The sequence below is a fragment of the Cryptosporangium phraense genome, assembly GCF_006912135.1.
Taxonomy (GTDB): Bacteria; Actinomycetota; Actinomycetes; order Mycobacteriales; family Cryptosporangiaceae; genus Cryptosporangium; species Cryptosporangium phraense.
Map to the genome: position 1 here is coordinate 113,667 of NZ_VIRS01000011.1, position 57,671 is coordinate 171,337.

The following is a 57,671-nucleotide window of genomic DNA, read 5'->3' on the forward strand; positions in this document are numbered from 1 at the left end:
AACACCTCGGAGTGCGCGTGGCATGAACGAGAACCCTCCCGGTCATCCGGAGCCGGGCGTCGAGACGCTGCCCTCCTGGCTGCACGCGCTGGTCGGTGCGCTGCCGGAGGTCCGCAGCGACCAGATCTCCCGCTTCGTCCCGCCGCCGGACGGCAGCGGCCGTCCGTCCGCGGTGCTGATGCTGTTCGGTGAGGGTGAGCGGGGCCCCGACGTGCTGCTCCTCGAACGGGCCGCGACACTGCGCAGCCACGCCGGCCAGCCCGCGTTCCCGGGCGGCGCGACCGACCCGGGCGACGACGGCCCGGTCGGCACCGCTCTGCGCGAGGCCAACGAGGAGGTCGGGCTCGATCCGGGCTCGGTGCGCGTGATCGGCGAGCTGCCGCCGGTGCTGATCCCGGTGTCGGGGTTCATCGTCACCGGGGTGCTCGGCTGGTGGGAGCGGCCGCACCCGGTCGGCCCGGTCGATCCCGGCGAGGTGGCGACCGTGGCCCGGGTGCCGATCGCCGACCTGGCCGACCCCGACAACCGCTTCCGCGTCTCCCACCCCAGCGGCGTGATCGGGCCCGGGTTCGGCGTCAGCGACATGTTCGTCTGGGGCTTCACGGCCGGGCTGATCTCGTTCGTCCTCGATCTCGGCGGCTGGGCCCGGCCCTGGAATCGCAGCCGGATGCGCGATCTGCCCGCCGACGCGCTCGCGCTCGCCCGGCAGACCCGTCCACCGGACGCGGTGCGCTGAATTCGCGGTTGGGACCGGCCAGCTACGGTGACGGTGTGTTCTCCGGCTTCCGGAGCACACAAACGATCGATCGGGGTCACGCTCAGTCACGGACGCTATGACTTCGTCTGTACGTTCCACCTCACGTCGAACACGGTCGGCATCATCGACGTGAGTTGAGATAGCGCGCCGCAACGAATGACCGGAAGGACCTCGAGTGAACGGAAGCCTTCTCGACATCGCTCTCGTTGTCGGAATCCTGGGCTTCGCAGTGAGCGGGTACCGCCAGGGGTTCGTCGTCGGGGCCTTGTCGTTCGTCGGGTTCTTCGGGGGAGCCCTCTTCGGCGTCCAGTTAGCGCCGGTCATCGCCAACCAGTTCAGCAGCCAGACCAGCCGGGTCGCGATCGCGCTCGGCATCGCGTTCGGCGCCGCGCTGATCGGCCAGGTCCTGGCGGTCGCGATCGGCAGCCGGGTGCGTGCGAGCATGCGGTCCTCCGGCCTGCGGGTCGTCGACGGGTTCGGCGGCTCGGTGGTGTCGGTCGTCGCGCTGCTCCTCGTCGCCTGGATGGTCGCGACCCCGCTGGGGAACTCCTCGTCGCCCTGGCTGAGCAGCCAGGTCCGGCGCTCGGCGATCATCCCCGCCGTCAACGACGCGGTCCCGAACACGGTCCGGTCCCTCTACGACCGTTTTGGCGACGTCGTCGAGCAGGGCGATTTCCCGCAGGTACTGGGCCCGCTGACGCCGACCGAGGTGCGGCCGGTGGCGCCGCCGAACAGCGCGCTGGCGAACTCCGAAGTGGTCAAGGCCGCGCAGGCGTCGGTCGTGAAGGTGATCGGCCAGGCGCCGTCCTGCGACCGGCGGCTGGAAGGCACCGGCTTCCTGTTCTCCGAGGGCCGGATCATGACCAACGCCCACGTGGTCGCGGGCACCGAAGAGGTCGCGGTCGAGTCGCTCGGCGAGCGCTACCAGGCCAAGGTCGTCTGGTACGACCCCGACACCGACATCGCGGTGCTCGACGTCGACAACCTGAACGCCCCGCTGCTGCGCTTCAACCCCCGCGCGGCGGCCGGCGCCGACGCGATCGTCGTCGGCTACCCGCTGGACGGCCCCTACACCGCGACCCCGGCCCGCATCCGTGACGAGCGTCAGATCAAGGGCCCGAACATCTACAGCTCGGCCGACGTCCAGCGCGAGGTGCTGATGCTGCGGGCCGAGGTGCAGAGCGGCAACTCCGGCGGCCCGTTGCTGGCCAGCGACGGAACCGTCTACGGCGTCGTCTTCGCGGCCGCGGTCGACAACAAGGAGACCGGGTTCGCGCTCAGCTACGACCAGATCTCCGAAGCGATCGTGAAGGGCAAGCAGTCCAACGAGGAAGTCAGCACGCAGGGCTGCGACTAGTGGAGCTGCGGGCCGCGCTCGAAGCCTTGCGGGACTCGGACCTGGTCGTGCCGGTGTCGGCCGCGGCCGTCGAGGGGCGCGAGCCGCTCTCCTGGGCGACCACGACCGTGGACGGGCGCACCTGGCTGCTGGCGTTCACGTCCGAGGAGACGTTCGCGCAGGTGGGGTCGGCGCCCGGCGCGGTGCCCCGGCCGGTCGCGTTTCTGCAACTGGGGGCGTTCTGGCCCGACCCGGAGTGGTACCTCGCGGTCGATCCCGGGCTGTCGACCCAGCTCCTGCTGGAGGCGGCCACCGTCGTCCGGCTGGCCCGGGACGAGCCCGCCGACGCCGGCGAGATGCCGGTGCTCCAGCAGGTGATCTCGCTGGACCTGGTCACCAGGTACCTCGGCGGCGAACACTTCGCGATCAGCGGGTACGCCCACCGGCTCGACGACGCTCCGCTGCCGGACGACTCGGCGTCGCTGTTACGCGCGCTGGGCCTGCCCGTCGACGTCGACGAGGTGTATCTACTGCGCTGGGCGATGGTCGGACCGGAGCTGTACCGGGTGCCGTACGGCACCGCGTTCGGCGGGTGGGCGCGGGAGGCGCCGCCGTTCCGCGGCACCGGCTTCGTGGCCGGCCCGGAGTTCGTCATCCGCGAGTACAAGGTGGACGGGGTGGCGCCGCCGCACGGCAGCGAGATCTTCCACCTGCCGGCCGGCGGGCCGGAGCGCCGGATCGCGCTGTTCGACGCCGACCAGCGGCGCTGGCTGATGGTGCGGAGGCCGTCCTGATGCGCGCGGGCTACCTGGCGCGGTGGCGCGGCGAGGACTTCGAGGCGTTCCCGGCGCCGACCCCGGAAGGCCTGTGGGTCCGGCTCTACGCCGACCGTCCGCGCGACGGGTTCGACTTCGTCCGCGAGGGCCGGTACCGGCGGGTGGTGCTCGGGGCCGAGGTCGAGCGGATCGTGTACCTCCGTCCGGTCGCTCTCTGGCGCGGTGAGCCGTTCCTGCTGCGCTCGGACGAGAACGGCTGGGCGCACCTCGAGTACACCGGCGGCGATGCCGCCACCGCGGCCCGCCTCGGCTGCGCCGCCGGCGAACGCGGTGTCTATTCGGTACGGGCCCGGGTCTCCGAGCTCACCGGCGTGCGGTCGGAAGCGATCGAGCTCTCACTACCGACGTAGAGCCGAGCCGAAGAAGTGCTGCTCGGTCTGGGTGACCGTCAAACGCCCGAAGCGGACGCCCCGGCGGTGGGCGACCGTGAGGACGTCCGCGGGCAGGCGGGCCAGTCGCTCGTCGATGCCCGGGAGTTTGAGCACCGACGTGAGCACCTCGACCTCGGCCGGGACCAACGGCTGCACGGCCACCAGGTCGGCCCGCTCGAGCAGCTCGGACTCGCGGTGGGTGAGCGCCTCGCGGATCGTCAGGATCGTCGTCCAGCGGCCGGCCGGCAGCTCGGGCGGTGCCCCGTACGGCGGGGCGTCGTCGAGGTAGAGGAGCGGCCGGGTCCGGCGGCCGGGCGGCTCGACGGGGTCGGCGTCGACCGGCCCGACCGTGACCGTGCCCGGCGGGGCCGCCGCGGTGATCGGCGTCCATATCTGCGGGCGGGCGGTGCCGATCGCGACGCGAGCCCCGGTCGCCAGCGAGCGGAACGCGATCAGCTGGGCACAGCGCGGGGAGCCGACCAGCACGATCCGGGTCGTGGTGGGCCGGAACAGCCGGACGGCCAGCGGCTGGCCGTGCGGGTCGACCGCGAGCACGGTCCCTTCGCCACCGACCCGCAGCGGCAGCGCGCCGGCCAGACCCGCCGACTGGTCGATCGCGCTCGCCGAGGCGTCCGCAGTGATGGAGAAGACGTGGGAGGGGACCTGGCCCGGGCCGGTCTCACCGACGGCGATCGCCGAGCGACGCTCGGCCAGCGGAGGACGGCGCTTGGTCATCGGAGGAAGCCTCCCAGCGGGAGGGTGGCGGCCAGGCCGTTGGCCTGCTCGCCGTTGAGGCGGCGCAGCCGCAGGCGGTCGGTGCCTGCCTGCGCGAGCAGGGCCGAGACGGCCTGGTCGACGTCCCGGCGGGAGGCCGCGGCGACGCGGACGACGGCCTCGACCTCGACACCGCGGTCGGTCCGCCGGATGCCGAGCGACAGCGCGGTCGGGACGCCGGACGCGTCGGCGAGGCGGTCGAAGGCGAGCGCCGCGTCGGGGTCGGAGAGGTCGGGCCAGCCGAAGACCGACAGCGTGGTCTGTGCGGACGTGGGCGTGCGCCAGTGGGCCCACTCCTCGGCCATCGCGCCGTTCGGGGGCGCGCCGGTGTCGGGGTCGGGGCGGTCGAAGCTGAGCTCGTCGATGGTGGCCGCGAGCTCCTCCGGGTCGAGCACGTGCGCGGCGAAGCCGGCCTTGGCCAGGCGGCGCTGGGTGCGCCGGAGCGCGCTGGTGAGGGCCGCGCTGAGCTCTTTGACGTCGGTCGGCGGGCCGTCGAGCGTGCGGACGGCCTGGATCGCGATCCACCCCTGGCGGCGGGCCGGTGGGGGAGTACCGAAGAGGTCGCGGTAGGCGAGGTCGACCGCGGTGCCGGCCAGCGCGTCGACCGGGGCCGGGACCACCTCGACGATCGCCTGGGCGGTGATCGGCAGCTCGCCGGCTTCGCCCATCGGGAGCAGGGAGAGCGGCGACGGGAGCGGGGTGCTGCCGTCGCCGAGGAGCCCGTCGATGTCGGGGTCGACCTCGAGGACCGCAGTGAGCCCGGCCTCGTGGGTCAGGACCCCGATCGTCTCGTCGGCGTCGAGTTCGAGGCGGCCGACGCGGGCGCCGGGGGCGACCGAGGAGAGGAGGGCGGGGCCTTGGTCGCTGCGGGCGTTCCAGCGGCGGCGGCGGGACGAGTAGCGGGCGGCCAGGCCGAGCCACTCGTAGGTCCAGCGGCCGCGGACGCGGATCGCGGTGAGCGCGAGCACGACGACGGCGAGCGCGGTGGCCGAACCGAGTGCGATCGGGCCGCGCCCGACGGTGGCGGCGAGGGTGGCGGCGGCGGCTTGCCAGCTGGCGATCTGGGCGATGTGGAGTGGGCCGATTCGGCCGGCCGGGCGGCGGAGGGTGGGTTGGGGGAGGTGGGGGGTTGGGGGGGTTAAGGGGGTGGGGGTGGCGAGGGGGTGGGCTTGCGCGGTGGCGGGGGTGGCGGTTGCTCTGGCTATCGCGGCGGGGCGGGCTGCGGCTCGCGCGGTTGCAGTGGTTTGAGCGGTTGTTGCGGCGTGGGTCGTGGGGGTGGCTGAGGCGGGCGTCGCTGAGGCGTGGGTGGCTGAGGCGGAGGTGGCGGGGGTGGCTGTGGCGGGGGTGGCTGTGGCGGCGGGGGGCCATGCGGCGGGTGCGCGATCGGCGGAGGAGGGGTGGCTGGCGTAGGCGCCGGCTGTGCCGATTTGGGGGGCGGCGGCCGAGGAGGCTGCGGGAGCGGCGGCAGTCGGCGGCCAGGCAGTGGCGCCGGGGGTGCTGTGGGTGCTGTGGGCGCCGGAGGTGCCGGAGGTACCGGAAGCGCTGTGGGTGCCGGGGGTGCTGTGGGGTGCCTCGAAGGGGGCCGCCGGGTGGGGCGAGGCGGCGGGGTAGGAGGGGGCCGCCTCGGGTGGGGCCGCGTGAGCGGATTGAGCAGCGGTGGGCCAGGCCGGTGATTGGGCCTGAGGCCAGGCGTTCTGGACCGGCTGGGTGGGGGCGGGCCAGGCGGCTTGCCGAGGCTGCGGGGCCACGATCCGGACGGTTTCGCGGCTGGCCAGCGAATCGGCGGCGGTCTGCGCAGCCGCCGGGCCGGCGGCGGGGGATGGAGTCGCGGCCGGGCGTCCGCCCAAGACGTTGCCGGGGCCGGCAGACGGTGAGTTCCACGTCCCACTGACCGTGCCGATCCGGGTAGCGCCGCCCGACCCAGTCGCCTGCGCCCCGCCCCACCCAGCGCCCTGAGCCGCCCCTGCACCCTGAGCAGTTCCCGCGTCCTGAGCCGTTCCCGCGCGCTGAGCCATTGCCGTGCCCTGAGCCGTTCCCGCGCGCTGAGCCGTTCCCGCGCGCTGAGCCATTTCCGCGCCGTAAGGCGTTCCCGCGGCCTGCGCGGTCCCGGGGGCCGGAGGCGTTCCCACGGCCGGAGCCGTTCCCGCGGCTCGAGCCGTCGCGGCCTGAGCTGTCGTCGCGGCCGGAACGATTCCGGCGGGCGGGGTGGTCCCAACGGGCGGAGTGGTCCCGGTGACCCGAGCCGTCCCGGCGGCCGGGGCTATCCCGGCGTGCGGAGCAGCGGGTGCGGCCGCGGACGGGGACGCCATCTGTCCGGGCGCGCGGATGATCCCGCGGGGGATCGACTGAGTGACCCGCTCGGTGCCCGAACCGCCCGCCACCGCCGCCCCGCCGACTTGGGGCCTACCGACTTGGGGCCTACCGACTTGGGGCTCACCGACTTGGGGGCCGCCGACCGGAGGCCCGCCGACCGGCGGCTGCCCCAACGGCTGCGGCACCGTCGACCCAGCAGCTCCGGGCACGGCACTCCCAGCGCCGGGCGTGAAATTGGCCGCCCGGCGCGCGACACTTCCTGGGCCGGGCACGGCACCCCCGGCCTCGGGTGTGGCGCTTCCGGCGCCGTAAGCGGGCCCACCCGGCTGCTGCCCGTACCCCACCTGCGCCGCTGCACCCCGGAACTGGCCCGGCGCCCCCTGAGCCTGCTGCGCTGCTGCGCCCAGACCCGCTTGGGCAGCGGCGCCCCGACTCGCTTGGGCAGCGGCGCCCAGACCCGCTTGGGCAGCCGCGCTCGGCGCCGGTTGGGCGCCCGCGCCCCGGGCCGGTTGGGCGCCCGCGCCATCAGGCGGTTGGGCGCCCGCGCCACCAGGTGGTTGTGCCAGCGCGCCACCGGGCGGTTGGGCGCCGTATGTAGCGGCGGCGCCGTACGCACCTGCGGCGCCATACGTGCCAGGCGCCCCATAGGCACCGGGCGCGCCATATACACCCGCCGCGCCGTAATCGCCGGATGTTCCGTAGGTACCGGATGTGCCGGATGTACCGGACGCGCCGTAGGTACCCGACGCGCCGTAGGTGCCGGCGGCGCCGGAGGTCGGGTGGGCGGCAGCGCCCGGGCTCGGGTGACCGGTGGCCGGGTTCGCCTGGCCGGAAGCCCCACGCGGCCGTTGCTCGAACGCGTCGGCTTGGCCGGCGGAAGGTTGGGGTGCCGCTGCTTGGCCGGCGGCGGGCGGGAATGCTGCTGCCTGGTCGGCGGCAGGCGAAAAGGCCGCACTGGAGGCCCCGTAAGTAGTGGCATTCGGGCGCTGGCCGTACACGGTAGGCGACTGCCCCGGCGCCCCCGCCCGGTCCGACCCCGACCGACCCAGCGCCCCCGGCCGGCCTGCCCCCGGCTGGCCCGCTCCCGGCTGGCCCGCCCCTGGCTGGCCCGCCCCTGGCTGGCCCGCCCCTGGCCGGGCCGCCCCTGGCCGGTCCGGCCTCGGCTGGCCCGCCGAGCCCAATGCCCCCGCCTGTCCCAGTGCCCCCGCCTGTCCCAGTGCCCCTGGCTGGCCCGCCGAGCCCAGCGCTCCCGGCTGCCCCAGTGCCCCTGGCTGTCCCAGCGCCCCTGGCTGTCCCAGCGCCCCCGGTTGGCTCGCCGAGCCCGGCGGCCCTGGCGGGGACGACGTCGGGGCCGCGTGCCTGCCCGGAGGCAGCGGCGCAGCCGACCCCGGCTCCTCCTCCGACTCCTTGGCGGCATGATGCCGCCCGGGCGCGGCGGCGCCCCGAGGGGGCTGCGCTCCCGGATCGACGGTCATGCTCGCTCCTCACTCCGACGACGACGGCGACGACGATGACAAAGACAAAGACCGGCCAGCCCCACCCCAGCCTACGAACGACAGAGCCCCCGCACCCCGGACGCCCGAAATCCGACCTCGTGACGCGTCACACCCGCCGCGCCACCAGCACGAACCCCCCGACGATCGCCCCGATCAGCAGTACCGCCAGGCACCCGACGCCCCCGGCCACCACCGCCACCGGCACGCTCGACGTATTCTCCGCCACGGCCGACGCCGAGGACTGGGCCGAGGACTGGGCCGACGGCTGCGGAGACGGGGTCGGCGGCAACGTCGTCGTGAGCGCCGCCACCGGGTTCACCACGCCGTAGCCGTACGGTCCGTCCGGGCCGGGCTCTCCCCGGTCGTCCGCCGTCTGCCGGATCCGCCGGTAGAGCTGGACGATGTTCTCGTCCGGGAACTTCGCCATGATCAGCGCCATCACGCCGGCGGCGATGGCCGTGCAGTTGCTCGTCCCGGTGCTGGTGTAGTACCCGCCCTCGCGGGCCGCCGGAATGTCCGCGCCCGGCGCCGAAATCCCGTTCGCCAGCGCGATCTGCTGCAGGCTCGACACACCCTTGCCGTCCCGGCCGACCGCCGCTACCGGCATGGCTCCGTTGTAGTACTCGAGGGCGCTGGGCCCGGTGTTCCCGGTCGCCACCATCACCGGCACGCCTCGTTTCCAGGCCTGCTTGATCGAGTCCTCGATCAGGTCGCTCGTCGACGACTGCAGCGAGATCGAGATCAGGTCGGCGCCCTTGCTGAGCGCCCAGTCGATGCCGGTCGAGATCTCGCGTGGGCTGCCTTGCCCGACCGGCCGGGTGATCTTGATCGGCAGGATCTTCGCCTCGGGCGCGATACCGAGGATGCCGTCCTCACGATTCGGGCCGTGCCCGTGTCCGGCGATCAGCGCGGCCATCGACGTGCCGTGATAGTCGGTGTAATACTCGCCGCGCACCGCCGGTTTGCCGGTGAAGATGTCGACGCCCGGCAGCACGTTGCCGGTGATGTCGGCCTGCGTCGGGTCCACACCGGTATCGACGACGGCGACCGTGATGCCCTTGCCCTTCGTGAGCCGGTGCGCCTCCGGGATCCTCAGCGCGGCGAGTTGCCACTGCTTGCTCCGGACCGAGTCGGCCTGCGCCGCCGTCGGCGCGGTGCCGGCCACGGCGAGCGTGCTGACCGCGAGGACGAATCCCGCGGTCAGCACCCGCGCGGCCCGGTTCACGACCGGCCCAGCGCCGGCCCCGGATGCTGCGCGACCGGCGCGTCGGAACGTTCGATCACTGCGGGCGCGGACTCGACCGGCGCGAACATCTCCTCGGCCTCCGCCACCGTGTCGGGCCGGGCGCGGTGCGCGTCGACCGCAGGACGGGTGTCGACCTTGTGGGCGCCTTCGCGCCCGGCCCGACCGGTGAGCTCCGGACGGACGGTCCGTTTGCGGTCGCCGCTGAGCGGCTCGTTCGACGTCGGCCCGCCCGGCTGACGGCGGCCACCGAGCGACGGCTTGGCCGGTGGCCGGACGTGCGGCTCGTCCATCTCCGGGAGAGTGCTCGGCGTGCTCCGCCGGAACTCCGGCGGTTCGGTGACGCCCGGTGTCCGACGGGTGGGGGGCGCGCCGGTGCGGCCGGGCAGCCGCGGCTGCCCCGCACCAGGACGCCCGGGTGCCCCACGTCCAGGCGCGCCACGACCCGGGGCACCGTGACCCGGGGCTTCGGGCTGACCCAACCGGCCCTTGCGCCCGTCCAGACCCGGACGAGCACCGTTACCGGCCCCGGGACGCCCGGGGGCACCGCGTCCGGAGTTCGGCGTACCGGGCGCGCCCGTTCGCCCGGGCAGCGTCGGCTTGGCCGGACCGGCGCCGCGGCCGCCCTTGGCCTGCGGGCTACCGGGCAGGCGCGGGGTGTTGGGCGGGTTCGGGCCGCCACCGCCTCGTCCGGCGGTGCGGCCGGGAAGCGTCGGCTGGGTCGGACGGGCGGGGCCGCCTGCCTTGCCCGGCCCACCCTTGCCGGGCGCGCCCGGAGGGGTCAGCGTCGGACGGGTCGGCAACGTGCGCCCGGCGCTCGGCGGCGGAAGCGGCAACGGACCGGGCGCGACCGGGGGCGTGCCCGGCGGCAAGACCGGCGTCGGCGCGGGCAGCACGGCCGGCGGTGGCGCCGGCGGCGCACCGGCCAGCTGGATCGGCGGCTTTGCCGGCGGCGTCCCGGGCTTGGTGACGGGCGGGGGAGCCGGCGGCGCGGCGGCCGCGACCGGAGGCGGAGCAGCGGGAACGGCTCCGCCGGGGACCGGCGGAGGTGCGCCCGGACCGGCTCCGGGAGCCGAGGGCTTCGGGCCGAGGGACCCCGGGTCGACGGTCCGGAACGTGGTCGGGCCCTTGAACTTGCCGGGCAGGCTCACGCCGGTCGACGCGGCCCCGGTGAAGTGGTTGGCCAGGCCCTGGACGAGCGGTAACGCCTGCCTCGTGTACTTCTGATCGATCTCTTCCTGCGAGATCGAGTCGCGAGTTGCGGCGTAGGCCTTGTCGCCGAGGCTGCCCGGAATGATGTGGTGCTTACCCAGAAAGCCGATCCAGTCGTCTTTGTCGTTCGGCTGGATGAACGACTTCTTGTCGGCGTCGCGCTTGGCCTTCTCGGTCTTCGACTCGGCCAGCCAGTCTTTGTACAGCTTCTCGACCTTGGGCTTCGTCGTCCGGATGTCGGAGGCGAGCCGGTCGATCGTCGCCGCGTTCTTCGTCGCGGCCTCGATCCACTGGTCGAGCGAGTAGAGCGATCCGCCGACACGCTCGAGGAATGCGCTGGCGGCCTCACCGGTCCACTCCGGAGCGAGCTTGCCGCCGTGCCGGGACAGGCCGTTCTTGGCCGCGGTGAGCTGCGTCGACAGCGTCCGCCAGGACTGCGCGAGCTTGGCGATCTTCTCCGGGTCGAGCCCGGCGATCATCGGCCACAGCGCGCGGATGTGCGCGATGTTGTCGGTGTCGCCCCAGTCGGTGGCCCGCGGGGTGGGATACCGCCCCTCGGGTATGTACGTGTCGTTCTCGGCTACGCGGACGCTGCCCGGCTCCCACGTGTAGCCGTAGTAGTTGTCCCCCACGGGTACTCCTCCGCTACGGCCTGGTCAGATCTGCAATGCCGGGGTCTGGTAATCGTCCGAGTCGGCGTCCGGGATGCCGGGACCGCCACCGGGGTGGGCCGGGCGTTCGCCGGTGCCGGTCGGGACGGGCGCGTCGGGATCGCCGGGCTGGCCGCCGGGGCCCCGCTTCTCGTCGGTGGCGGCGGCCTGCGTCGTCTCGGGGTTGCCCGGCTGCTGGTCGCCGGGGCGCGGGATGAACGCGTCGACGACGTTGTCCATCGTGACGCCGCTCAGCGCGTCGCCGTCGCGGTACTGGAGCGCGATGCCCTGCGCGGCGTAGCCGAGCGAGGTCAGCCCGAGGATCGCCTCGCTGGCGAACCGGCCGGCCGCCTGCGAGTAGTTCGACATCAGGCTGCCGAAGTAGATGGCCTCACCGAGCGGAGGGACGGTGCCCGTCCAGCCGCCTTCGCCGCGGTCGCTGAAGGCGAGCGCCCCCTGCGACATCTCGACGGCGAAGTTGCCGCCCAGCCCATTGGCCAGATCCTTGGTGCCGATGTCTTTGACCTGCGCGCCGAACTCGTGAATGGCATTCAAGCTGGCGCGGATGTTGCCGTCGCGGTCAGCCATCGCGTTTCCCCGTTTCTGCGGTTGCTGAGCGTTTCGTGCGAAGGGTATCGAGGTGCGCTAGTACTACCGGGTGTCTTGAGATAACTGTGAACTATCGCAGAGCCTCGTCGAACGTGGAGTAACCACGGCTCGTCGCTTCCGAAGGTTCACTCCGACGGATCGAGCCAGCCGAGTTGGACGAGCCGGGCACCGTCCTTCCGGGTCACCATCCAGGCCCGACCGGGCGGCAGCGCCTGGGGCCGGATGTTGCCGAGCAGGACGCCTTCGTCGCGGTCGCCGGACATCACCAGACCCGGCGATCCCAGCTCGCGCAGCCGCATCACGAACGCTTCGTAGAGCGCCCGGCTGGCGCCACCACTGCGCCGGGCGATCACCAGGTGCAGGCCGATGTCGCGAGCCTGGGCCAGGACGTCGAGCAGCGGCGCGAGCGGGTTCGTCGACCCGGACGAGACCAGGTCGTAGTCGTCGACCAGCACGTAGAGGTCGGGCCCGCGCCACCAGCTGCGGTCGCGCAGCTGCTCCGGCGTGACGTCCGGCCCCGGGAGCCGGTTGTGCATGACGGTCGCGACCTCGTTGATGATCTCCTCGGTCACCGGCGCCGACGTGCCGTAGCCGATCAGGTGCTCGGCCGAGACCGCGCCGAGCAGGCTTCGCCGGTAGTCGACGACGATCAGGCGGGCCTGGTCGGTCGCGTGCGTGTCGGTGATGCGCCGGGCCAGCTGACGCAGGAACCCGGTCTTGCCCGACTCGGAGTCGCCGAACAGCAGGAAGTGCGGGTCGGTGGCGAAGTCGACGTACACCGGCTGTAGATCGTTCTCCGCGATACCGATCGGCACCCCGGGCACGCGGTCGTCCACGGCCGCGGTGATGTCGGCGTACGGCACGGTCGCGGGCAGCAGCCGGACCCTCGGCGCCAGCGGGCCGGCCCAGGCGTTGGCGACGTCTTGCACGAGCTTGGCGACGCCGTCGGCCAGGTCGGTCGTCTCGGCCCGGCTGTCGGCCCGGGGCAGTGCGGCGAGGAAGTGGAACTTGTCGACGGTGATGCCCCGGCCCGGCGTGTTCTCGGGCACGTTCAGCGCGGTGCGCCGGTCGAGATAGGAGTCGGACGGCTCGCCCAGCCGGAGCTCGAGGCGGGTGCCGAGAATGTCGCGCAGTGCCGGGCGCAGGTCGAGCCAGCGGGTCGCCGACACCACCACGTGGATGCCGTACGAGAGGCCCCGGTTGGCCAGGTCGGTGACGCCCGCTTCCAGCTCTTCGAACTCGTTGCGCAGCGTCAGCCAGTTGTCGACGACCAGGAAGACGTCGCCGAACGGGTCGTCGGCGAAGTCGCCCCGGGCCTTGCGCCTGCGGTAGGTGGCCATGCCGTCGATCGCGTGGCGCGCGAAGCGCCGCTCGCGCTCGAGCAGCAGCGTGCGCAGCTCGGCGACCGTGCGGCGGACCTCGCCCGCCTCGAGCCGGCTCGCCACCCCACCGACGTGCGGCAGATCGCGCAGGGCGGCCAGCGAACCGCCGCCGAAATCGAGGCAGTAGAACTGGGCCTCGACCGGCGTGTGGCTGAGCGCCAGCGACGTGATCACCGACCGCAGCACGGTGCTCTTGCCGCTCTGCGGGCCGCCGACCACGACCGCGTGGCCCAGGCCGCCGGCCAGGTCGAGCGTCAGCAGGTCGCGCCGCTGCTCGAGCGGGCGGTCGACCAGGCCGATCACCGCGCGCAGATTCGCGCGCCAGCCGGGATCGCCCACCGTGAGGCCGCGCCCCGGTTCGACCCCGAGCGGTGGTAACAGCTGGTCGAGCGTCGCCGGCTCCTTCAGGGGCGGTAGCCAGACCTGGTGCGCCGGTGTGCCGCGGCCCTGCAGCCGCTCGACCATGATGTCGAGCAGGCTCTCGCCGATGCCCTCGTCCGGATCCGGAGCGGCCTTCGCGGCCGGCTCGTCCTCGCGCCGGGGGGCCTGATACGCGGTGGAGAACGCCATCACCGGGGTGCGTTCCGCGCCCGCCCCGCCGCCGCGGTGGCCGCCTTCGCGGTAGACGCCGGAGACGTACGCGGCCCGGAACCGCGTCATCTCCTCCATGCCGAACTTCAGGTACCCGTGGCCGGGCGCGCGCGGTAGCTCGTAGGCGTCCGGAACGCCCAGAACGACGCGGCTCTCCATCGAGGAGAACGTCCGCAGGCCGATCCGGTAGGAGAGGTGCGTGTCCAGGCCGCGCAAGCGGCCCTCCTCCAGACGCTGCGACGCGAGCAGCAGGTGGACGCCCAGCGACCGGCCGACGCGGCCGATCTGGACGAACATGTCGATGAAGTCGGGCTTGGCCGAGAGCAGCTCGCTGAACTCGTCGCAGACGATCATCAGGCTGGGCATCGGGACCAGCGGAGCGCCGGCCGCGCGGGCCTTCTCGTAGTCGCGCAGCGACGCGTAGTTGCCCGCGCTGCGCAGCAACTCCTGGCGGCGCAGGATCTCGCCGTTGATCGCGTCGGTCATGCGGTCGACCAGCGGTAACTCGTCGGCGAGGTTCGTGATCACCGCGCTCGTGTGGGGCAAGCGGTCGAGCTTGGTGAACGTCGCGCCGCCCTTGAAGTCGACCAGCACGAAGTTCAGCAGCTCGGACGAGTGCGTCGCGGCCAGCGCGAGCACGAGCGTGCGAAGCAGCTCGCTCTTGCCGGAACCGGTGGCGCCGATGAGCAGGCCGTGCGGGCCCATGCCGTCCTGCGCGGACTCCTTCAGGTCGAGCTCGACCGGGCTGCCGTCGGCGCCGATGCCGATCGGCACCCGCAGCCGCTCGCGGTTGGGCCGGGGCCGCCAGGCCGTCGACGGGTCGAGCAGGCGCGGATCGCCCATCCCGAGCAGCTCGCCCAGCTCGAGCTCGTTGGTCATCGGCCGCTCGCCGCGGGCGCCGGCCGAAAGTCGCAGCGGGGCGAGCTGCCGGGCCAGCGCCTCGGCCTGGACGACGCCCATCCGGTCGGCCGCGCCGATCTCGGCCTCGCCGTCCATCGTGGCGCTGCGCAGCCGGCCCGCGCGGTCGACGTCGAGCACCAGCGTCGTCGGGTCGAGCAGGCGCGGGGGAGGGTTGCCGATGTCGATCAGCGTGACGCCCTCGATGCCGCCGTCGGTGACCAGGTGGTCGGAACCGGCCGGGTCGGCGCCGTCGAGGATCACGACCAGGTGCGGCGACACCTCCTGCCCGGCGCCGGTCGGGTTGAACCGCGGACGCCCGGACAGCACGTCGTCGAGCATCGCCTCGGCCGCGAGCACGGTGGGCGCGACCAACCGCACCGGGCCCAGCGCGTCGGTGCGCTCGGGATGCTGGGCGTGCGGCAGCCACTTGACCCAATCCCAGCCGGCCAGCCTTTCCGGGGCCGCGCAGACGACCACTCGTACGTCGTCCGGAGCATGGAAAGTACTGACCTGGGCCAGCAACGAGCGGGACACCCCGCGCACGCCCTCGGCGTCCCCACGCAGGTAGATGCGGGAGAAACCGTTCAAGGCCAGCGCGACCGGCATGTCGGACACCACCGCGTACGTGGTGACGAAACGGCGGAGAGCCTGGGCGCAGAGCGGTTCCAGGTCGTCCATCTGCTGGACCGGCGGCGTGATCATCGGGGTCGCGAGGTCCTGCGGACCGAGACCGATGCGGACGACGGCGAAGTCTTCGTCGGTGGGGCGGCGCTCCCAGAGCCGGTAGCTCTGGGCCGAGGTCCAGAGCGCGGCCGGCTCGGGATGGCGGTAGAACATCGCCTCGCGCTGGGCTTGGACCACATTGCGGGTCTTGCGCCGCAGCTGGGCGAGGTGGCGCATGTACTCGCGCCGCTGCGCCGCCATCTCCTGCTTGCTGGGCTGACCGGAGTACGAGCCCATCTGGCTGCCGAGCATGCCGACTGCCGACAGGCCGAAGAGGCCGCCGGTGATGTAGCGCAGCGTGCCGCCGCCGGTGCCCGCGAACATCAGCGCCATCGCCGCCGAGCCCGCGAGCATCGGCAGCATGGTCATCATCTGACCCCAGGCGCGGCCGGTGGCCGGCGGAATCGTCGGCGGGGACTCCAGCAGCAACTCGCCCTCCGGGAAATCCGGCGCAGGGCGACGCGGTGGCCGCTTGACGATGACCGTGCCCAACGATCCTCCCCGTGGATTTGGCTTGGCGCCCATCGTAAGGAAAGAGCGGCTACGGTCGTCTCCGTTAGCGAACAGCTGTGGATAAAGGAGGGGTCCGTGCCGACGACCAGCGCCGATGGGCTCGCGCGAGTGACGCTGGCAGCCCCGAGGCGCCGGGTGGACCTCGCGTTGCCCGAGGCGCCTCCGCTCGCCGAGTTGCTGCCGGTGCTGCTGCGGCACGCGGGGGAGGGGCTCGCCGACGACGGCCAGGCGCACGGTGGCTGGTCTCTGCGCCGGGCCGACGGTGAGCCGCTGGATCCCGAGAAACCCCTCGGACTGCAGGACGTCCGCGACGGCGAGGTCCTGCACCTCGTCCCCCGCCGGACCGAGTGGCCCGAGCTCGACTACGACGATCTGGCGGACGCGGTGGCCGCGGGCGCTCGTCGGCAGGGACGGGCGTGGTCACCGTCGTCGACGCGGGTCGCCGGGCTCGCGGTCTCGTGCCTGCTGCTCCTGCTGGGGCTGGCGACCGTGTTGTATTCGGGGCTGTCGCCGCTGGTCGTGGGCGTCGTGCTGCTGTCGATGGCGGTGTTGTTCGCGGTGGTCGGGGGCGTGCTGTCGCGGGCGTTGTCGGATTCGGTGGCCGGTGCGGTGGTGGCCGGAGTCGGGCTGCCGTACGCGTTCGTGGGTGGGGCGGTCGTGCTGGCTTCCTCGACGCGGGTGCTGACGTTCGGGGCCGGGCACGTGCTGGTGGGGTCGGTCAGCATGGTGTTCGTCGCGGTCGTCGGGTATCTGGCGGTGAGCGACGCCGGGTTCGTGTTCGTCGGCGGGATCGTCGCCGGTCTGCTGGGGCTGCTCGGCGGGGTGCTGCCGTACGCGGGGGCGTCGTCGGTGGGGGCGGCGGCGGTTGTCGTCGGGTTGGCGCTGCTGATCGTGCCGACGCTGCCGTTGATCGCGATGCGGCTCGGGCGGGTGCCGCTGCCGACGTTGCCGCGGTCGACCGACGAGCTGATGACCGAGACCGTGCTGCCGGCCCGGCGGGTGGTGTATGCCGCGGTGGCGCGGTCGGACGACGTGCTGACCGGGGCGTTGCTCGGGGTGTCGGTGGGGTTGGGGTTGGGTTCGCTGGTGTTGCTGCGGGCCTCGGACGTGACGGCGACGGTGCTGGTCGTCGTGGTGGCGGCCGCGGTGCTGCTGCGGGCCCGGTTGCTGGCGACGATCCGGCAGCGGGTGCCGTTGTTGGTTGCGGGGTTGGTGGGGTTGACTGCGGTGGCGTTCGCGCCGGCGTTCGGTGGGGCGGCGATGCGGTTGACCGTGGTGACGCCGGTGTTGGTGGTGGTGGCGGCTTTGGTTCTGGCTGGGGGTCTCGCGTACAGCCGGCGGCCGCCTTCGCCGTATTTGGGGCGGATCTCGGATCTGCTGGATGTGCTGCTGGTCTTGGCGGTCGTGCCGCTGGTGTGCGGGGTGCTGGGCCTCTACGGCTACGTCCGGGGCCTGGGCGGCTAGATTCCGGGTCGCCGCGTTGTGGCCGGATCGATCGGCCGGCCGGCGTAGTCGGCGAACTGGACTTCGGTGCCTGCACGCACCGAGGGCAGAGGTTCCTCACCTCGGATGAGGCGGACGATGGCCCAATCGAAGTCTTCGGCGAGGTAGTAGCTGCCGTTGTAGTCGCCGATGAAGACACGCCCGTCGTGGCCGACGACGACGTCGCCGGGATCCGGCGGGTCGAGCTCGGCTACCGGCGTGACGGGTTGGTCCTGCCAGATCGAGATCCCGGCGAAGCGGTCCATCTCGGGATCCGTATCGATCGGATGCACTCGCCAGGTGTTGCCGGGAACGCCGATCGTCAGCCCGCCGAACTCGGCGAGGATCGGCCGGGCCGCGTCCGAGACCCGGAGTACGGGCGGATCGTCCTGGGTGAGCTCCTGGATCCGCCGATCAAACCGGTCGATGTCGGCGTCGGGGATTTGGCGGCCCGGATACCAGCCGGCCATCCGTAAATTCGCCTCGACCTGATGCGGGAAGCGGGCGGGCATCGTGTCAGGGGCCGGGGCGCCGGGTCGTGCTCGGATCGATGGGCCGCCCCGCGTAGTCGGTGTAGTAAATCTGACCGTCTTCCTTGATCGACGGCAGATCAGATCGCTCGCCGCGACCGAGCCGAACCAGCGCCCAGTCGGCATCCTCGGCGAGCAGGAAGAGGTTACTGAAATCTGCGAGCCAGACCCTTCCGTCTTCGGACATCACGAGCTCGCTGGCGTAGTGCGCGTCGATCCATCCGATGGGCGTAACGGGCTGGTCGAGTAGTTCTTCCAGGTAGGAGAACAGATCGACGACGGGAGCGTGCTCCTGTGGCTGCAAAGACCAGCTGTCCTTCGGTGTGCGCGCCACCGTCAAGCCACCGAACTCGGTCAGAAATCCGCGGGCGGCCGGCACGACTCCCATCGCCGTCGGCTCATCGGCCGTGAGCTCCCGCAGATGGTCCGCGTAACGGTCGAGATCCGCCTGCGCGACAGCGCGGCCCGGATACCAGCCGGCTTTTCGTAGGTGGGCTTCTACGTCCTCGGGGAAGCGGCCCGTCGGGGTCGGGGTGCTGCGGGCGATTATTTCGTCTATCGGTAGTGGGGGCCACGCCGTCACCTCGCCCGAGTCTCGGGCCACCACGACCCGCGCGTCGCCCACTCGATCGGGCGGCACGGTCCGGTCCACTGCCGGCGGCGCGGCCACCCACGCCACCCACCCCGCCTCGAACTCCCGCATCTCGACGCGCCCGACCGGCGCCCCCAGCCACCGGGCCGCCCGCTCCGCTGCTTCCTCGCGGCTGACTATGACGATCTCCTCACCGTCGCAGAACCCACCCGAGAGACACCCGAGACCCACCCGAGTATCCCGAACCCCAGCCACCCCCGAGCCGTGCAGACCCCGGATCTCTATGGTGAGAACTCCGGGCCAGACCGGCAGGGAAGGGCGATGGCTTCCAGGAAAGACCAGCTCCAGTCGTACCAGTTCCTGGTGCAACGGTTCGTGTCCGCGCTGATCATGCGCGAGACCGACCCGGCCCAGGTGCCCTTCCGGCGACTCGCCGGGGCGGCGTTCGCCAGCATCATGGTCGCCGTGCTCGCGCTCGCCGGCGTCGGCATCTACGGCCTCTTCCGCCCGGGCGGCGACACCTCCTGGCAGAACGGCCAGGCGATCGTCGTCGAGAAAGAGACCGGCACCAAGTTCGTCGTCATCGAGGGCACTCTCCATCCGGTGGCGAACTACGTGTCGGCCGTCCTCATCCAAGGCAGTACGCAGACGAACTCGGTCTCCCGGAAGTCGCTGGTCGGCTATCCGCGCGGAGCGCGGCTCGGGATCGCCGACGCGCCGGACTCGCTCCCCGACGTGGATCAGCTGCTCGGCAGTCCGTGGTCGCTCTGCATGCAGCAACAGAAGGACGCGGCCGGCGCGGACGTCCCGGCCGGTGTCCTCGGGGTGGGCGTCGCCCCGATCGGCGGGCACCCGCTGGCGCGCAAGGGCGTGGTCGCGCAGGAGCGCGGGTCCGGTGACTTCTGGCTGATCACGAACGACCACCGCTACCCGATCACCGACTCCAAGGCCGTGCTGAAGGGCCTCGGCTTCGCGCAACAGGCCCCATTACCCGTGACCCGCGCCTGGCTCGGCGCGATCCCCGCGGGCGGCGGCCTCGCTCCGCTCGACCTCGCCGACATCGGCAACTCCTCCAACGCGCGCCCGGACGCCCGGATCGGCCAGATCTTCAGCGCCAAGCCCGGCAACAACGCGGCCCCGGCGTTCTACGTCGCCACCGCCACCGAGCTCCAGTCGATCACCCCGCTCCAGAAAGACATCCAGATCGCCGACGACGCGACCAACGCGGCCTACCCCGACGGCAACCCGACCCCGATCGAGATCCCGGTCAGCGACGCCCCCGATCCCAAGCCGGCCGACACGAGCGACGACGCCCCGCCGGTCGCCGCGCCCGACGCCGACACCCAGGTCAGCCCGAAGTCTGCGACCTGTGCCACGTTCAGCACCGCGGACGGGACGCCGACGATCGTCGTCGACAGCGAGCCGCTGAAGTCGTCGGCGACCGCGGCCCTGCCCGCCTCGACCGACGGCGAGGCGCTCGCTGACCGGATCGACGTCGAGCCCGGCCGGGCCGCGCTGGTGCGCGCGCTGTCGTCGCCGACCGCTGGCGACGGCACGTCCTACCTGGTCACCGACGACGGACGGGCGCATCCGCTGGCCAGCGCGGACGTTGCGGCGACGCTCGGATACGGCACGGTCCGGCCGGTCGACCTCCCCTCCTCACTCGTCGCGAGGCTGCCCGTCGGCAGCGCGCTCGATCCGAAAGCTGCCACAAAACCGGTTCCGTCGAACTGATTTCCACAGGCAGCCGTGTAGTTACGGCGACCGGTGAATTACCGCCGTTCTCTCGGTCCCGCTGGCGACCGGGGGTTACGGTCGCTGCGAAAGCGACGCCAAGAGAGTCCCGAGACCCACGGGACAACGGACATCCGACGGGGTGAGGCTTCCGATGAGCAACATGCGCGCTAATACCGCGACGATGGTGAAGACCGAAAAGGACGTCGATGGCGTCGCTGACCGGCTCACCTCCATGCTGACCGGCCTGATGAACGAGCTGACGCCGCTGCAGTCGGCGTGGGTCGGTCAGGGCGGTACGTCGTTCCAGCAGGTCCGTGAGCGGTTCGACCAAGACATGGCCAAGCTGAACCACTCGCTGCGGTCCCTGGCCGAGGCGGTCGGCACGTCCGGCCGCACGTACGAGGTCAGCGACGAAGAGATGAAGTCCGAGATGCAGGCAGCCGGTGCATCCGCCGGTTCGATCACCGCTGCGCTGCAGCTCTAGAACGGGGGAAATCCAATGCCGACTTCTGACGAGATCGCCGTCAACTTCGCGTCGCTCACCAAAGCGGCCGAAGACATCCAGAGCGCGATCGGCAAGATGACGTCCGAGCTCGACGGGCTCGAGAAGGGCGTCCAGCCGCTGCTCGCGACCTGGGACGGCGAGGCCAAGGCCGCGTACCTGGCCCGCAAGCGGGAGTGGGACAACGCGTCCGCCGACCTCACCCAGCTGCTGACCGGCATCAAGGGCGCGGTCCTCAAGTCCGCCGAGATCATGCACGCCCGCGAGAAGCAGAACGCGAACATGTTCGGCGGCGGCGCCTAGGTTCCGCTTCCGGGGCGCTTCCGCGCCCCGGTTGCTCAGCGCTTGACCGGACCGAAGAGGTCCTCCGGGTTGCCCACCGGTTCCGCCGTTTCTTTGGTGGACGCCACGGGAGCCGGCCGTTCGGCGCGCCAGCCGTGCCGACGGCCCCGGGGAACGATCACGGCAGCGACGCCGAGTCCGATCAGGACCGCGAGACCGGCCAGCGCGATCCACAGCGCGACGATCGGCGTCGCCGGCCGGTCGTCGTCGAGGCCGGTGGGCTGGGGCGGTGGAGAGAGCGGTGTGCCGAGCGCACCGGTCCTACCGTCCGCCAGCCGTTCGGTGACCGCCCGGTACGGGTCGACGACGCCCGCACCGAAGCCGGCGTCCGGGGCACCCGCTCCGGGGTCGGCGGTCGTGATCACCTGGCGGGCCACGTCGGCCGCCGACAGAGTGGGCGACGCCGCCCAGACCAGCGCCGCCGTCGCCGCCACCAGCGGCGTCGCGAAGCTGGTGCCGCTGACGATCGCGTGGCCGCTCACCCGGGTGGCCGCGAGCACCTGATCGCCCGGCGCGACCAGGTCGACGTACGGCCCGATCTGCGACGCGGCGAGGAGTTGACCGTTCGGCCCGATCGCGCCGACCCCGATCACCCCGTCGTACGCGGCCGGGTAGGGAGTCTGGTCCGGCTGGCCGTCCTTGTGTCCGTTCCCGGCCGCCGCCACGACGAGCACGTTCGCGGCCACCGCCCGTTTGATCGCCGCCCGCACCTCCGGGTCGTCCCGGTAGAGCACGAGGGAGAGGTTGATGATCTTCACGTCGGCCTGCACCGCGTCGTCGATCGCTTCGGCCAGCCCGGTCTCGGACACGGTGTTGCCGCTGCCCGGTTCGGCGCCCGGCTCCTGGTCGGTGATGCGGATCGGCATGATCTTGGCGTCCGGGGCCAGGCCGCGGAACCCGACGCCGTCGACCGGACGGGCGGCGATCAGGCTGGCGACGGCGGTGCCGTGCGAGACGCAGTCCAGGGTCCCGTCCGCACCCGGATCGAGCAGGTCGCGGCCGGGCACCATCGCGTTGCGGAGCTGCGGATGATCGTCGTCGGAACCGGAGTCGATGACCGCGACCGTCACCCCGCCGCCGCGGCTGAACCGCCAGACGCGGTCGGGCCCGAACAGCTTCTGCTGCCAGGGAACCTGGCTGACGACCGGGCCGGGGCGCACCGGGTTGGAGCAGCCGGGCGCGGCCGCGGCCGGGGCGCCGACCGCGGTGGACGCCAGCACCGCGCCGAGCACCAGTACCGATGCCGTCGGCCGTCGCATGTCCGTCACCCCGTCCGTCGCTCGTTTCGGAGCGGATCGTATCCGCGGGGCGTCACCCGTTTAGTAATGTCGGCCGGACGCGAGAAAGTCTCGAGGGGCCGAGCACGGAGGGGAAGGCTGCACGTCGTGGACCCACGAGGCTTACAAGCGCGAGCCGACGAGCTGATGGGCGAGTTCCAGCGCCTGCGGAACGGCGTCGGCGAGTTGCAGCGGCAACTCCAGGCGATCAAGGTCGTCGTCCATTCGCCGGACCGGTTGGTCACCGCGACGCTCGGCCCGCGCGGACAACTCGTCCAACTGGATCTGGACCCGCGGATCTACCGCGACACCAACTCCCGCAAGCTGGCCGCGACGATCACCGAGACGATCCAGGAAGGTGCTCGGCAGGTCGCGGAGCGAACTGCCGAGCTCTGCCGTCCGTACCTGCCGGAGCAGGACGTCCGGGCGCAGCTCAACGGCGACCTGGATTCGTTCTTCACCCGGCTCGACAACGACGTGATGGGTGGTGACGCGTTCCGATGACCGACGGAAACACGTTCCTGCGGCCGAAGGAAGCGGCCGACGCCGCACGCCGGCTCACGGCCATCGCCGACGACCTCGAGCGGAAGATCAGCGGCTCGGTCGGGCGGATTCGCGCGATTCACGGCAAGGGCAACGCGGTCTGGGGCGGCGACGAGCCGGGCCAGAAGTTCGTGGAGAACTACGACAAGGGCGGCAACGGCGCGGCCAGCAAGACGCTGGAGGCCGCGACCCGGTACACGGACGTGTTCGGCGATGTCGGTCCGCTGGTCAGCAAGGCGGTGCAGGGAACGGTCGACATCGACCAGGCGCTCGGCGACGAGATCAAGAAGCTGACGGCGCAGCCGGTGGCTCCTCCGCCCGAGATCTGACCGGGGGCGACGGGGGCCCATGGCTGTCTGGAAGCCGGACTTCGGCGAGTACGACTACGTCTGGGACTTCATCTGCGGGGTCTCGGCCGGTAACCCGTGGCCCGAGGGCAATGAGGACGACCTGTGGGTTCTCGCTGACGAGTGGGGGCAGATCAGCGAGGCGCTGAGCGACGCGCTGGGCGAGGCCGGCCCGGTCGTGCAGGACCTGCTGTCGGCCTGGGGCGGCGAGTCGGGGTACTCGTTCCTCGGGCTGTGGGAGGCGCTCGGGCAGTCGCCGGAGTCGGGGCTCGGCGCGGTGGCGGACATGGCCCGGTCGCTCGCCGACACGAGCGACAACGCGGCGCTCGAGCTGCAGTACAACAAGCTGACGACGCTGATCACGGTCATCATCACGATCATCAGCGTGTTCATCGCGCTGCTGGCCGCGTTCTTCACCGCGGGCGGCTCGACGGCCGCGATACAGCCGATCATGATGGGCGGGCGCGTCGCCGTCCAAGCCGCGTTCAAGCAGCTGCTGAAGAACATCGCGCGCAAGATCATCGAGAAGGAGCTCCGGAAGGAGCTGCTGAAGAAGCTGGCCAAGGAAGCCGCGGAAGAGCTCGTCGAGGAGCTGATCGAAGAGGTCGTTCTGGTCGACGGCCTGGCGCAGGCCTACCAGATGATGACCGGCAAGCGGGACCACTGGGATTTCCAGAAGACCGCCGCGTCGGCGATCGGTGCGACCGCCGGTGTGCCGATCGGAATGGGCGTCGCGCCCGCGATGCAGTGGGCCAAGAAGGGTGTCGGCCGGGCCGTGACCGGCCGGCTGTCGGACTCCGCGATCGACCGGATCAACCGCGGGATCACCCGGGTGAATGCGCCGTCCACGAAGGTCGGTGGGCTGGGTAAGCACGTGCTGGCGACGCCGGGCCAGGCGGTGTCGGTGGGGCTCGTGAACAGCGTGACGTCGCCGACGGCGAGCTGGATCGGCAATGGGGTGGTGTACGGGAACTGGGATTACCCGGTCGATTCGATCGTGAGTTCGGCGCTGGCCGGGGCGAGCCGGGCGAACACGATTTCGCCGCCGCAGCTGGCGTCGGCGGCGATCACCGGTGGGGGGAGTGGGTTCCGGGAGACGTTGCTCGGGGGGCATGGGCCGGAGTTGTCGTTGGCCGGGACGGATGGGGGGACGCTGACGGCGCCTGGTCCGGAGTCCGTTGATTTCGGGGATGGGGGGTCGGGGGACGGGGTCGTTGTTGGTGGGGGGGATGGGTCGTCTTCGGGGGGCGGGCCGTCTGGGGACGGTGGGTCGTCTTCCGGGGGCGGGTCGTCTTCTGGGGGTGGGCCGTCGTATGGGGGCGGGTCGTCTTCTGGGGATTCTGTGCTTGCGGGGGGTGGGTCTGATTCTTCGTCCGGGGGCGGTGGAGGTAATGGGGGGCCGTCGGCTTCGGGTGGGGGGACGATTTCGGCGGCGTTGGCGCCGCCGATCAGCAGTGATCCGACTGCGGCGGGGGCGCCGGTAGCACCGGATCCTGGCCCGTCGCTGTCGCCGTCGCCGTCGTTTACGTCGGATCCGACGGCTGCGACGTTCGGGCCGGACGGGACGAGTGCACCGTCGCCAGTTTCTACGGATCAGGGGCCGCCACCGGGCGGAGACACGTCGACGAATGGTGCCGGCCCGAACACGTCGGTGCCGTCGCAGGTCGACTCATTCGACGCGGGGCCAGTACACACGTCACCGTCCCTAGACGCGAAGCCGGATGCGGTCGCGCCGGCCCAGAATCTCGACCCAACTCAGACCTTCACTAACGGCCAGCAATATGGCGTTCCAGTAGGCGGCGTTCCGGCGTATCAGCCCAACGCGGCTCCGCTGGCGCCGAACCCGACCGGCGCGCCGAACACGGCGGCGGCCCCGAGCACCAATTCAGCACCCAACCCGAGCGGACCGACAAGTCCGGCGGTGTCGTCCAACAACCAACCGAGTCCAGTCGCCAATTCGACGTCGCCTTCGACCACGCAGGTGTCATCGACTGCCCCGGCGCAATCGAGTTCCCAGGTCGTTTCCGGCCGTCCCGACTCAAAGCCGACCGATCTCACCGCTCAAACCGCGCCGGCCCCTACCGCCTCACCGACGCCCGCTCCGGCGCACGCCACCCCCGCGGCCAACGCGGCCACGAATCAGAGCGTTTCGCCCATCCCCGTGGCGCCGTTGTCGCCGGGGGCTTCGAACGTCTCGACGTCGGCATCGAATTCGAATCCGGCACCGAATTCGGATCCGGGTGGCCGCCGCCCAGAGCCCGAGAATCTGCCGCGACCGATACCGCGTTCATCTGGCCATACCGCGAACAATGGTTACTCCTACGACCTCCCGCCGCGCACCATAGACCCGAACAACAACCCGGATGATCAGATCGTGGGAGCTGTTCGGGAACTGGCCGACAAAGTACGTCAGGAGGCCAAAGACCAGAAGTGGGGAAGCAACTCACGCAACAAGATGATGCCCCGAAGTGCGTCCGCGCTTCTTACTCGCGACGGCGTGATCCGCGCTCACACGAGCATGAAGGGTATCTCCACAAATCCGCCTCTGCGGCATCCCTATCTCCTGGAAGTCCTCGATGCGATTCGCAACGAGCGTCCGGCGGACCATCCGACGCCGTCATGGCACGGGTTCTGCTCTGAAGTTGCGGTCATCTCGGACTTCCTGCATGCGTTCGACCAGTCCTACAGCGGGCCGGCCGATCAGCGTCACGACGCAGCGATGGCTGCGCTCTCGGGTGCGCGAATCGCGAGCGTCGAGATCGAGTGGGAAGAATCTGCGCACGGTAACAACAAGGAGCCGTGCGACAGTTGCCAGGACTTGCTACCCAGGCTTGGTATCGACGTGGTCGATGCTGGCAACCCGCCGCCGCCGACCGTAGATCCGCCGAGCGTTGGGCAAAACGCGCCGGATAGTCCGGCCGGGGGGCGGCCGTATGGGGAGCACGGTGGCCTCGACGTGCCGGATGCATCCGACCAGGCCGCCCTCGTCGACGCGGTTCCCACCTCCCCCGACGGCCGTCCCGAGCGCCACCCCCATCCCCTCGCCAAGTGGCTCGGGCTCGTCAACGACGGTGGGCCCTCGGCCACGTCCGCTCGCGCCAACAACTGCCTCGACACCTCGCTGAGCTTCCTGCGCACCTGGCTCGGCAACCCGCAGGTCTCGGCGCCCCGGACGGCCGACGTCGGAGCCGACGGAACGCCCTCCACGGCCGGCGAATCGAACGGGCGGCAGCGCGCCGAGGAGGCCCTCGGCGCCACGTTCCGGTACAACGGCGCGTCTCCCGGCGACGCGTTCAACGCGATCGCCGAGCAGCTTCGCAACGCTGGGCACGGGGCTTCGGCCGCGATCATCACGGGCACCGATCCGGCGCAGGGCGGCGGCGCTCACGCCTGGAACGCGGTCAACCACGACGGCACGATCTACTGGGTCGACGCCCAGGTCAGTTCCGTCTCGACCGACCCGCTGTACGTGGCCAACACGGACGGCGTCTGGTCGATCGCGCTGGACCCCGACGGCAACCCGCTCGATCCGTCCGCCCGACCGGCGGCGGCGCCTGACGTCACGTCCGCAAATGAACCGGCCGCACCCGCGGTCGCGCACTCGACCTTCACGCCCGACGGGCGTGGCGCGCACCTTCCCGACCTCGTGCGCGGCGAGCTGCTGGCCGCCGCCTCGCGGCTGCGGGCGGAGGACCTCGGCGTCGCGAGCGTCGAGGTCGACGGCACGTCGGTCACCGTCCGTCCGACCGATGGGCCACCCGTCGTGTTCGAGGCGCACGTCGGGACCGGGATGACCGACGTGGCCACCACCGCGCTGCGCGCGGGAACCCCCGGAGACCCGCACCTGACCTCGGTCAACGCCCGCGTCGCGGGAGAGCACCTGACCCGCGCATGGGTGCACGAGATCGCCCGGGCCCTGTCGGGCCAGTCTCCTGCGGTCGACGGACGCCTCGCCGAGCGGCGCTACCTGATTCGGACGCTCCGCGAGGCGGACAGCCGCGGCTCCTACATGTTCCAGACGCAGGAACTAGGCGATCTCGACGCCGACCTGCGCGCACTCGGGGTCGACACCAACGGGCTGCCGGGGCGCCCCGATCCGGCCGACGGCCTCCCGTTCCAGTCGGACAGCGACCGGGCGCTGTCCGAGCCGTGGACCGACGACACGGCGGTCGACACCGCGCCGCCATGGGAGCTCGAGGGGCGGCCGCCGCTGGTCGGTGACCTGGTGCCGCGTTCGGCGCTGGACGCCGGTCGGCTGCAGGACGCGATCACCGACGTGGTGCGGGATCGGCTGGTCGGGCCGTCGTACTCCGGGTTCACGGTGGAGCTGAGCCGGGTCAGCGTCGGGATGGACTACCTGACCGTCCAGGTGAACGTGCTCGACGCGGGCGGTCGCGAGTCCGGGTACGTGCACTTCTCGGTGTCGCGGACCGGCGAGGTGCTGTCGGCGAAGCTCGACGACATCCGGATGTCGACGCAGGGCCGCGGCTTCGCGACCGCTTTCAACACGGCGCTGAAGTCCTGGTACACGGAGTCCGGAGTCTCGCGGATCACGCTCCGAGCGACGCGCGTCGGCTCCTACGCCTGGGCGCGGTCCGGTTTCTACTGGGGATCGTCGGCCGCGGCGAACCTGCTGCTCGACAATCTGGCCTACGAGCGCAACGCGGTGAACGCGCAGATCGCGCTCGTGCGCGCGTGGTTCGACCGGCAGCCGGTGTCGCAGGAACGGCTGAATGCGCTGGCCGCGGCCTACCCGGGGGCGCAGCCGGCGGACGTGCTCGCGGATCTGGAGCGCCAGCGCGACGCGGCGAACGACTTGCTGCGGCGGGCGGCGATCGCGTCGTTCGGGCGGCGGGGGTTCCCGTCGCCGAACGATGTTGCGGTGGCCGGGCGGTCCGGGGTTGGGGAGGACTGGATCGGCCGGCGGACGATGATGGATGCGGATTGGCAGGGGGTGATGTGGCTCGATGGGTCTCAGCCGCCGGATGCTCCGGCGGGGGCCGCGCCCTCGGGCGTCAACCCGGCCCCGGATCCGTCGGGCGTCAACCCGGCCTCGGATCCGTCGGATCCGTCTGCTTCGGCGGAGACCGGTGACAGCCTGGCTCGTCCGGTGGAGAAGCAAACCGCCGGGGACGGATCCGGAGTAACGCCGGGGACGCTGATGATGCGGTCGGCGACGGCCGCTGATCTGGCCGCCGTGGGCTCACGCCCGGCGACCTGGAGCGATCTCGGCTTTCCCGGTGGCGTCGATGAGGTACCGAGAGCGGTCCGAGACGAGGATCTCCCGGAGAAGATCGCGCAGGCGCAGCCTCGTGCGCGGATGGTGGATCCGCGCGACATCACGTTCACCCAGCGCTCGATCAGCGAGAAGACCGGCAACGGGAAGCTGTCGGTCAAGGATCTGGCGGAGATCCTCGGGAATCCCGACCGCGGTTGGCGCGGTGCGCCGATTCACGGAGTGCGGTGGGGCGACGGGACGCTGACCAGCCTGGACAACCGACGGCTCACTGCGGCTCAGCGGGCCGGCCTCGAGGAAGTACCGTTCGTTCCGCACAGCCCGGACGAGCCACTCGAGGATTGGACGCACGACTGGGATTCGAAGCGTCGCCGGTTCGGCAAGCTGACGGTCGAGATCAGGCAGCTCGCCGACGGAACCTGGGTGGCCGGGGGAGACCAGGGCACTCTGGTCTATCCGATCGGTCACGTGCCGGAGACTTTCGGTGAGGCGGCCCTGTTCCGGGCGGCCGACGGTCGTGACCTCCTGCCTGCGAATCTCTTTGGCACCGACCGGAGGCCGGTCACGCTAGGCCGTCCCCCGGACAAGTCGTCGAAGCCGGGTATCACCCCGGAGCAGCGGGCGTCGATCGCGGAGTCGGCCCGCGCGGCGACGGAATCGGCTCCCGCGATCGAGGCGGATCTGAGCCGAATCAGCACCGAGGTCGACGAGAGTCTCGATCTGCAAGAGGGAGTCCAGCCGGCCTGGCCGATGTGGGCTGTGCGGGGCATCGATGCGCTGGGCTTCGACTACCTCGATGAGCTTCGGTTCTTCGACGATGGCAGCCAACCCCCGTCGATCTCGGACTTCATGTCCGAGCGAAGCGACGTACTGCAATTTTCGCTCCAGTTGCCGAGCGGAGCCGATTACCGCTCGGCCCTGATCGCGGTCGTCGAATCGCTGGGGCGGAGTGGCTACGAGGTCACCAGTGCGGTGAACGGCTGGCACGCCGGGAACCTCCACCAAGGGCTGCGGGTTTCCTTGAGGTCACCGCATGACGGTTGGCCGTTCGACCTGCTCTTCCCCACCGCGGCGTCCTCGTACGCCGCCGATGCGGGCACGAAGCTCGATCGGATACTCGCTGAGCCACGCGAGGTGCCCGCCCGCAAAATGCACGCGATGTTGAGGCTCCTCGGCCTCAACAAGTACTACGGAGTCAGCGGAGCTTCGCTCGGGCTCGATTCGCCGCCGCCACCTCTCGAGGCAGTTTGGTCGGAGGATGACGACAGCATTGCTCTGTGGGTGGCGCAGTATCCCGACTTGTTCGAGGGTTACCGTGGATGGTTGACGGGCGAGAGTCTCGGACTCGGGGATGTCGTAGCCGAGTTCGGCCTCGATGAAAGGGATCTGCCAATTCGGCCGGCTGTTGCCGAGAGGTTGAGGGCTCATGACGCTGAGCTACTACGCGCTGTACAAGAGCAGCAAGGCGGACCCCGAGGCGTCGGGCCTCGTCATTCTGGAGGGGACGACCCCGGACGCGCTGCTGTGGGATCACCAGCAGAAAGCTTGGGTCTACGACCCGGAGGCAGCTCACCGGATCCTGTTCAATCGGCAGAACTTCAGTCGAGTCCGCGAGATCAGCCAGGTGGAGGCGGAGAAACTAGCTCCGGCAGTGACCCAGGGGGACAGCCTTCCCGACGAGGCGACGATTCGGTGGATCTTCCGCTGGAAGGGCGAACCCCCACAGACGGAGTAACCGACCCCCACATCGAAGCTTCCGCCATCCCCGGCACCGTCTTCGACGGGCGCCATGCCTGGCTCTCCAAGCCCTCCCTCGTCGGCCGGCGCATCTCCCACGAAATGAACCGGCTCGCCGCAGCGGCTGGCGTCTCTCGCATCGAACCGCTGGGACGCAGCTCCACCGAGCGGTCCTACCGCGTCCACCGCGACAACGCCGTTCCGTTCGACGTTCAGATCCACGTCGGCGACACCGGGCACGCCGTCGCGGTCAGCGATATCGATCCGCGGGGACGGACCGTCCGGGTCACGGTCTCGGCCAACGCCTCGCTGCGGACCGTCGGGCGGGCCCTCGCGCACGAGCTGGCCGAGGCTTCCGCCGTACTGGATGGCGTGACGGCTGGTCCCGACCTCCTCACCCGCAACGGCCCGCTCGACCCGAGCGGCCCCAGCGCCCACGATCGGGGGCGACTGGCCGAGATCCGGTACCTCTTCGAGCGGCGCGCGTCGTCGAATCCGTTCTCCCGCTTCCGCGCCGATCGCGACCTCCGTCCGCTCCTCGACCACGTCGGCCTGCGGCCTCCGGGGTCCGCTCTCGACGGCGGTTCGCCGGGGTACGAGGCCCGCCTGCCCTGGGTGAGTCCCGACGTCCGGCAAGCGCTCGAGCGGTGGTCGCCGAGCGTGCCGCGCGACCATCTGTGGGCCGACCGCCCGTGGGAGCGGGACGGACGCCGCCCGAGCTGGGGTGAGCTGGTACCTCGCAGCGGCGACGAAGCGCTGCTGGCCAAGCGGGACATCCAGAGGCTCGTCAGCGAGACGATCGGCCGACCCGTCGAGGTGAACGTCCAGCAGGACCGCGTGACCGTCGACGACGGGAGCGTGCGCACCAGCGTCGACCGACGACCGGACGGGAGCCTGTACGCCCGCCACTACCGGGTGCGGACGTCCGACCCGCACGCGACCGCGCAGTACCTGACAAGCCTGGATACCTGGCTCCGGGAGTCCGGCATCGACGAGCTGCTGGGCCCCGAAAAGGTCACCGGCGACGCCGGGCTCGCATTCGCCGAGGCCGGGTACGACTGGCGACCGCCGAACGACTGGTACCCGGGGTCGGGCGACGCGGCCGCGGCCCGGACCGCGATGACCCGGCTCGGCGACGAACTCCGGCTGCTCAGCGCGGACACCGCCGAGCTCTGGCTCGGCCTGGCCGGAAACGAGGACGTCGACCTCGACGCGCTCGGTGGCACCAACCCCGAGCGCCGCTACGACGAACTCACGAAGGCCCGCGCCGAGATCGAAGACGCGATCCGGCCTGCTCTGCTCGAACCGGGCGACCCCGGCTATCCGACCCCGAACGAGATCCTCTCGCTCCGCCCCGGCCGCGACGTCCTCCGCGATCTCACCTGGAACCCCGAGCAGCGCTTCGTCGCCGGTCAGCGTCCCACGCCCGTGGCCCGGATCAGGCAGACGCTGGTCGACATCGCCGGGCTCACCACCGGCGGGCTCGCCGCCTACGACGAGTACGCCGACCTCGGCTGGGGTCCGGCCGGACCGAACCTCGACCGCCTGCGCGCCGACCTCGACGGCCGACCCGGGGCGTTCGACGCGCTGGTCAGCCAGCTCCGTGACCAGGCGGCCGCGGCCGGCATCCCGTTCGAGCACCAGCTCGAGCGGGCGATCGTCCACCGCGACGAGGCCGGCGACCGCCCGATGCCGACCGCTCCGCAGGTCCTCCCGGCCATCGACCAGCTGCGCCGCATCGCGACCGAGCTCCGGACGTCCCTCGACGAGCACTCCGACGTCCCGGGCATCGACCAGCTCCACCAGCGCCTGGCCGAGGTCGAGCAGGGGCTCGCGAGCGCGACCGAACAGGCCGACGCGGCCACGCCGGTCCTCCTCGCCCTGCACGCGATCGCGCTGAACCGGCTCGACGCGACCGTCCAGCTGATCCGCTCGCACGACTTCGTCCTCGAGGTGGATTCGCAAGCGGTCACCGCCGTCGTCGACGGGCACCGGGTGACCGACGTCAGCATCGGCTACGAGCCGTCGCCGCCCGACGGCCCGAACGCCCGCCGCCTCCTCGAGAGAGCGCGAGCCGACCGCGCCGAGAACCTCCGGTACGTCTTCCCGCGGGGCGTCCACCCCGAGGTCGCCACCCAGCTGGAACAGCTCGGGGTAACGGTCCTCGGCGACCGCACCTACGGCGCCGCCGCCGCAATTCCGAAGTCCGGCTTCGCCGCCCGCCGCTGGCGGATCCCGCGTCCCGGCGCGATCCAGCGCACCGCCGAACGCTGGCTCGCCGCCCGGACGACGCCCAACCCCGACGGCACCCGTCAGCACGGCTCCATCGCCGTGACCGTCCAGGTCGGACGCACTCCGGACAGCGCGGTCGCCACGGTCGGCTACGTCGGGAACCGGGCCGTCATCACGGTCTCCGACCGCGCTCCGCTCCGCGCCGTCGGCCGCGCGCTCGCGCACGAGCTGGCCGAGGCCACGGCCGTCCTGAACGGCGCACCCGCGCCCGGCCCGGACGCGTCCCCCTACACGGTCGACGCCCAGGGCAACCACACGCTCACCGCGCACGGCCTCGGCCGGCAGGCCGAGATCGGCGAGCTGCACGCGCAGCTCACCTCCGGCGGTCGCTACGCCCGGTGGCGGGCGGCGCGCGACCTCGATCAGCTCCTCCGCCACCTCGGCGTCGAGGACCCGGCCCGCCTCGCGGCCTACGACCCCGCGGTCGCCGACCTCGTCCGCGGCTGGACCGCGACCCCGGCCGACGTCCGGCAGCGCGTCCTCGACCACCGCGCGTCGGTCGCCGAGCGCGCCCGCCGCGAGCACGAGCTGGCCGACCTCGCGGCCGAACAGGCCCGGGTCGCGGCCTGGTCCCGTACGTTGAACGACCTCCAGGCCCAGGTGGACGCCGGTCAGCAGCCGACCAGCCGGGTACCGGAGTCGCCCGCCCCGGCACCGGCGCCGCGCGAGTCGGCCACCTTCGCGGTCGACGGACCGAAGACGCACCGGCTGCCCACGCCGAGGCGGGTGGTCACGACCGCCCGCGAGACCCTGCAGTCGCTCGGCAACGCGACCCGGCTTCCCGACGGGCGGGTCCGGCTGGGTGACCTCACCGTGCGGGTGCGCGCGGTGCCGATGGACGGCCGGGTCGCCCGGTCGGTGGTCACCGGCACCGGCAGCGTGACGCTCGAACTCTCCGACCGGCTGTCCGCCGGTGCCGTCGACCGCGCGGTGCGGATCGCGCTCGACCAGGCCACCGCGTACCGGGCCGGCGTCCCGACCGGTGCGGACCAGCTCGGCTCCGGATCGGCCCCGGTCCGCTCGCTGTTCACCCCGCGCGACGAAGCCCGGGTCGCCGACCTGGTCCGGCTCCTCGACCAGGTCGCCGGCGCCCGGTTCTGGAGCCGCCCGAGCGCGCTGCGCGAGTTCCGGGCCGGCCTGCGTGCGGCCGGCCTGGACACTCCCGCCAATCGGGCCGCGCTCGACCTGCAGCTCGCCGACCGGATCGCCGCGCTCGACCCGATGCCGCCGGTCCACGACCGGCACGAGAGGTTGGCGTCCTGGGTCGCCTCACCGATCCAGTCGGTGCCGAGCGCCGGTCCGGCCACCGCGGCCGCACGCACCGCCCGTGACAATGCCGCCGCCCAGGCCCGCGATCTGGCCTCCCGCGCCGGCCCGGCTCCCGTGGTCTCGGGCACCGCGCTCTCCGACGGACGTCGATCCGGTGGCGCGCCCGAGGCGGTGCGGACCGCGATCGTCGCCGCGCCGGACGACCTGACCCGCGCGCTCGGTCTGGACGTCCGCGAAGACCACGGCACGCTGACGCTCTCGGTCGCGACGGTCCAGGGCGTCGTCCAGATCGACGTGACCGTGCTGCCGACCGTCGGCCCGATCACCGCTCAGGTCTACGAAACCGGACCGGGAGCGGTCGAGCTCCTGATCGACGACCAGGCGAACGACCTGACCGCAGCGGCGGCCGCGGCCGGCGCGCTGGCCGAGCTGGCCGCGCGGGTCTCCGGCATCCCGGACGGCCCCCGCCAGCTGCGGCCCGGCCCGTTCCAACCGCCGACGATCGGACTCGTACCGGGAGACCAGCGGGCGCTCGCCGAACTCCGGTTCGCGCTCGGCCGAGCCGCCTCGCCGGGTCCCGACCGGGCCGCGGCGGCCGAGCTGGCCACCGCGCTCGCCGCCGAGCTGGGCATGGCCGGTACCGACGGGCCGGCGATCGCCCGGCGCGGGCTGCTCGACTCGGCCGGCGAACAGCTACTGGCCCTGCTGGAGGGGGAGACGCCCTCGGTCGTCCGGGCCCGGCAGATCACCGAGATCCTCGGCCGGTCGATGGGATTCGTCTCGCGTAACCCGGTGCAGGGCGGCCTGACGATACGAGCCAACGGGAACACCGCCCGGCTGAGCATCGAGTCGGGGCCGCTCGAGCTTCGCGCCGATCCGTCCGGAGACCTCACGCTGCACGTGCCGATGGACCTCGACGAGGCGGCGCTGGCCCGCGAGCTCGGCCCGGCGCTCGGCGCGCTGGCCAACGTCCCCACCGGCCCGGGAATCACCGGCAGCCCGGCGTCCACCACCGCCCCGGCGGCCACCACCGCGGACCTCGCCGTGACGTCGGAGCTGCGGGTTCTCGCCGAGCAACTGCGCAACGGCGAGCAAGCGGCGACCGACGCCACCCGCGAGCTGCTGGCCGCGGCCCGGCTGCGACCCACCGACGCCGGCGGCGTCGTGCGCTACCGGGCCCTGCGTGACGCCGGGCTGATCCCGGCGGCCGTGCACACCCAGCTGCGACCGCTCAGCACGCTCGCTCCGGCCCACGAACGGCAGGTGCGTGTGGCCGAGCGCGCAGCCACGATCGCCGGTGACGTGCCGGTCACGGTCGACGGGTCGCTGCTGGTCATCGACGCGCTGCCGGGTGGCCCGCTGCTGATCGAGCTGGTCACCGAGCTCCGGCCGTCCACCTCGCCGGGCGTCGTCAGCATCGACGTCCGTATGCACGACCGGACCTCGCTGACGCGGGCCGTCGCGGCCGCGGTGACGGCGCGGCTGACGACCACCGGGCCGAACGTGTACGGCGAGGGCGAGAGCCGTTCTTCGACGCGGGCCGACCGCACGGCGGCCGACCGGGCGAGGGAAGCCGAGCTCTCCGCTCTGCTGGAGCGGGGCGGCACGGTCGACCGGGCGCTGGACGGGGACCGGTCGGCGCGGCGCGCCGCCGAGCAGCGGATCGACGAGCTGATCCGCACGATGGGCCTGCGCCACGACACGCTCGGCTCGGCCGAGCGCCGGGCGCTGCTCGACGCGCCGCTGCGCGCGGCCGTGGAGCGCCGGGACGGCGCCACCGGCGCGTGGGTGGCCCGGCTGCGTACGCGGCTGGAGGCCGAGATCGGTCGTGATCGGACGCTCGACGTGCAGACGGATCCGGCCGACCCGAACCGGCTGATCGTCCAGCACGGCAGCAGGCAGCTGAGCCTCTCGGTCTACCGGGCGCCGCTCGGCGGCGACCGTCTGGCCAGCCTGCCGGACGCGCCGGGCCCGGCGCAGCGCCTGTTCGTGGACGAGAACGGCGACGTCGCTCAGCGCGAACACGCGGCGATCCGGCTGGTCACCGAGTGGGCGAGATTCGGGACCGTCGATTCGGTGACCGGCATTCCCGGCCCGGCGCGCCGCCGCCTGCCGCTCGATTCGACGCGCTGGAGCGCCGCGCACCACGCGTCGATCGCGTCGGTGCGATTGCTCGCCGAGCAGTACCGGGACGCGCCCCGGGGACCGCGCAGGCTGGCCGCGAAGGTGCGGCTGGAGATCGGCGCGACCGAGCTGGGCGTGCACCAGCGGGTCGCGGGCAGCGCCGAGCGGCTGCGGTTGCTCGTCGAGGACGGCCTGCTCGACGCCGCTCACGCGTCGGCGTTGCGGGAGGTCGGGCGCCCGCGCAAGTCGGTGCGACGCGCGGTGGCACAGGTCGGCAACGAGCTGATCCGGGCCCAGCGGGACGGGCTGATCACCAGCTTCACCCGCGAGGGCGACCTGTTCCGACTCACGTCCGGCGGCCGGACGTTCGCGCTCGACGTCGTGGCCGGGGTGCTGGCGCTCGACCAGGACGTCGACCTGGCCGTCGACCTCGACGGCGCCGGGGCGAGCCTCACGATCAACCAGCGGACGCCGCTGCTGACGAGCAAGCGCACCCGCACCGAGCAGATCGCCCGGTCGGCCGTCGGAGCGCTGGCGGCGATGCTCGCCCAGCAGCCACCGGCAGGGGCGACGGCCTGGAGTCCGAACCGGGCGACCAACCGGTTCTTCGCCGGAGCCGTGCTGGACTCGGCCGCGGCCGGTGACCTCTCGGTGGACGATCAGGCCCGGGTCGCGTCGCTGGAGCTGCTCGCTCACCAGTACCGGGAGGCGGGGCGGCCCGGACGCTTCACCCCGTCCGGACGCCGGGCCCGGCGGCTCGGGGCGCGACTCGACGCCGACATCCGGGCGTTGGGCCTGAACAGCGGCGAGATCGGCGTGAGCTACCGGCGCGAGCAGCTACGGCCCGACGTCCGAGCCATCGTCGCGGAACGGGACGGCCGGCGGGGCGCCCCGGACGCCGAGGCCGCGCTGGCCGATGCGAAGTCCGCGCTGGCGACGGTGGAGGCCGTGCTCGGCCGGCGGATCCTCCGGGCCTCGGACCAGCTCACGATCGGCGGCCTCCAGGTCGATCTCGTCGCCGAGACGATCGACTCCGGCCCGCACGCCGAGCTGCGCGGACGCACGCTCGTCGTCGACGCGCGGGCCGACCGCGCCCAGATCGAGCGGGCGCTGGCGAGCGCGCTGGCCACCGAGCTGGCTCCGGACGTGACGTCGGGCGACGTCCTGCGGTCGGGCGCGGGGCCGGGCCCGGTGGCGACCAAGGCCGACGCCGGACGCATCGCCGAGCTGGCCGTGCTGGAGCTGCAGATCCGGCGGACGCACGCGCCGTTCGAGCGGGCCGCGCTGCTCCGGGAACTCGGGACGCTGACCCGCCGCTACGGCCTCGACCGGGACGCGCCGGGCGTCGCCGAGCGCCGGGCGCTGCTCACGCCGGACGCGCTGGCCGCGGTGGAACGCACCGACCCGGTCGCGCGCGGACGGACCGTGGACGCCGTCCAGACGCTACTGAGCGACCTCGGGCCGATCGAGGGGGTGCGCGAGATCCGGCCGACCGGGGACCCGCGCCGGGTCGAGCTCGTCCTTCGCGACGGGTCGTCGGTCGAGGTCGCGATCGGCGCCAGGGTGCGGCCGGGCGTGCTCGCCGAGGGCCGCTACCAGGGTCCGGCCGCCACTCTGAATGTCTCGACCAGGGCGTTCGGCCAGTTGGGCGCTCAGGCGGCGATCGTTCGCGAAGTGGCCCGGATCGCGGCGAGCCCGAACTCGACCAGCCCGAACCCCGTCCTCCGCCCCGGCGACGTGCAGAACCGGGACTTCGCCCCGGCCGACCACGCGATCACCGCCGAACTGCGGTACCTCGCCGAGCACTACCGGGCCGACGCGAGCCGCGCCGAACGCCGCTGGTTCCGCCGCCGGATCGACGTCCTGACCCAGGAGGCCGGTCTCGTCGCCGGTAGTCCCGGAGCCGACGTTCGGCGCGCGATGCTCCCGGCGGTGGCCGGGAACCTGCTCTCCGAGCTTGCCGGGGAGGTCGTGCTCGACCGGCGCGAACGGGCCGCCGAGGCCGCGGTGGTCGAGATCGCGGACGGGCTCGGCGTCCGGACCGTGTCGGCCGGACCGAACCGCTACGAGCTCCACCTCGACGACGGCCGGCGGATCGAGCTGCGGCTCTACGTCGACACGCTGCCCGACGGGGTGCTGGCTCGGCTGGAAGACGCCGACACGAGCGGGCCGGGCGCGGCCGCGAGCTGGGAATTCGACGTCTCCGAGGAGGCGCAGCCGCACCGGATCCGAGCCGCGATCGCCCACGAGCTCACCCGGGCGCTAGCGCCCCTCTTCGCCACCGCCCCCGCCGCGAGCGGCGGGGGCGCCGGCGCGCCCGCGCCCGCCGTCGGCGGCCTCGTCGAGATCCTCACCCACGGGACTCTCGCGGACGCGGATGCGCTGGTCCGGCGGGACTCCGCGCTGCCGACCCAGCCCCAGGACCTTTCCGCCGCCGACCGCGCCGCTCTCTCCGAACTGTTCGTCCTCGACCGGATGATCACCGACGGCTCCCACCCCCGGTGGGCCCGCCACCGGGCGAACGACCTGGTCACCCACCTGGGCCTCGGATACGGGCAATCCGGGGCCGAACAGCGCTGGGCCGCGCTACCCCCCGGCGTCCGGAGCCTGGTGGCCGCGCACGATCCGAACCGCGTCGAGCGCTCACCGGCCCGAACCAACCGGGCGATCCGCCGCGCCCTCCGCACGGCCGTCGAGGCTCGGAACGGCCCCGGCAATCGGGACGTCCGACTGTCCAGAGTGGGCACCGGTTACGCCCTCCACCTGCCCGGCAACCGCTCCCTCGCGCTCGACGTCGTCGTACGCCCGGGCGCCGTCACCGACCTGACGATCAACCACGGCCGGGCCACGCTCAGCGTCGCTCCCGACATGGCGGCCGACGTGCTCGAGCTGGAGATCGCCGCCCGCGTCGCGGCCGCGCTGCCGGGCTCCTCGTCGATGGACCCGGTGGCGCTCTCGCGCTTCCGGTTGCTCGCCGACCGTGCCGGTCGGCCCGAGGCTGGTCCGGCCCGGCCGGACGCCGAGGTCGATCTGCGTCTGCTCGCCGACCAGCTAGGCCTGGGCGCCGACCAGCCCGGCGCCGTCGACCAGCGCCGGAACGCCCCGTCCGACGTCCGGGACGTGCTCGACCGGCTCGACGACCGGCGTCCGCGATCCGAGCGGTCGACGCTCCGCGCCGCCGAACGACGGCTCGCCGCGACGGCGTTCGCGGCCGACGTCGGTGTCGACGCGGTCACGAACCAGGGCCCGATGTTCCGGGTCGAGCCGTCCGGGTTCGAGTTCCGGGTCTCGGTCGAGGAACTCCCGTCCGGGCAGACCAGCCGGTTCGAACCCGACGAGATCGTGATCGCCCGCGACGCGTCGCCGCTGGACGTCGAGGCCCAGCTCGCGAAGTTCGTCGCCGAACGCGTCGCCGAGCAGGCCAACGACCCGGACGCGGTGGTGCTGGGCGAGCAGGCGCGGCTCCGGGTCATCGCCCGCCAGTCGGTACTGAGCGGGGTGACCCGACCCGGGCGCCTGGTCGACGCGCTGCTCGCGCGGCGGTCGGTGCGCCGGTTCCCGGCGTCGCCGCGGCTGGCGTCCGCGGCCGGGCGGCTCGGGATCTTGCCTGGCCAGCGGGGTGCGGTCGACCGGTCCGACGCCCTCGGCGCGGTCGCGTCGAACGGCCAGAGCCCGGCCGCGACCCGGGTCGCGATCGGACTCTCCCGGCTCGACGACAGCTGGGAGGCCGCCGCCCGCTACCGGTTCGGCGCCGGGCGTCCGACCGGGGTGCCCTCTCCCGGCACCTACATCCGCAAGGCGTACCTGTCGGGCGGCGTCGGCTCGGTGGCGACCGCGATCGCCGTCGGCGTGCACTTCAAGCCGCAGCTCCCGGTCTCGACCGGGACGGTCGTCGGCACGCTGCTCGCGCTCGGCGCGGTGTTGCCGCCGGTCGCGGGCCTGGGCGAGTACCACACACGTCGGCTGGGCCAGCGCCGCTCCGACCGCAACGCGGCCCGCAAACGCATCGTCGCCGACACCCGCCGGGCCACCCGGGCCGCCGAGGAACTCCGGCTCGACCAGCGTCTGGCCCGGCTGTCGCTCCGGCTCGACTTCCTCGGTATCTCCGCGCAGCCGACGCCCGGGCCCGGCTCGCCCGGCACCGGCCTCGACCCGCGAGCGGTCCCGACGCCCGATCGGCGTCCGAAGTCCGCGGTCCCGGCGCCGTTCTCCTACCTGCTCAAGACCGCTCCGGGCCCGGCCAGTTCGGCCGCGAGCTGGGTGATCGGTGCGCTCGCGACCGGCAACCCGAAGCTGGCCGGCGCGTCGGTGTTCGCCGGTCCGGTCGCCGGCACGACCGCGATGATCGGCGAGTACGCCAAGTACGCCGACCAGGAGGACGAGGTCGACAGCGACGCCGACCGTCAGTTCGACCGCGACCGCGGTCACCGCAACCTCGACGCGTCGGTCGCGGCCGCCTCCCGCGACAGCCTGCTGGCCTCGGGCGAGGCCCTCGGCTCCCAGGTGGGTCAGCTGGTGGCCCGCGCCGGTCTGCCGCCCGCCACTTCCACTTCGGACGCCCGTCCGCAGCGGCCGGTCTCGCGGGCGACCGAGGTCACGGTCCGGGAGGTCTCGCGGCCGTGGCTCTCGACGTATTTCCCGTCGTGGCCGCAGTACTACGTGAAGGCCGCGACCTCGCCGTCCGGACTCGGTCTGTTGATCGCCGGCGGGGTCGGGTTCTTCCGGATCCATCCGGTGGCGATGCTGGTCGGGGCCGGTGGCGCGCTGGTCGCGCCGCTGATCCACAGCGCGGGCGAGTCGCACCTGCACTACGGCGGAGACGCGTTCAAGGACGAGCGGGAGCGCGCCGACGCGGATCTGGAGCTGGGCCGGGCCGCGCGCCGGGCCGAGGCGTACGACCGGCTGATCGATCGGCTCGGCGCGATTGCCCGTGACGTCGAGGCGCTGCGGGCCGCGCAGGGCCTGCCGGTCGCGCCCCAGCCGGCGCCCCCGGTGCTGCCTGCCCCGACCGCGCCGACGTCGTCGCGCCCGCCGATGCGGAGCCTCGGGGCCGACGTCCGGAACGCGGCCCGGGACGTGGTCTCGGTGCTGCGGGGCAAGAAGGACGGGCGGGAGTTCCTGCACCGGACGGCGTGGGCCGACCTGGTGTACCTGGGGGCGTTCGGGACCGTGCTGGCCACGTTCGGGCCGGAGACGGCCACGTACCTGGTGCCCGCGCTGCTCGGGCGGGCGGCGAACTCGCTCTACTCGCCGGCCGACGCGCTGGCCGACCAGTCCGAGAAGGCGCGGGCGAGCGCGCGGGTGTCGGGGCACGATCAGCGGCTGGCGGCCGAGGAGCAGTACCAGCAGGTGCAGCGCCAGACGATCGAGGCGCTGGTGCGGTACGTCGAAGAATCCCTATCGACGATCCAGCCCCCGCCCCCGATCAGCTCGGGTACCCCCTCGACCGCCCAAGCCGTCGCGGCCCCGCCGGCCGCCGGGGCCCCGCCGGCCGCCGCGGCCCCGGCGGTGGGCCCGCCGCCGGTCGTCGGGCCGCCCCCCGGGCTGTCCCGGCCCACCCCGGCTGCGGTGAGCCCGGCACCGGTCGGCCCCACTCCGGTCAGCCCGGCGGTCGGGGGTGGCGGGCCGGCCGTGGCCGAGCGGGAGCGGGTGATCCAGGACGTGGCCGGCGCCTACGGCCTCACCGACCCGAACCAGGTCGCCACCGTCGCCATCGGCTACGACGTCGCTCTCCAGTGGACCGGCCCGTACCTCGTCGTGGTCGCCGACAACCTCCTCGGCCGCCTCCGCCGGGCGGTCGGCGCCGCCCCGAACGCCCGCTTCCTCCTGCTCGGCGCCGACGACACCGTCCAGCGGGTCGCCGCACAACTCGACCCGAACTTCGTCCGCGACCACCTGTTCTGGGTCCCGACCCCCACCGACCAGGCCGGCTGGGCCACCGTCGCCCAGGCCGCCAGGACGCTCTCGGTGCCCGGCGGCGCGGTGACGATCGTCGCCGACGACGGAGCCGGCGTCATTGCGCCCGGCCTGGCCGTCGCCGACCCGAGCCTGCGCGTCGGGTTCGCCCCGCTGCTCCCGACCGCACCGGGCAGCTCCCTGGTCGCGGCGATCCACGGCCTCGACACCGCCGCGCCGGGCGTGCAGCCGGCCGTCCGGGCCGCGGCCGCCGAGGCCGCCCTGGCCGTGGCCCGCGACGCCCGCCGGGTCGGCGCCTCGGCCACCCGCGCGAGCCTCTACCCGCTGGTCACCGCCCTCGACCAGCAGTCCTCCGGCGCCGCACCGGCCCAGGACCAGACCCTGGCCTGGTGGCTGCACCACCTGCCCTAGGCACCTACCCGGGCGACGTCCAGGTAGGCCGACTGGTTCGGGCTGATCAACCGGCTCAGCACCGGGAGCAGCGGCGCGCCGGACGACCGCTCGCGCAGCGGCCGATCGGCGTCGGCCAGCGTGCCGAACATCGGGCCCCACTGCCACAGGCCCACGAACAGCGGATCGAACCCGCCGCTCAGCGGCGTCGGCTGCAACGGCGTCGCCAGCGCGTGGCTGACCTGGCCGATCTGGTAGTAGTCGCCGGGCTGGAACCCGAGCCCGTGGTTGAGGCTCTGCAGCCGGTACCCGGTCGTGAAGTCCCGGCCACCGGACGGGTCGGCCGACACGAGCAGCCCCCGGCGCAGCAGCCCGTCCACGGCCGGCTCGGGCTTCCGGAGCTTCCGGTTCCCGACCCGGTCGGCGACCAGGTGCAACTGCTCGACGAGCGCCCGCCGGTCGAACGGCGTGTCGTCGTCCACCGCCGAGTGCGCGTGCGCGGTCTGCCAGCAGAAGTACTCGACCTCGTCGAGCTCGTGCACCCGCCGTCCGACCCGGACGTGGTACGAGCGCAAGCCGCCGTCGAGCGCATACACCGGCCCGCCCGCGTGCCCGACCGGGTAGATCACCCCGCCGTCGGTCGACTGCGCCACCTCGACGAACTCCCCGGCGTCCCGGCGGACGTCCACCGCGACGACCCCGGCGGCCAGCATCGGGTGCAGCGCGTCGACGACGAGCCCGAGCACCTCGTCGTACGAGCCCTCGGGCAGCGCGTCGCAGGTCGACGTCAGGTCGGCCTCGCCGGGTGCGGAGAACAGTGCGAGCCAGACCAGCGGGTGCAGGCTGAGCACCGCGGCCCCGCCGACGCCGACCTGGTAGCGGCGCACGTCCAGATCGGGATCGTTGCCCAGCCCGACGCCGAGCGGGATCAGCCGGTACCGGGACGCGAAACTCTCGTCGACCGGGGCCAGCAACCCCCGGGCCAACAGCCGTTCGATCACCGCGCCGACGTCCGGGAAGCCGAACCCGGGGGCCAGCGACTCCATCCGGGACGCCGTCCACGGCCCGTGCCCGAGCAGCTCCGGGACGCCGTGGGCCAGCCACCAGACGTGGTACTCGTCCTCGGTGAGCTCGAGCCGCTCGTTGCCGACCCGGACCGCGGCCGGCACCAGCTCGGGCCACGGACGCTCGGCGTTGTAGACGTCGTGCAACTGCCCCACCGGCACGATCACGGGACGACGTCCAGGTAGGCGGCGCCGTGCGCGATCAGCGTCTGGACGGCCCGGAGACCGTCGCGCTCGTCCAGGGACAGCGCCTGCCAGGCCGACCACAGATCGGGCCAGCGGTGGCCCCATTCCCAGAGCTCGAACACCCGCGGTTCGGCCTTCAGCGCGATGAGCAGGCCCGGCACTCCGATCACGTCGAGCGGCTCACCCGGACCGGTGCCCAGCCCGACGAGCAGCGGCAGCAACCGGTGGTGGCGAACCGGCGACAGCACGTCGGTGGCGTCGGGTGAGGCCTCGATCAGCAGGCCGCGGGCGAGCAGATCGGTGAACGCGGTCTCGGCGGTGCCGACGCCGGTCTCGGACGCGGCCTTCAGCAGCGTTTCCCGGCTCCACGGCCGGTCGCCGACCTCGCTCGGGACGCCGTGCGCGAGCAGCCAGACGTCGAGCTGGTCCTGATCGGTGAGCCGGGCCGGAGTCCGGCCCACGCGCACCGCGTGGTGCGTAGGCGGACTGTCCGCCGCCGGATGCACCGGCCCCAGATAGTGCCCCACCGGCAACACATACTCCAGCCCTACACCCCCCACCCGCCCACCCTGAATCGGAAGACGTTCCACCTGGCTCACCCTAAGCCGCCGTATCCAGGCAGACCGCCGACGCCGCCAGCAGCGTGTGGACGACCGACAGCAGCTCGTCGAGCAGCGCGACCGGCTCCATCGTGCCGAGCCGGCCCGCGGTCGCCAGACCGGCCGACCACAGATCGTCCTCCACCGGCGACCAGCGGAACACGTCGAACACCGCCGCCGACACGTGCAGCAGCGGGTGCCCCGGTAGCCCGATCTGGTAGACGTCCGGCGACTCGGGCAGGTTGCCCAGCCCGAGCATCAGCGGCACCAACCGGTGCCCCCGGGCGAACTCCTCGATCGACGCCGGGGACACCGACGCCAGCAACCCGTCCTCGAGCAGCGCGTCCCGGGCGTCGGCCCCGTCCGGAAGATCGGTGGACGTCCCGTGGGCCAGCGACCACACCGCGAACCTCGAGCCGTCCAGGTGGATCACGTCCGGCCCGACGCGGACCCGTTGAGTCGCCTCGCCGGTCGCCTCGTCGTACTCGGAGCCCAGCAGGTGTCCCACCGGGAGAAGAATGCTCATCGCGGGCGATCGTAGTCAGCACCGGGAAGCAAGCGGGAGAATCGGCCCATGCCCGACGACGAAATTCACGATATCGACCCGGAAGTGAAGCAGCAGATGGCCGAGCTCGCGGCGATGCACGACGAGTGGGTGCGCAAGCACGCCGCCGCCGCCGAGCCGAAACCGAATCCGGCCGCCGACTACGGCGTCCACCACGTCGACGTCGATCCCCCGAAGGACGCCGAGGACGAGTACTTCCGCAAGGCCCGCGAGATCATGGGCTACGACCCCGACACGGGCGAGTACCGAGGCTAGTCCTGCGTCCGGCGCGTGGGTGCGCCGAGCGCGCTCGTGCGACTGACCCGTGTGCCTACCTGGACTAGCATTTTCGCTATGGCACCGCTCGCCCGGACCAGTACCGAGGCCCACCTCTTCATGGATCTGCGGCCCTGCGACTGCGGGGAGACCGCGTCCTCGTGGTCCAGCAGCGTCATCGAGCTGGGCGACGACCTCGGCAGCCGCTACTCCGGCACCTGTCCGTCCTGCGGCACCGAGCGCGAGTTCGTGTTCCGGCTGCCCGACGACATCGTGCTGCCGGTCGTCGGCCAGGTCGTCTACGGCGACGGGGCACCGTCGGAGTTGCTCGATCCGGGGGAGTGGCTGTGGGTCGCCGACCGCTACGCGGGCGCCGTGCCCGCGCAGGCGGCCGCGCTCGACGCGGAGGGGCGCCAGGAGGTCCGGTCGCGGATCTCGGCCGCGATCGCGGCGATGGACGAGGTGCTGGCGTTCGTCCCGGCCGGCGCCGACGAGGTACCGGCCGAATCGTTCTGGTCCGACCTCGGCCGTTCGGTCCGCGACGAGGAGCCGGGCCGGTTCGCTCGTGACCGTCTGCAGGTGATCCGTGACACCTACCAGCGGATCCTCGAGGAAATCGACTCTTCCGTCTGAACCGCGCTTGGTACCCGCGTACCGTGTTCCCGTGGAGTTCTCCGGTCTGACGCTGTCGCCTCCGGTCCGGTGACCGAAACCCAACAGGGACCCGACTCCGACATCGAGCGGATGGGGCCTCCCGACGAGGATCCCGGCGCCACGAGGTGGTCGGCAGGCCCGGCGCTGCCGTCGAGCCGGTCCGAACCCGACGGTCCGGCCGTCCCCGACGGTCCGGCGTCACCGACCGAGCTTCCGCGTGCGCTGACCGGCAACCGTTGGACCCGGTCGAGCTTCCGGCTGGCCGCCGACCCCGACGTCGAGGCCGGTCCGCCCACGCTGCAGAACACCCCGGCCCTGCCGGACCCGAGCGACCGGATCAAGGCCGACCGGCGTCGCCGGTTCGTCGACGAGCCGACGCAGCCCTACCAGATGCCGGATCCGGCCGATTTCGAGCCGGGGCCCACGCCCCCCGACCTGCTCACCCCGCCGGAGTTCGTCAGCGGCCCCCTTCCGAAGGTGACGGTTCCCGACGCCGAGCCGAAGGCGCCGGACGCGACGCCGAAGCTCCCGCTCGCGCTGGCGTTCTCGGCCGACGCTCCGGCCGCGCCCGAGCCCGCGAAGGTCCCGGAGCCGGCGCCGCCGCAGTTGCCGCCGACGCTGCCCGCGCAGCGTCCGCATAGTGCTTTGTCCGAGCCGACCGGCGGGTTCCTGGCGCTGTCGGCAGCCGTCGGGATAGACGGGATCGACGGGATCGACACCGCCGATCCGGACCCGGCCGGGCCGTTCGGCGGCCGGCGGGACTACCGGCAGGCGGTCGCCGACCGCTTACCCCGGGCGATCCGGCTGTTGATGCCGCCGCCGGTGGCCGCGCCGCAGTCGGCGACGAGGATGACCGCGATCGAAGACGGACGCCGCCGGTCCGACGTCGAGCTGCAGGTCCTGGCCCACCGCGCCGGTCGGGAGGCGCTGGCCGCCGAGGCCCGCGGCGACGAGCTGCGCCGGCAGGCGGCCATCGCGCGCGACCAGGCCTACGAGGCCAGGGCGACCTGGCAGTGGACGGCCCACCGGCGCACGACGCTGGCCGAGGAGCTGCAGCAGATCACCGGCGAGGCGAACAGCGTCGCCGAGGAGCAGCGCAAGCTGTCCGAACAGGCCCGCGGCGCGATGCGTGACGTGGCCGCCTGGGACACCTGGATCGCGCAGCTGCGCGAGGAGGCGGCCCGGCTGGGCGGCGCGGACGCCCGGTCGGCGAACGAGCGGGCCGACCAGGGGCAGGGCCAGGTGCAGCAGCTGCGCGACTGGCTGGACCGCGCCGAGCAGCGGTTCCGGCAGCTCGGCGCGCATCTCGAGGGGCTGGCCGGCCAGCGCGACCAGCGGGTCAGCGAGTCGGTCGAGCTGGCCGCCCGGCAGCAGACGCTCGTCGATCGCTACAAGCGGCTGGGCAGCGACGCCCAGCGGATGGACCAGGAGGCCGCCGGCTGCATCGCCGAGGCGATCCGGGCCCGGCTGGACTCCCGCGAACGGCTGATCGACCTGGTCGGTCTCCGCCCCGAGCTCAGCCGCTGGGTGAACGGCGCCGCGGTCGCGCTGGCCCACCAGGGCGACGTGCCGCTGGGGTACCGGCGGCCGCTGCTCTCCGAGCACGTCGCGCTGGAGCAGGTCCTGCCCCGCAACCCCGACGGCAGCTTCATCACCGCGCCCGAACCGACGCCCGACTGGCTGCGCCGGCTCAACGGGGTCGGGCTGCACGCCGACAACAGCCGGGCCCAGAACTGCGTGGACGCGACGCTGGCGTTCGTCGACGCGTTCCTGCACGGCCGGCCGCGGGTGGCGGTCCCGCGGATCGTCGACGCGCACCGCAGCGGGACTACCCGGCTGCCGCTGCGCGGCGAGCCGACCGGTCGGCAGCGGCTCGAGCGGGCCCTCGACGGCCGCCTGCAGACCGTGTTCCAGCAGGCCTCCGACGTCCAGAGCCCGGCCGAGGCGTACGCGATCCGCACCGCGTTCGAGACGATCAGCGACCAGCTGCGGACGGCCGGCCACGGCGCGCTCGCGGTGCTGGTGACCGGCTGGCAGGACGGCAACGCCCGCACCTGGGCCGCGGTCGACCACCGGGGCAGCACGCGCTGGGTCGACCCGCAGCTCGGTACGGTGTCGGACACGCCGGTCCCGGCCGAGTGGATCCGGTCGCTGGAGGTGCTGATGGTCGACGGTTCAGCGCGGCCGGTGCCGCTGCGGGACACGGTCGGATCGCGCTCGTGACGGCTCCGGGCATCACCGCGAACGAGGCCCGGCGCATCGCCGCCCGCTGGATCGGCGAGAGCAGCCCCGACCTGTCGCCGCAGCTGTACGAGTTCGACGCCGGCTACGTCGTCTGGGGCGCGGGCTCCGAGCCCCAGCTCGGGGCCGGGCGGGGCGTCATCGACCGGGAGACCGGCGAGCTGTCGGTCTGGCCGGCGCTGCCGGTGGAGGTCGTCGCCCAGCGCTACCGGGCCGAGCGGGCCGCGTTCGGCCGTCCGCTCCCGGCCGGCGACCAGCTCACCCAGGCCCGCCGTGACCTCGACCGGGTCGGCACCCCGGCGACCATCACGTACCTGCTGCTGGACGGCCCGCCGGTGACCGCGCGGAGCATCAAGGGCGACTCCGAGCCGCAGCACCACCCGCTGGTCGCGGACGCGCTCCGGCGGTTGCCGCTGGAGTTCCGCGAGCGCGGCTACCAGCGCTGCTCGGAGATCGCCGCGCTCTCGTCCGCGCTGCTGGCCGACGACGTCCGCCGGGGCCGACCGGCCACTCTGGACGAGGCTCGCAAGCGGGTGTTCCGGGGCGCCGAGCTGGTCACGTACCGGGTGCGCGAGCCGGCCGACCCGCAGGACGCCGTGCCCGGCGCACCCTGCCTGTCGTGTCTGGCGATGCTGGCCTACTTCGGGTTCGACATCGCGCCGCCGGAGGACTTCTGGCCCGAGGTCGACTCGTGAGCCGCTTCCCGGCCGAGGTCGAGGCCGTGCTGCACGCGAGCGGCTGGGCCCAGGGACGAGCGGTCCCGGAGGCCAGCGCGGAGGCGATCCGGCAGGTCTGCGCCCAGCCCGGCGCCGACGGGTCCCGGCACGTGCCGTTCCCGGCCGCCGAGCATGCGCTCACCGAGTTCGGTGGCCTGTTCGTCCGTCAGGACGAGCCCGGCATCGAGCTGCGCCGCCGTCCGTTCGCGCTCGACCCGACGATGGCCGCGGCCACCGCGGCCACGCTGGCCGACCTCGGCCGGGTGCTCGGCGTGCAGCTGTTCCCGCTCGGCGTCGAGGGCGACGGCGACGCCGTGCTGACGATCGACGAGCGGGGGCGCGTGTTCGCGTTCGACCACGCCGGCGAGTGGTTCCTGGGGGCGTCGCTGGACGCGGCGCTGGTCACGCTCATCACCGGCATCTCGCCGCCCCGGGTGCGCGACGACGGGACGTGGACCTAGCTGGTCGCTCGAATCACGTCTTCGGCGTGCAGGGTCTGCAGTTCGTTCAGGTCCGGCATCCGGCCCAGCGCCCGTAAGCGCTGGGACTGCGCCTTGCGCATGCCCTCGAACAGCTTGCGGGCCTCGCGGGCATTACCGAAGTTCTGGTCCCGCTCGATCGTGCTGAAGTGCCGGAGCAGCGCGGGTTCGGCGTCGTCGGCGAGCGCGTAGTCGCCCGACCCCACCATCCGCCGGACGATCAGCGTCAACTCGTCCGGGGCGTAGTTGCCGAACTCGATCGTCTTCACGAACCGGGACGCCAGGCCGGGGTTCGCGTCCAGGAACTCCTGCATCTCGGTGGTGTAGCCGGCCGCGATCACCGCGATCTCGTCGCGGTGGTCTTCCATCAGCTTGACCAGCGTGTCGATCGCTTCCTGGCCGAAGTCGCCGCCGGCCGCGCCGGCCCGGGACAGCGTGTAGGCCTCGTCGACGAAGAGAACTCCGCCCTTGGCCGCGTCGAACACGGCCGACGTCTTCTCGGCCGTGTGGCCGATGTACTGGCCGACCAGGTCCCGCCGGGAGACCTCGCGGAACGGGCCGCCCGGCAGCACGCCCAGCGCGGCCAAGATCTGCCCGTACAGGCGGGCCACGGTCGTCTTCCCGGTACCGGGAGCCCCGGCGAAGATCAGGTGGTGGCTCATCGCGCCGACCGCGAGCCCGGCACTGCGCCGCCACTCGTTGACCTGGATCTCGTCGATCAGCGACCGGACCTCGGCCTTGACCCCGGCCAGCCCCACCATCGCGTCGAGTTCGGCCAGCAGCGCGTCGACCCGCTCGGCGTCGGCCTTGTCGGTGCCCGCGCCGATGCCGGCCGGGGCCGTCGGGGCGGCCTCGACGACCGTGATCGTCGCGCCATCGGCGATCTTGACCGGGCCCTCGAGCTTGCACGAGTCGATCTGGCCGCCGCAGCCGCGGTCGACGGTGAGCGCCGGACCGTGCACGTCGTGGACGAAGCAGCGGCGCAGCGTCGGCGCGCTGCCCTGGGCGATCGCCACCCCGGCCTCGCGGGTCTCGGAGACGTCGCAGCCCTCGAACGTCGGCCGCCCGGACTCGTAGACGTAGACCCCGCGGTACCCGCAGCGGACGATCGTGCAGTCGCGCAGCACCGGGTCGGCGCCCAGACGCACGACGACGCCGTCGTCGCTGACGTCTTCGATCGTGGTGTCGGTGATCGTGCCGCCGGCGTCCTCGATCAGCAGACCCTGCTGGGCCTTGCGGATCGTGCACCTCGACACGCTCAGCCGCACCCGGTCGCTGGCCCGGACGCCGGGCCCGTAGCCGGCTTCGATCGTGCACCGGTCGAGGGACAGCGCGCCGCCCTCGGCCAGCACCGCGGGAGCGTCCCCGGCCTTGAGCGTCAGACCGGTGAGCGTCACGGTGGCGCCTCGGGTCCGGATCAGCGGGGTGTACCGGTCGCGGCACGCGACCGTGACCTCGGCCCCCTCGACGGCCGCGATCGTGACGTCGACGCCGAGGAGTTCCAGGTTCTCGGTGTACTCGCCGGCCTCGACCGAGAGCACCGTCCCGGGCGTGGCGGCGGCGAGCGCCTCGCTGAGCGTGGGGTAGGCGCCGGGGCGGCTGGGCGAGACCAGGAGCGTGCTCGACATAGTGGCTCTCACGGTAGCGGTCGGAGGCGAGAACCGGCCGGGTATGGTCCAGCCCATGCCCGATGCCCCCCGACCGTTGCCGATGACCGCCGGCGCGCTCATCGTCGGCGGCCTGGTGCACTCGCACACGTCGATCCGCGGCGACCAGCCGCCGAACCTGCACCCGGTGGTGCGGGAGATCCTCGACGGGCTGCCGGCGTCGCAGCGCGAGCGTTTCACCGGGTGGTGCGCCGAGGTCGTGCTGATCTCCGACCGGCTGCACGAGGCCGGGCCGGGGATCACGTTCGAGGAGGCGCGTGAGGTGCTGAGCGGCGGCCAGATCCACATCTCGCGGATCCGGGAAGACGGCGACCCGACGCACGGGCAGTTCCAGCCGCCCTGCCGGTCGTGCTCCGTGCTGCTCGAGCGGTTCGGCATCGCGACGGTGACCGCGTGAAGCGTTTCTCCCCGGACGTCTTCGACGTGCTCGTGAAAGCCGGCTGGGCCCCGAACCAGAAGGACGTCCAGCGCGCCCGCCACTGGGGCCTGACGCTGAGCGCCTGGGCCTCCCCCGGCGGCTACCAGCACACGTTCTCCCCGGCCGCGTCGGCCGCGCTGGCCGAGTTCGGCGGGCTCTCGATCGACCAGTCCGGCCCGGGCGTCGACGTCGCCCGAACGTCGTTCGTGCTCGATCCCGAGCTGGCCCTCCCCACCTGGCTGACGCTGCGCGGGCTCGGCAGCGCGGTCGGGTCCGCGGTGTTCCCGCTGGGCATCGAGGACGACGGGGTCTCGGTGCTGGCCATCGACGGCCGCGGCCGGGTGTACGCGCTCGACCACACGGCCGAATGGCTGCTCGGCACCACGATCGACGAGGCACTGACGACGCTGGTGCTCGGACGCCGCCCGGCCCGGGTGCGCGCGGACGGCTCGTTTTGATCCCCGGGTTCCCGGCACCGGGGGTCGACGTCGCCGAGCTCACCGTGATCCGGCACGGGCAGAGCCTCTCGAACGAGCTGCTGATCGCCGCGAACAAGCAGGGGATCTCGTCGGTCTCCGGGCTCCCGGCCCGCGATGCCGACGTCCCGCTCTCGGCCCGCGGCGAGCGGGAGGCCGCCGCGGTGGGCCGCTGGGCGGCCGGCTTGGAGAACCCACCCGACCTGGTGATCGCGTCCCCGTACCTGCGGGCCCAGCTCACCGCCCAGGCCGCGGTGGACGCGTTGGGCGGCGGGGTCGAGTTCCGGCTCGACGACCGGGTGCGCGACCGCGAGATCGGCGTCCTCACGCTGATGACCGAGGCGGCGGTCCGCGCGGCCTACCCGGACGAGGTCAAGCGCTGGGAAGAGACCGGCTTCCTCTACTACCGCCCGCCCGGCGGCGAATCGCACTCCGACATGGCGATCCGGCTGCGCAGTTTCCTGACCGATCTGGGCCGGTACGCGTCCGGGCGGCGGGTGCTCGTCGTCGCTCACGATTCCGTCGTCGTGATGTTGCGCTACGTGATCGAGGGTCTGGTCGAGGACGACGTCCAGGCAATTGCTCGGGCCGGCGGAATTAAAAATGCGTCGGTAACTCGGTGGGAATGGGACGGATCGGCGCTCGGATTGACGCTATTCAATGACATTCAGCACCTTTGATATCGGCTTACGCCGATAACATTTCTGCAGGTCGGCGGGGTCGCGCAGGGCCCTGATTCGGTTAGGCTGCCCGGTATGGCCTTACCGGTAGCACGAACCCGGGACGAAGCCCATCTCTACATGGATATGCATCCCTGCCCGAACTGCGGTAAGAGCGACGTCCATTGGGATAGTGCACTCACCTCCGACGAGGGTGCCCCGGCCCGCCGATACAGCGGCTCCTGCCCGGGCTGCCGGTCACCGCGTGCGTTCGTCTTCCGGCTGCCCGAGCGTCCGCTGCTGCCCGGCCCGGCCGACGTGGTGCTGTTCGGCGGCGACGACCCGTCCGAATTGTTGGACGCCGGGGAATGGCTGTACGTGGCCGACGTCTGTGCGCAGGCCGCCGCAGGCGGGCCCGGACGCGAACCGGGGCCGGTGCTGTCGGCCGAGGCGCGCGAGTCGTTGATCGTCGCGGTGGCGGCGATGGACGAGGTGCTGAAGTTCATCCCGCCGGAGAAGGACGAGGTGCCGCGGGCGGGCTTCTGGTCGGATCGCAGCCGGACGCTGAGACAGACCGAGCCGAGCCGCTTCCGCCGCCGCCGCCTCCTGACCGTCCGCAACACCTACCGGGACGCGCTCGCCCGCGCGGCCAGCTAGTCGGGCGGGAGGTCCCAGCCCTTGCGGCCGTGCCGGGGCGTGCGCGAGCTGAGCAGCACCAGGGCCAGTAGACCGCCCAGGCCGAGCAGCAGCACGGCGGCGATGCCGCCACCGACGAACAACGCCCTGGTCCGGAGCGAATCGAGCTGCCCGGCCAGCGCGGTGCCGCTCGGCTCCGGACTTGGGGCGGCCGGGCCGGGCGCCTTCACCGCCGACGGGTCGGTCGACGGGACCGGCGCCGCGGTCGGCGCGCTGCCGCCCTGGTTCGAGTTGACGACCGGGGCCGCGAGCAGCGGGTTCTTCGTCACCGAGGGCACCGAGTCGGTCAGCGCGGCGACCGGGTCGACGACCCCGTAGCCGTACTCGCTGTCGCGCCCGGCCGGTCCCTCGTCGTCGGCCGTCGTGATCAGCCGGTTGATGACGTTGGCCGCGGACATCTTCGGGTAGCGCGAGCGGAGCAGCGCGGCCGAGGCGCTGACCATCGGCGCGCCGAAGCTCGTGCCCTGCACCCGCCAGTACCCGTGGTCGAGGCCGGCCGCGGTCAGTTCGGTGGCCGGGGCGGCCAGGACGGTCTCCGGGCCCTGGAGCGAGCCGGTCCAGAACGCGCCGGTGCGCAGCAGGCCCGACACCGCGATGACCCCGGGCTCGCGGGCCGGATGCCAGACCTTGGCCCCCCGGTCGTTGGAGAGGTTCCCGTCGCAGGCGACCACGACGACGTCCTTGGCGAACGCGTAGTCGATGGCGTCGGTGAGCACCTTCGCGGTGTCGGCGCTGCCCAGCGACAGGTTGATGACGTCGGCGCCGTGGTCGACCGCCCACCGGACGGCCTTGGCCACGGTCGTCGCCGAGTCGTACTCGTTCTTCGGGTCGAGGACGCGGATCGGCAGGATCTTCGCCTGGTAGGCCAGGCCGACCACGCCGTCCGGGTCGTCGTGCCCGGCGATGAACGCGGCGACCGCGGTGCCGTGCCCCACGACGTCGGACCGGCCGTCGGTGGTGCCGTCGACGAAGTCGGTACCGGGCAGGACCTGGCCGACGAGGTCGGGGTGGGTCGCGTCGACGCCCGAGTCGATGACCGCGACCGTCACGCCCTTGCCGGCCGAGTACCGCCAGGCCGAGGACGCCTGCAGGAACGAGAGCTGCCACTGCTGGTCGCGGACGGTGTCGGCGGCCGCGGGCGCCGTCGGCACACCCACCAGCGCGGTCACCGCGGCGAGCACGAAGGCAGCGAGCCTCAGCCCTCGATCACGGTCGCGCACGGGTATCTCCGCAGATGGTGTGGTGTCAGTCGTCTGACACGGTACGGCGAACGAACACCGTGTGCCCCGCTTGTCTCGACAAGCGCGTACCGCTCGGAGCGGGCAGACTGGTTCGGGTACGCGTGCAGCGCCGTAAACGGAAGAGGCTAATTGCGTGTTGGCCGGTATAGACAGCATCGAATCGGGCGCCGAAGCCTGTGAGCAACCGCACAGCGGATCATGGCCGATCGCGGTACCCGACGATGAGCTGATCGTCCTGCTCACCGAGGACGGACAGCCGACCGGAACAGCCCCCAAGCTGGCCAGTCACCACGGTGACACCCCGTTGCACGCCGCGTTTTCCAGCTACGTCTTCGACGCCTCCGGCCGGTTCCTGCTGACCCGGCGGGCGCTGAGCAAGAAGACCTGGCCCGGCGTCTGGACGAACTCGTGCTGCGGGCACCCGGCGCCGGGCGAGTCCGCCGTGGCCGCGGTGCGACGCCGGCTGGCCTACGAGCTGGGCCTGCACGTCGAGATCGACGAGATCGTGCCGCTGCTGCCCGATTTCCGCTATCGGGCCGAGCTGGACGGCATCGTCGAGAACGAGATCTGCCCGGTGTTCGGCGTCCGCGTGAACAGCGAACCGGTGCCGAACCCGGACGAGGTCGAGGAGTACCGCTGGGTGTCGTGGCCGGTGGCCGACCGGGCCGGCCTCTCGCCGTGGTCTCTCCTCCAGCTCGACGAGCTGGAGGGCCACCCGGCGATCACGACGCTTTTGCCCACCGGAGAAGCTCGCCGGTGACGAACTCCGGCTGCTCGGCCTGCGGGAAGTGGCCGACGCCGTCCAGCACCTGCCACTCGTAGCCCGCGGTCACGTACCGGCCCGAGCCCTGGGCCGTGCGCGGCAGCAGATAGGCGTCGTCGGCCCCGTGGAGCTGCAGCGTCGGCGCGGCGATCGGGGCCTGCATGAGCTTCGCGTACCGCCACCCGGTCGGACGGCTGAGCGAGCGCAGCGACCAGCGGTAATACTCCATCGCGCAGAACGCCGCCTGCGGGATCTGGATAGCGGTCCGGCAGGCCTGCACGTACTCCGCGTACTCGTCGGTGGTGCGCCAGCGGCCACCGGACCACTTCTCGAACAGGTTCCCGACGTAGGTGGCGTCGTTCGCGGTGACCCGGTGCTCGTAGCGCGGGGTCTGGAACGCGAACAGCGTCCGGCTGGCCGCGAGCTGGCCGCGCGGGTCGCTGGCGATCGCCGCCCGCAACCGCAGCGGGTGCGGTGAGGAGAGGATCGCCATCCGGCGCACCTGACGCGGGTGGAACGTGGCCGTCGCCCAGGCCAGCGCACCGCCCCAGTCGTGCCCGACGAGCATCGCGTCCCGCTCGCCGAGCGCCCGGATCAGCCCGCTGACGTCGCTGGCGGTGGTGAACCCGTCGTAACCGCGCGGTGGTTTGTCGCTGGCGCCGTAGCCGCGGAGGTCGACCGCGGCGACGCGGTACCCGGCCTCGGCCAGCGGCTCGATCTGATGCCGCCACGTCCACCAGTACTCGGGGAACCCGTGCAGCAGCAGGATCAGCGGCCCGGAACCGGCCTCGACCACGTGGAACCGGCTGCCGTTGGCGCTGACGAAGCGGTGACTCCACGGTCCCTCGTGGAGGACGATCACGTCGTCCGGCGGGTTGGCCATGGTCCTCACAGTAGAGACCCGGTCTCGTGCGGTAACGGCCCGCTATGGGCGTAGACGTTTCTCACGCTAACCGAGCTGACAGCCTCTACCCTTCGGAGCCGGGGAGAGGAAGGTTTCCGTGATCGACGTGTATGCGCCAGTTGAGGTTCCTCGGTGCCCGGACTGGACGATGTCGTGGGACGCCGACCCACCGGGGCGGGCAGCGTTCGCCATCGACGATGGTGAGCAGACGTTACTGCTGGCGGCCGACGGGCGGCGGGTAAGGATGGTGGGAGCGGAGCGCTTGGACGACCCGGGCCAGCTCTCACCCGATGGCACCCGGTTGGCGCTGGTCGTCGACCGGCCGGTACCGACCGTCTCGGTGCTCGACCTGACCGACGGGTCGCGGCGCGGGTTCCCGGCGACCGTCCGGGGCGCCGAAGTGTTGTCGTGGCTGCCGAGCGGCCGGCGGTTGCTCTACGGCAACGACGAAGGCATGTATCTACTCGACTTGGAGACAGGCCGCAGCGACGCCTACGACCTGTCCGGAGAAGAACCCCGCGAGGTCGCGGTCGCGCCCGAGGGAGCCCGAATCGCGGTCGACGTCGGCTCCTATGTCCGGATCGCGCCGCTGGCCGGTGGGCCGCCGGTTCGCGTCCCGCTGCCCGAGGACGCCGCCCTCGGGGCCCACGGCTGGTCACCGGACGGCCGGCTGCTCGCGGTGGGGCGGGAGATCACGCCGTCACGCAGCCAGCAGGGCGGGTTCGACCTGGTGATCACCGCGCTCGACACCGAGCGCGGGTTCCGGCCGGCCGCGCAGGTCAGCGTGGTGGGTGTGGTCGCCGGCGCGTTCGTCGGGTGGCGATCGATGCACTCGATCCTGCTGCTCGAGCGACGGTTCGACGAGCCGTTCCGGCTGGTCGTCCGGGCGCTGGACGGCACCGAGATCGAGACGCTGGCGAAGCTGCACGGGTCGGTCTGGGAGGTGCGGGCGGCCGCCGGGCTGCTCGAGATCGTCCGGCCGAACCTGGATTCGGAGGAAGTCGACCTCGGCGTTCCGCCGCGGTGGCAGCGGATGACCGGTTCGCTGCGCGGAGCGTTCAAGAAGTCCTGAGGGTCGGCCCCCGGCTTCCGCCGGGGGCCGACCACGTCAGTCCTGCTTGCCGCTCGACAACCCGTCGCTGATCAGGTTCATCACCGTCGGGTCGGCCAGCGTGGTGACGTCGCCCAGGTCCCGCTTCTCGGCGACGTCGCGGAGCAGGCGGCGCATGATCTTGCCCGACCGGGTCTTCGGCAGCTCGGGCACGACGAGAATCTGGCGCGGCTTGGCGATCGGCCCGATCTCCCGGGAGACGTGGGCGCGCAGCTCGGAGGCCGGGTCGCCGCCCTGCTCGGCGTCGCCCCGGAGGATCACGAACGCGACGATGCCCTGGCCGGTCGTCGGGTCGGTGGCGCCGACGACCGCCGCCTCGGCCACCGACGGGTGGCTGACCAGCGCCGACTCCACCTCGGTAGTGGAGATACGGTGCCCGGACACGTTCATGACGTCGTCCACGCGGCCGAGCAGCCACAGGTCGCCGTCGTCGTCCTTCTTCGCCCCGTCGCCCGCGAAGTAGTAGCCCTGGTCGGAGTAGCGCGACCAGTACGTGTCCTTGAACCGCTCGTCGTCGCCCCAGATCGTCCGCAGCATCGACGGCCACGGCTCGGTGAGCACCAGGTAGCCGCCACCGCCGTTCGGCACCGGCTTACCGCTCTCGTCGACGACGTCGACCGAGATGCCGGGCAGCGCCTTCTGGGCGGAGCCGGGCTTGGTGGCGGTGACGCCGGGCAGCGGGGAGACCATGATCGCGCCGGTCTCGGTCTGCCACCAGGTGTCGACGATCGGGGCGTTGTCGCCGCCGATGTGGTGGCGGTACCAGATCCAGGCTTCGGGGTTGATGGGCTCGCCCACGCTCCCCAGCAGCCTCAAACTGGACAGGTCGAACTTCGCCGGGATGTCCGCGCCCCACTTCATGAACGTCCGGATGGTGGTGGGCGCGGTGTACAGGATCGTCACCTTGTACTTCTGGATGATCTCCCAGAAGCGTCCCTGGTGCGGAGTGTCGGGA

40 protein-coding genes (2 of these 40 cut by a window edge) are annotated in these 57,671 nt (G+C 72.7%); 24 read left to right on the forward strand and 16 right to left on the reverse strand.

Annotated features, from left to right (window positions below):
- The 5 genes from FL583_RS17405 to FL583_RS17425 form a co-directional block, all read left to right on the forward strand.
- Positions 1-26, forward strand: partial view of a TlpA family protein disulfide reductase gene (locus FL583_RS17405; RefSeq protein ID WP_170323699.1) — the 3' end only. 571 nt of this gene lie to the left of the window's left edge; the window shows 26 of its 597 coding nt (coding positions 572-597); the start codon falls outside the window, past its left edge; its stop codon occupies positions 24-26.
- Positions 23-736, forward strand: coding sequence for an NUDIX hydrolase (locus FL583_RS17410; protein ID WP_142705715.1), 714 nt, complete (start codon positions 23-25; stop codon positions 734-736). The genes FL583_RS17405 and FL583_RS17410 overlap by 4 nt, the downstream gene beginning before the upstream one ends.
- A gap of 196 nt (positions 737-932) precedes the next feature.
- Complete coding sequence (locus FL583_RS17415) at positions 933-2,114, forward strand: MarP family serine protease (RefSeq protein WP_142705716.1); 1,182 nt, start codon at positions 933-935, stop codon at positions 2,112-2,114.
- Entirely contained in the window at positions 2,114-2,887 is a 774-nt protein-coding gene (locus FL583_RS17420) for an SseB family protein (RefSeq protein ID WP_142705717.1), read from the forward strand. The genes FL583_RS17415 and FL583_RS17420 overlap by 1 nt, the downstream gene beginning before the upstream one ends.
- Positions 2,887-3,279, forward strand: coding sequence for a hypothetical protein (locus FL583_RS17425; protein ID WP_205752218.1), 393 nt, complete (start codon positions 2,887-2,889; stop codon positions 3,277-3,279). Before FL583_RS17420 ends, FL583_RS17425 begins: the two co-directional genes overlap by 1 nt.
- Here the strand turns inward: FL583_RS17425 and FL583_RS17430 are convergent.
- Both FL583_RS17430 and FL583_RS41695 read right to left on the reverse strand, forming a co-directional pair.
- Positions 3,268-4,035: a hypothetical protein gene (locus FL583_RS17430; RefSeq protein ID WP_142705718.1), complete on the reverse strand. Its 768-nt coding sequence runs from the start codon at positions 4,033-4,035 to the stop codon at positions 3,268-3,270. The genes FL583_RS17425 and FL583_RS17430 overlap by 12 nt on opposite strands.
- On the reverse strand, positions 4,032-5,042 hold the full coding sequence (locus FL583_RS41695) for a type VII secretion protein EccE (RefSeq protein ID WP_240746724.1): 1,011 nt from the start codon (positions 5,040-5,042) through the stop codon (positions 4,032-4,034). Before FL583_RS41695 ends, FL583_RS17430 begins: the two co-directional genes overlap by 4 nt.
- A gap of 451 nt (positions 5,043-5,493) precedes the next feature.
- Between FL583_RS41695 and FL583_RS41700 the strand changes: the two genes are divergently transcribed.
- Positions 5,494-5,685, forward strand: a complete 192-nt coding sequence (locus FL583_RS41700; protein WP_240746725.1) for a hypothetical protein — start codon at positions 5,494-5,496, stop codon at positions 5,683-5,685.
- Positions 5,686-7,989: 2,304 nt separating this feature from the next.
- Here the strand turns inward: FL583_RS41700 and FL583_RS17440 are convergent.
- The 4 genes from FL583_RS17440 to eccCa all read right to left on the reverse strand — a co-directional run bounded on the left by FL583_RS17440 (position 7,990) and on the right by eccCa (position 15,685).
- Entirely contained in the window at positions 7,990-9,108 is a 1,119-nt protein-coding gene (locus FL583_RS17440) for a S8 family serine peptidase (protein WP_142705720.1), read from the reverse strand.
- Positions 9,105-10,970, reverse strand: coding sequence for a WXG100 family type VII secretion target (locus FL583_RS17445; RefSeq protein ID WP_142705721.1), 1,866 nt, complete (start codon positions 10,968-10,970; stop codon positions 9,105-9,107). The genes FL583_RS17440 and FL583_RS17445 overlap by 4 nt, the downstream gene beginning before the upstream one ends.
- A 24-nt stretch (positions 10,971-10,994) precedes the next feature.
- Entirely contained in the window at positions 10,995-11,576 is a 582-nt protein-coding gene (locus FL583_RS17450) for a hypothetical protein (RefSeq protein ID WP_142705722.1), read from the reverse strand.
- A 146-nt stretch (positions 11,577-11,722) separates the two neighbouring features.
- Entirely contained in the window at positions 11,723-15,685 is a 3,963-nt protein-coding gene (eccCa, locus tag FL583_RS17455; RefSeq protein ID WP_142705723.1) for a type VII secretion protein EccCa, read from the reverse strand.
- A 96-nt stretch (positions 15,686-15,781) separates the two neighbouring features.
- Between eccCa and eccD the strand changes: the two genes are divergently transcribed.
- Positions 15,782-17,170: a type VII secretion integral membrane protein EccD gene (eccD, locus tag FL583_RS17460; RefSeq protein WP_142705724.1), complete on the forward strand. Its 1,389-nt coding sequence runs from the start codon at positions 15,782-15,784 to the stop codon at positions 17,168-17,170.
- Here the strand turns inward: eccD and FL583_RS17465 are convergent.
- Positions 17,167-17,700, reverse strand: coding sequence for an SUKH-3 domain-containing protein (locus tag FL583_RS17465; protein WP_170323700.1), 534 nt, complete (start codon positions 17,698-17,700; stop codon positions 17,167-17,169). The genes eccD and FL583_RS17465 overlap by 4 nt on opposite strands.
- A 4-nt stretch (positions 17,701-17,704) precedes the next feature.
- Positions 17,705-18,388: an SUKH-3 domain-containing protein gene (locus FL583_RS17470; RefSeq protein WP_205752219.1), complete on the reverse strand. Its 684-nt coding sequence runs from the start codon at positions 18,386-18,388 to the stop codon at positions 17,705-17,707.
- A gap of 243 nt (positions 18,389-18,631) precedes the next feature.
- Between FL583_RS17470 and eccB the strand changes: the two genes are divergently transcribed.
- The 3 genes from eccB to FL583_RS17485 all read left to right on the forward strand — a co-directional run bounded on the left by eccB (position 18,632) and on the right by FL583_RS17485 (position 20,852).
- On the forward strand, positions 18,632-20,044 hold the full coding sequence (eccB, locus tag FL583_RS17475; RefSeq protein ID WP_142705727.1) for a type VII secretion protein EccB: 1,413 nt from the start codon (positions 18,632-18,634) through the stop codon (positions 20,042-20,044).
- A 163-nt stretch (positions 20,045-20,207) separates the two neighbouring features.
- Entirely contained in the window at positions 20,208-20,531 is a 324-nt protein-coding gene (locus FL583_RS17480; protein ID WP_142705728.1) for a WXG100 family type VII secretion target, read from the forward strand.
- Between the two features lie 15 nt (positions 20,532-20,546).
- On the forward strand, positions 20,547-20,852 hold the full coding sequence (locus FL583_RS17485) for a WXG100 family type VII secretion target (protein ID WP_142705729.1): 306 nt from the start codon (positions 20,547-20,549) through the stop codon (positions 20,850-20,852).
- Positions 20,853-20,887: 35 nt separating this feature from the next.
- Here the strand turns inward: FL583_RS17485 and mycP (FL583_RS17490) are convergent, their stop codons facing one another.
- Positions 20,888-22,150: a type VII secretion-associated serine protease mycosin gene (gene mycP / locus FL583_RS17490; RefSeq protein WP_142705730.1), complete on the reverse strand. Its 1,263-nt coding sequence runs from the start codon at positions 22,148-22,150 to the stop codon at positions 20,888-20,890.
- A gap of 126 nt (positions 22,151-22,276) precedes the next feature.
- Between mycP (FL583_RS17490) and FL583_RS17495 the strand changes: the two genes are divergently transcribed.
- From FL583_RS17495 to FL583_RS17505, 3 genes are read left to right on the forward strand one after another with little or no spacing between them, the layout of a single operon-like run.
- Positions 22,277-22,672 carry a YbaB/EbfC family nucleoid-associated protein gene (locus tag FL583_RS17495; protein ID WP_170323701.1) on the forward strand — a complete coding sequence of 132 codons (396 nt, stop codon included), beginning with the start codon at positions 22,277-22,279 and terminating at the stop codon, positions 22,670-22,672.
- Positions 22,669-23,040, forward strand: a complete 372-nt coding sequence (locus FL583_RS17500; protein WP_142705732.1) for a hypothetical protein — start codon at positions 22,669-22,671, stop codon at positions 23,038-23,040. The genes FL583_RS17495 and FL583_RS17500 overlap by 4 nt, the downstream gene beginning before the upstream one ends.
- A 19-nt stretch (positions 23,041-23,059) precedes the next feature.
- Positions 23,060-42,043, forward strand: coding sequence for a toxin glutamine deamidase domain-containing protein (locus FL583_RS17505; RefSeq protein ID WP_142705733.1), 18,984 nt, complete (start codon positions 23,060-23,062; stop codon positions 42,041-42,043).
- Here the strand turns inward: FL583_RS17505 and FL583_RS17510 are convergent.
- Genes FL583_RS17510 through FL583_RS17520 form a run of 3 tightly spaced genes read right to left on the reverse strand, consistent with a single transcriptional unit; the run spans position 42,040 to position 44,397 of the window.
- Complete coding sequence (locus FL583_RS17510; RefSeq protein WP_142705734.1) at positions 42,040-43,254, reverse strand: hypothetical protein; 1,215 nt, start codon at positions 43,252-43,254, stop codon at positions 42,040-42,042. The two genes, FL583_RS17505 and FL583_RS17510, sit on opposite strands and share 4 nt — an antisense overlap.
- Positions 43,251-43,832 carry a hypothetical protein gene (locus FL583_RS17515; protein ID WP_142705735.1) on the reverse strand — a complete coding sequence of 194 codons (582 nt, stop codon included), beginning with the start codon at positions 43,830-43,832 and terminating at the stop codon, positions 43,251-43,253. The genes FL583_RS17510 and FL583_RS17515 overlap by 4 nt, the downstream gene beginning before the upstream one ends.
- Before the next feature lie 40 nt (positions 43,833-43,872).
- Positions 43,873-44,397 (reverse strand): hypothetical protein, encoded by a 525-nt coding sequence (locus FL583_RS17520; RefSeq protein ID WP_142705736.1) that lies wholly within the window; start codon positions 44,395-44,397, stop codon positions 43,873-43,875.
- 48 nt (positions 44,398-44,445) lie between these two features.
- Between FL583_RS17520 and FL583_RS17525 the strand changes: the two genes are divergently transcribed.
- From FL583_RS17525 to FL583_RS17545, 5 genes are all read left to right on the forward strand, one after another.
- Positions 44,446-44,691, forward strand: coding sequence for a hypothetical protein (locus tag FL583_RS17525; RefSeq protein ID WP_142705737.1), 246 nt, complete (start codon positions 44,446-44,448; stop codon positions 44,689-44,691).
- A gap of 78 nt (positions 44,692-44,769) precedes the next feature.
- Complete coding sequence (locus FL583_RS17530) at positions 44,770-45,324, forward strand: hypothetical protein (RefSeq protein ID WP_142705738.1); 555 nt, start codon at positions 44,770-44,772, stop codon at positions 45,322-45,324.
- 69 nt (positions 45,325-45,393) lie between these two features.
- Entirely contained in the window at positions 45,394-47,568 is a 2,175-nt protein-coding gene (locus tag FL583_RS17535) for a toxin glutamine deamidase domain-containing protein (RefSeq protein ID WP_142705739.1), read from the forward strand.
- On the forward strand, positions 47,565-48,281 hold the full coding sequence (locus FL583_RS17540; RefSeq protein WP_170323703.1) for a YwqJ-related putative deaminase: 717 nt from the start codon (positions 47,565-47,567) through the stop codon (positions 48,279-48,281). The genes FL583_RS17535 and FL583_RS17540 overlap by 4 nt, the downstream gene beginning before the upstream one ends.
- The gene (locus tag FL583_RS17545; RefSeq protein ID WP_170323704.1) at positions 48,278-48,763 is read left to right on the forward strand and encodes an SUKH-3 domain-containing protein; all 486 of its coding nucleotides are present in this window, start codon (positions 48,278-48,280) and stop codon (positions 48,761-48,763) included. Before FL583_RS17540 ends, FL583_RS17545 begins: the two co-directional genes overlap by 4 nt.
- Here FL583_RS17545 and FL583_RS17550 read toward each other — a convergent pair.
- Positions 48,760-50,409 carry a right-handed parallel beta-helix repeat-containing protein gene (locus FL583_RS17550; protein WP_142705742.1) on the reverse strand — a complete coding sequence of 550 codons (1,650 nt, stop codon included), beginning with the start codon at positions 50,407-50,409 and terminating at the stop codon, positions 48,760-48,762. The two genes, FL583_RS17545 and FL583_RS17550, sit on opposite strands and share 4 nt — an antisense overlap.
- A gap of 55 nt (positions 50,410-50,464) precedes the next feature.
- On the opposite strand from FL583_RS17550, the gene FL583_RS17555 reads away from it, so the two are divergent.
- The 4 genes from FL583_RS17555 (at position 50,465) to FL583_RS17570 (ending at position 52,658) form a co-directional block, all read left to right on the forward strand.
- Complete coding sequence (locus FL583_RS17555; RefSeq protein WP_142705743.1) at positions 50,465-50,845, forward strand: YwqJ-related putative deaminase; 381 nt, start codon at positions 50,465-50,467, stop codon at positions 50,843-50,845.
- Positions 50,842-51,324, forward strand: a complete 483-nt coding sequence (locus FL583_RS17560; RefSeq protein ID WP_142705744.1) for an SUKH-3 domain-containing protein — start codon at positions 50,842-50,844, stop codon at positions 51,322-51,324. Before FL583_RS17555 ends, FL583_RS17560 begins: the two co-directional genes overlap by 4 nt.
- The gene (locus tag FL583_RS17565; RefSeq protein ID WP_205752220.1) at positions 51,321-52,022 is read left to right on the forward strand and encodes a histidine phosphatase family protein; all 702 of its coding nucleotides are present in this window, start codon (positions 51,321-51,323) and stop codon (positions 52,020-52,022) included. The genes FL583_RS17560 and FL583_RS17565 overlap by 4 nt, the downstream gene beginning before the upstream one ends.
- 120 nt (positions 52,023-52,142) lie before the next feature.
- Positions 52,143-52,658: a hypothetical protein gene (locus FL583_RS17570; RefSeq protein ID WP_205752221.1), complete on the forward strand. Its 516-nt coding sequence runs from the start codon at positions 52,143-52,145 to the stop codon at positions 52,656-52,658.
- Here FL583_RS17570 and mycP (FL583_RS17575) read toward each other — a convergent pair.
- Positions 52,655-53,917 (reverse strand): type VII secretion-associated serine protease mycosin, encoded by a 1,263-nt coding sequence (gene mycP, locus FL583_RS17575; protein WP_205752222.1) that lies wholly within the window; start codon positions 53,915-53,917, stop codon positions 52,655-52,657. The genes FL583_RS17570 and mycP (FL583_RS17575) overlap by 4 nt on opposite strands.
- Positions 53,918-54,071: 154 nt before the next feature.
- Here mycP (FL583_RS17575) and idi point away from each other — a divergent pair, with 154 nt between their 5' ends.
- The gene (gene idi / locus FL583_RS17580) at positions 54,072-54,698 is read left to right on the forward strand and encodes an isopentenyl-diphosphate Delta-isomerase (RefSeq protein ID WP_240746726.1); all 627 of its coding nucleotides are present in this window, start codon (positions 54,072-54,074) and stop codon (positions 54,696-54,698) included.
- Here idi and FL583_RS17585 read toward each other — a convergent pair.
- The gene (locus tag FL583_RS17585) at positions 54,661-55,584 is read right to left on the reverse strand and encodes an alpha/beta fold hydrolase (protein ID WP_142705748.1); all 924 of its coding nucleotides are present in this window, start codon (positions 55,582-55,584) and stop codon (positions 54,661-54,663) included. The two genes, idi and FL583_RS17585, sit on opposite strands and share 38 nt — an antisense overlap.
- Before the next feature lie 118 nt (positions 55,585-55,702).
- On the opposite strand from FL583_RS17585, the gene FL583_RS17590 reads away from it, so the two are divergent.
- Positions 55,703-56,677, forward strand: a complete 975-nt coding sequence (locus tag FL583_RS17590; RefSeq protein WP_142705749.1) for a WD40 repeat domain-containing protein — start codon at positions 55,703-55,705, stop codon at positions 56,675-56,677.
- Positions 56,678-56,713: 36 nt separating this feature from the next.
- On the opposite strand, the gene acs is transcribed toward FL583_RS17590, so the two are convergent.
- Positions 56,714-57,671, reverse strand: the final stretch of a protein-coding gene (acs, locus tag FL583_RS17595) for an acetate--CoA ligase (protein ID WP_142705750.1). It continues 1,010 nt past the right edge of the window; only the last 958 of its 1,968 coding nucleotides appear in the window; its start codon lies beyond the right edge, outside the window; its stop codon occupies positions 56,714-56,716.

Coding starts and splice junctions, on each gene's coding strand:
- FL583_RS17585 (WP_142705748.1), bottom strand. CDS start 55,584: ATGGCCAACCCGCCGGACGACGTGATCGTCCTCCACGAGGGACCGTGG.
- FL583_RS17410 (WP_142705715.1), top strand. CDS start 23: ATGAACGAGAACCCTCCCGGTCATCCGGAGCCGGGCGTCGAGACGCTG.
- mycP (WP_142705730.1), bottom strand. CDS start 22,150: ATGCGACGGCCGACGGCATCGGTACTGGTGCTCGGCGCGGTGCTGGCG.
- FL583_RS17450 (WP_142705722.1), bottom strand. CDS start 11,576: ATGGCTGACCGCGACGGCAACATCCGCGCCAGCTTGAATGCCATTCAC.
- FL583_RS17500 (WP_142705732.1), top strand. CDS start 22,669: ATGACCGACGGAAACACGTTCCTGCGGCCGAAGGAAGCGGCCGACGCC.
- FL583_RS17430 (WP_142705718.1), bottom strand. CDS start 4,035: ATGACCAAGCGCCGTCCTCCGCTGGCCGAGCGTCGCTCGGCGATCGCC.
- eccB (WP_142705727.1), top strand. CDS start 18,632: ATGGCTTCCAGGAAAGACCAGCTCCAGTCGTACCAGTTCCTGGTGCAA.
- FL583_RS17505 (WP_142705733.1), top strand. CDS start 23,060: ATGGCTGTCTGGAAGCCGGACTTCGGCGAGTACGACTACGTCTGGGAC.
- FL583_RS17550 (WP_142705742.1), bottom strand. CDS start 50,409: ATGTCGAGCACGCTCCTGGTCTCGCCCAGCCGCCCCGGCGCCTACCCC.
- FL583_RS17465 (WP_170323700.1), bottom strand. CDS start 17,700: ATGCCCGCCCGCTTCCCGCATCAGGTCGAGGCGAATTTACGGATGGCC.
- FL583_RS17480 (WP_142705728.1), top strand. CDS start 20,208: ATGCGCGCTAATACCGCGACGATGGTGAAGACCGAAAAGGACGTCGAT.
- FL583_RS17570 (WP_205752221.1), top strand. CDS start 52,143: ATGGATATGCATCCCTGCCCGAACTGCGGTAAGAGCGACGTCCATTGG.
- FL583_RS17425 (WP_205752218.1), top strand. CDS start 2,887: ATGCGCGCGGGCTACCTGGCGCGGTGGCGCGGCGAGGACTTCGAGGCG.
- FL583_RS17520 (WP_142705736.1), bottom strand. CDS start 44,397: ATGAGCATTCTTCTCCCGGTGGGACACCTGCTGGGCTCCGAGTACGAC.
- FL583_RS17525 (WP_142705737.1), top strand. CDS start 44,446: ATGCCCGACGACGAAATTCACGATATCGACCCGGAAGTGAAGCAGCAG.
- FL583_RS17555 (WP_142705743.1), top strand. CDS start 50,465: ATGCCCGATGCCCCCCGACCGTTGCCGATGACCGCCGGCGCGCTCATC.
- FL583_RS17485 (WP_142705729.1), top strand. CDS start 20,547: ATGCCGACTTCTGACGAGATCGCCGTCAACTTCGCGTCGCTCACCAAA.
- FL583_RS17530 (WP_142705738.1), top strand. CDS start 44,770: ATGGCACCGCTCGCCCGGACCAGTACCGAGGCCCACCTCTTCATGGAT.